58 protein-coding genes and 1 riboswitch (1 of these 59 cut by a window edge) are annotated in these 55,465 nt (G+C 70.7%); of the genes, 25 read left to right on the top strand and 33 right to left on the bottom strand.

Annotation, left to right across the window (positions count from 1 at the left end; all coding sequences use genetic code 11):
- Window positions 1-465, top strand: partial view of a cation diffusion facilitator family transporter gene (locus tag HCR68_RS06840; RefSeq protein ID WP_167147985.1) — the final stretch only. The gene continues 528 nt to the left of window position 1, outside the view; the window shows 465 of its 993 coding nt (coding positions 529-993); its start codon lies beyond the left edge, outside the window; the stop codon is at window positions 463-465.
- A gap of 8 nt (window positions 466-473) precedes the next feature.
- Here HCR68_RS06840 and HCR68_RS06835 read toward each other — a convergent pair whose 3' ends face one another.
- On the bottom strand, window positions 474-1,322 hold the full coding sequence (locus HCR68_RS06835) for a sugar phosphate isomerase/epimerase (protein ID WP_167147983.1): 849 nt from the start codon (window positions 1,320-1,322) through the stop codon (window positions 474-476).
- A gap of 26 nt (window positions 1,323-1,348) precedes the next feature.
- Entirely contained in the window at window positions 1,349-2,167 is an 819-nt protein-coding gene (locus HCR68_RS06830) for a general stress protein (RefSeq protein ID WP_167147982.1), read from the bottom strand.
- 80 nt (window positions 2,168-2,247) lie between these two features.
- Here HCR68_RS06830 and HCR68_RS06825 point away from each other — a divergent pair, with 80 nt between their 5' ends.
- The 3 genes from HCR68_RS06825 (at window position 2,248) to HCR68_RS06815 (ending at window position 5,338) form a co-directional block, all read left to right on the top strand.
- Window positions 2,248-3,540, top strand: coding sequence for a CBS domain-containing protein (locus HCR68_RS06825; protein ID WP_167147980.1), 1,293 nt, complete (start codon window positions 2,248-2,250; stop codon window positions 3,538-3,540).
- Complete coding sequence (locus HCR68_RS06820) at window positions 3,533-4,123, top strand: DUF1003 domain-containing protein (RefSeq protein ID WP_167147978.1); 591 nt, start codon at window positions 3,533-3,535, stop codon at window positions 4,121-4,123. Before HCR68_RS06825 ends, HCR68_RS06820 begins: the two co-directional genes overlap by 8 nt.
- 72 nt (window positions 4,124-4,195) lie before the next feature.
- On the top strand, window positions 4,196-5,338 hold the full coding sequence (locus tag HCR68_RS06815) for a P-loop NTPase (RefSeq protein ID WP_167147976.1): 1,143 nt from the start codon (window positions 4,196-4,198) through the stop codon (window positions 5,336-5,338).
- A gap of 85 nt (window positions 5,339-5,423) precedes the next feature.
- Here the strand turns inward: HCR68_RS06815 and HCR68_RS06810 are convergent, their stop codons facing one another.
- The gene (locus HCR68_RS06810; protein ID WP_167147974.1) at window positions 5,424-6,413 is read right to left on the bottom strand and encodes a twin-arginine translocase TatA/TatE family subunit; all 990 of its coding nucleotides are present in this window, start codon (window positions 6,411-6,413) and stop codon (window positions 5,424-5,426) included.
- 160 nt (window positions 6,414-6,573) lie between these two features.
- Here HCR68_RS06810 and HCR68_RS06805 point away from each other — a divergent pair, with 160 nt between their 5' ends.
- Window positions 6,574-7,209, top strand: coding sequence for an O-methyltransferase (locus HCR68_RS06805; protein WP_009403872.1), 636 nt, complete (start codon window positions 6,574-6,576; stop codon window positions 7,207-7,209).
- Window positions 7,210-7,368: 159 nt separating this feature from the next.
- Here HCR68_RS06805 and HCR68_RS06800 read toward each other — a convergent pair whose 3' ends face one another.
- The 3 genes from HCR68_RS06800 to dapE all read right to left on the bottom strand — a co-directional run bounded on the left by HCR68_RS06800 (window position 7,369) and on the right by dapE (window position 9,755).
- Window positions 7,369-7,536 carry a DUF3117 domain-containing protein gene (locus tag HCR68_RS06800; RefSeq protein WP_003782053.1) on the bottom strand — a complete coding sequence of 56 codons (168 nt, stop codon included), beginning with the start codon at window positions 7,534-7,536 and terminating at the stop codon, window positions 7,369-7,371.
- A gap of 105 nt (window positions 7,537-7,641) precedes the next feature.
- Window positions 7,642-8,397: a TIGR00730 family Rossman fold protein gene (locus HCR68_RS06795; RefSeq protein WP_167147972.1), complete on the bottom strand. Its 756-nt coding sequence runs from the start codon at window positions 8,395-8,397 to the stop codon at window positions 7,642-7,644.
- Between the two features lie 110 nt (window positions 8,398-8,507).
- Window positions 8,508-9,755: a succinyl-diaminopimelate desuccinylase gene (gene dapE, locus HCR68_RS06790; protein ID WP_167147970.1), complete on the bottom strand. Its 1,248-nt coding sequence runs from the start codon at window positions 9,753-9,755 to the stop codon at window positions 8,508-8,510.
- A gap of 260 nt (window positions 9,756-10,015) precedes the next feature.
- Between dapE and HCR68_RS06785 the strand changes: the two genes are divergently transcribed.
- Window positions 10,016-11,755 (top strand): phospho-sugar mutase, encoded by a 1,740-nt coding sequence (locus HCR68_RS06785; protein WP_167147968.1) that lies wholly within the window; start codon window positions 10,016-10,018, stop codon window positions 11,753-11,755.
- Between the two features lie 115 nt (window positions 11,756-11,870).
- Here the strand turns inward: HCR68_RS06785 and HCR68_RS06780 are convergent, their stop codons facing one another.
- Window positions 11,871-12,731, bottom strand: coding sequence for a helix-turn-helix domain-containing protein (locus HCR68_RS06780; RefSeq protein ID WP_167147966.1), 861 nt, complete (start codon window positions 12,729-12,731; stop codon window positions 11,871-11,873).
- 110 nt (window positions 12,732-12,841) lie between these two features.
- Between HCR68_RS06780 and HCR68_RS06775 the strand changes: the two genes are divergently transcribed.
- Window positions 12,842-13,261 (top strand): DUF6157 family protein, encoded by a 420-nt coding sequence (locus tag HCR68_RS06775; protein ID WP_167147964.1) that lies wholly within the window; start codon window positions 12,842-12,844, stop codon window positions 13,259-13,261.
- Between the two features lie 29 nt (window positions 13,262-13,290).
- On the opposite strand, the gene HCR68_RS06770 is transcribed toward HCR68_RS06775, so the two are convergent.
- The 15 genes from HCR68_RS06770 to HCR68_RS06700 form a co-directional block, all read right to left on the bottom strand.
- A complete protein-coding gene (locus HCR68_RS06770; protein WP_167147962.1) occupies window positions 13,291-14,175 on the bottom strand; it encodes a metal ABC transporter permease in 885 nt (294 codons plus the stop codon).
- Window positions 14,172-15,206 (bottom strand): metal ABC transporter permease, encoded by a 1,035-nt coding sequence (locus tag HCR68_RS06765; protein WP_167147960.1) that lies wholly within the window; start codon window positions 15,204-15,206, stop codon window positions 14,172-14,174. Before HCR68_RS06765 ends, HCR68_RS06770 begins: the two co-directional genes overlap by 4 nt.
- A gap of 8 nt (window positions 15,207-15,214) precedes the next feature.
- Window positions 15,215-16,015, bottom strand: a complete 801-nt coding sequence (locus tag HCR68_RS06760; RefSeq protein ID WP_167147958.1) for a metal ABC transporter ATP-binding protein — start codon at window positions 16,013-16,015, stop codon at window positions 15,215-15,217.
- Window positions 16,016-16,023: 8 nt separating this feature from the next.
- Window positions 16,024-17,208: a metal ABC transporter substrate-binding protein gene (locus tag HCR68_RS06755; protein WP_167148059.1), complete on the bottom strand. Its 1,185-nt coding sequence runs from the start codon at window positions 17,206-17,208 to the stop codon at window positions 16,024-16,026.
- Window positions 17,209-17,361: 153 nt separating this feature from the next.
- A complete protein-coding gene (deoC, locus tag HCR68_RS06750; protein ID WP_167147956.1) occupies window positions 17,362-18,015 on the bottom strand; it encodes a deoxyribose-phosphate aldolase in 654 nt (217 codons plus the stop codon).
- A gap of 71 nt (window positions 18,016-18,086) precedes the next feature.
- Complete coding sequence (locus tag HCR68_RS06745; protein ID WP_167147954.1) at window positions 18,087-18,893, bottom strand: hypothetical protein; 807 nt, start codon at window positions 18,891-18,893, stop codon at window positions 18,087-18,089.
- The gene (locus tag HCR68_RS06740) at window positions 18,890-20,236 is read right to left on the bottom strand and encodes a thymidine phosphorylase (protein WP_167147952.1); all 1,347 of its coding nucleotides are present in this window, start codon (window positions 20,234-20,236) and stop codon (window positions 18,890-18,892) included. The genes HCR68_RS06745 and HCR68_RS06740 overlap by 4 nt, the downstream gene beginning before the upstream one ends.
- A 56-nt stretch (window positions 20,237-20,292) precedes the next feature.
- Window positions 20,293-20,721 (bottom strand): cytidine deaminase, encoded by a 429-nt coding sequence (locus HCR68_RS06735; RefSeq protein ID WP_167147950.1) that lies wholly within the window; start codon window positions 20,719-20,721, stop codon window positions 20,293-20,295.
- Window positions 20,722-20,756: 35 nt separating this feature from the next.
- Window positions 20,757-22,049: an ABC transporter permease gene (locus HCR68_RS06730; protein WP_167147948.1), complete on the bottom strand. Its 1,293-nt coding sequence runs from the start codon at window positions 22,047-22,049 to the stop codon at window positions 20,757-20,759.
- A 3-nt stretch (window positions 22,050-22,052) separates the two neighbouring features.
- Entirely contained in the window at window positions 22,053-23,381 is a 1,329-nt protein-coding gene (locus HCR68_RS06725; protein WP_167147946.1) for an ABC transporter permease, read from the bottom strand.
- On the bottom strand, window positions 23,378-24,907 hold the full coding sequence (locus tag HCR68_RS06720; protein WP_167147944.1) for an ABC transporter ATP-binding protein: 1,530 nt from the start codon (window positions 24,905-24,907) through the stop codon (window positions 23,378-23,380). Before HCR68_RS06720 ends, HCR68_RS06725 begins: the two co-directional genes overlap by 4 nt.
- Window positions 24,908-24,997: 90 nt before the next feature.
- Window positions 24,998-26,098 (bottom strand): BMP family ABC transporter substrate-binding protein, encoded by a 1,101-nt coding sequence (locus HCR68_RS06715; protein ID WP_167147942.1) that lies wholly within the window; start codon window positions 26,096-26,098, stop codon window positions 24,998-25,000.
- Between the two features lie 213 nt (window positions 26,099-26,311).
- Window positions 26,312-27,475 (bottom strand): mannose-1-phosphate guanylyltransferase, encoded by a 1,164-nt coding sequence (locus tag HCR68_RS06710; RefSeq protein WP_243858977.1) that lies wholly within the window; start codon window positions 27,473-27,475, stop codon window positions 26,312-26,314.
- A 155-nt stretch (window positions 27,476-27,630) separates the two neighbouring features.
- Window positions 27,631-28,653 (bottom strand): YihY/virulence factor BrkB family protein, encoded by a 1,023-nt coding sequence (locus HCR68_RS06705; RefSeq protein WP_167147940.1) that lies wholly within the window; start codon window positions 28,651-28,653, stop codon window positions 27,631-27,633.
- Window positions 28,650-29,306: a 2'-5' RNA ligase family protein gene (locus HCR68_RS06700; RefSeq protein ID WP_167147938.1), complete on the bottom strand. Its 657-nt coding sequence runs from the start codon at window positions 29,304-29,306 to the stop codon at window positions 28,650-28,652. Before HCR68_RS06700 ends, HCR68_RS06705 begins: the two co-directional genes overlap by 4 nt.
- A gap of 312 nt (window positions 29,307-29,618) precedes the next feature.
- Between HCR68_RS06700 and HCR68_RS06695 the strand changes: the two genes are divergently transcribed.
- The 5 genes from HCR68_RS06695 to HCR68_RS06675 all read left to right on the top strand — a co-directional run bounded on the left by HCR68_RS06695 (window position 29,619) and on the right by HCR68_RS06675 (window position 35,257).
- Window positions 29,619-30,416 carry a DeoR/GlpR family DNA-binding transcription regulator gene (locus tag HCR68_RS06695; protein WP_167148055.1) on the top strand — a complete coding sequence of 266 codons (798 nt, stop codon included), beginning with the start codon at window positions 29,619-29,621 and terminating at the stop codon, window positions 30,414-30,416.
- A gap of 107 nt (window positions 30,417-30,523) precedes the next feature.
- Window positions 30,524-31,804, top strand: coding sequence for a galactokinase (gene galK / locus HCR68_RS06690; RefSeq protein WP_167147936.1), 1,281 nt, complete (start codon window positions 30,524-30,526; stop codon window positions 31,802-31,804).
- A 176-nt stretch (window positions 31,805-31,980) separates the two neighbouring features.
- On the top strand, window positions 31,981-33,048 hold the full coding sequence (locus HCR68_RS06685; RefSeq protein WP_167147934.1) for a biotin/lipoyl-binding protein: 1,068 nt from the start codon (window positions 31,981-31,983) through the stop codon (window positions 33,046-33,048).
- A complete protein-coding gene (locus HCR68_RS06680; protein ID WP_167147932.1) occupies window positions 33,045-33,833 on the top strand; it encodes an ABC transporter ATP-binding protein in 789 nt (262 codons plus the stop codon). The genes HCR68_RS06685 and HCR68_RS06680 overlap by 4 nt, the downstream gene beginning before the upstream one ends.
- Window positions 33,830-35,257, top strand: coding sequence for an ABC transporter permease (locus tag HCR68_RS06675; RefSeq protein WP_167147930.1), 1,428 nt, complete (start codon window positions 33,830-33,832; stop codon window positions 35,255-35,257). The genes HCR68_RS06680 and HCR68_RS06675 overlap by 4 nt, the downstream gene beginning before the upstream one ends.
- Window positions 35,258-35,316: 59 nt before the next feature.
- Here HCR68_RS06675 and HCR68_RS06670 read toward each other — a convergent pair whose 3' ends face one another.
- Window positions 35,317-36,150, bottom strand: coding sequence for an exodeoxyribonuclease III (locus tag HCR68_RS06670; protein ID WP_167147927.1), 834 nt, complete (start codon window positions 36,148-36,150; stop codon window positions 35,317-35,319).
- A gap of 46 nt (window positions 36,151-36,196) precedes the next feature.
- On the opposite strand from HCR68_RS06670, the gene yccX reads away from it, so the two are divergent.
- Entirely contained in the window at window positions 36,197-36,493 is a 297-nt protein-coding gene (gene yccX, locus HCR68_RS06665) for an acylphosphatase (RefSeq protein ID WP_167147924.1), read from the top strand.
- A gap of 12 nt (window positions 36,494-36,505) precedes the next feature.
- Window positions 36,506-36,730 carry a hypothetical protein gene (locus tag HCR68_RS06660; protein WP_167147921.1) on the top strand — a complete coding sequence of 75 codons (225 nt, stop codon included), beginning with the start codon at window positions 36,506-36,508 and terminating at the stop codon, window positions 36,728-36,730.
- 111 nt (window positions 36,731-36,841) lie between these two features.
- Here HCR68_RS06660 and HCR68_RS06655 read toward each other — a convergent pair whose 3' ends face one another.
- Window positions 36,842-38,065 (bottom strand): choice-of-anchor L domain-containing protein, encoded by a 1,224-nt coding sequence (locus HCR68_RS06655; RefSeq protein WP_167147919.1) that lies wholly within the window; start codon window positions 38,063-38,065, stop codon window positions 36,842-36,844.
- 337 nt (window positions 38,066-38,402) lie between these two features.
- On the opposite strand from HCR68_RS06655, the gene HCR68_RS06650 reads away from it, so the two are divergent.
- Complete coding sequence (locus HCR68_RS06650; protein ID WP_167147916.1) at window positions 38,403-40,280, top strand: glycoside hydrolase family 68 protein; 1,878 nt, start codon at window positions 38,403-38,405, stop codon at window positions 40,278-40,280.
- Window positions 40,281-40,422: 142 nt separating this feature from the next.
- Here HCR68_RS06650 and HCR68_RS06645 read toward each other — a convergent pair whose 3' ends face one another.
- The 4 genes from HCR68_RS06645 to HCR68_RS06630 all read right to left on the bottom strand — a co-directional run bounded on the left by HCR68_RS06645 (window position 40,423) and on the right by HCR68_RS06630 (window position 45,802).
- Window positions 40,423-42,102 (bottom strand): glycoside hydrolase family 32 protein, encoded by a 1,680-nt coding sequence (locus HCR68_RS06645; RefSeq protein WP_167147913.1) that lies wholly within the window; start codon window positions 42,100-42,102, stop codon window positions 40,423-40,425.
- 43 nt (window positions 42,103-42,145) lie between these two features.
- The gene (locus tag HCR68_RS06640; protein ID WP_167147910.1) at window positions 42,146-43,042 is read right to left on the bottom strand and encodes a bifunctional methylenetetrahydrofolate dehydrogenase/methenyltetrahydrofolate cyclohydrolase; all 897 of its coding nucleotides are present in this window, start codon (window positions 43,040-43,042) and stop codon (window positions 42,146-42,148) included.
- The gene (glyA, locus tag HCR68_RS06635; protein WP_167147907.1) at window positions 43,039-44,349 is read right to left on the bottom strand and encodes a serine hydroxymethyltransferase; all 1,311 of its coding nucleotides are present in this window, start codon (window positions 44,347-44,349) and stop codon (window positions 43,039-43,041) included. The genes HCR68_RS06640 and glyA overlap by 4 nt, the downstream gene beginning before the upstream one ends.
- Before the next feature lie 65 nt (window positions 44,350-44,414).
- A riboswitch (ZMP/ZTP riboswitch) is annotated at window positions 44,415-44,500 on the bottom strand.
- A 57-nt stretch (window positions 44,501-44,557) separates the two neighbouring features.
- Window positions 44,558-45,802, bottom strand: coding sequence for a GTP-binding protein (locus tag HCR68_RS06630; RefSeq protein WP_167147904.1), 1,245 nt, complete (start codon window positions 45,800-45,802; stop codon window positions 44,558-44,560).
- A 55-nt stretch (window positions 45,803-45,857) separates the two neighbouring features.
- Between HCR68_RS06630 and rpmB the strand changes: the two genes are divergently transcribed.
- The 10 genes from rpmB to HCR68_RS06585 all read left to right on the top strand — a co-directional run bounded on the left by rpmB (window position 45,858) and on the right by HCR68_RS06585 (window position 50,974).
- On the top strand, window positions 45,858-46,097 hold the full coding sequence (gene rpmB / locus HCR68_RS06625; RefSeq protein WP_167147901.1) for a 50S ribosomal protein L28: 240 nt from the start codon (window positions 45,858-45,860) through the stop codon (window positions 46,095-46,097).
- Complete coding sequence (rpmG, locus tag HCR68_RS06620) at window positions 46,094-46,270, top strand: 50S ribosomal protein L33 (RefSeq protein WP_003782014.1); 177 nt, start codon at window positions 46,094-46,096, stop codon at window positions 46,268-46,270. The genes rpmB and rpmG overlap by 4 nt, the downstream gene beginning before the upstream one ends.
- Window positions 46,270-46,575, top strand: a complete 306-nt coding sequence (rpsN, locus tag HCR68_RS06615) for a 30S ribosomal protein S14 (RefSeq protein ID WP_167147898.1) — start codon at window positions 46,270-46,272, stop codon at window positions 46,573-46,575. The genes rpmG and rpsN overlap by 1 nt, the downstream gene beginning before the upstream one ends.
- Before the next feature lie 48 nt (window positions 46,576-46,623).
- Complete coding sequence (locus tag HCR68_RS06610; protein WP_167147895.1) at window positions 46,624-46,875, top strand: type B 50S ribosomal protein L31; 252 nt, start codon at window positions 46,624-46,626, stop codon at window positions 46,873-46,875.
- A gap of 73 nt (window positions 46,876-46,948) precedes the next feature.
- Window positions 46,949-47,071: a type B 50S ribosomal protein L36 gene (gene ykgO / locus HCR68_RS06605; protein ID WP_003782012.1), complete on the top strand. Its 123-nt coding sequence runs from the start codon at window positions 46,949-46,951 to the stop codon at window positions 47,069-47,071.
- Between the two features lie 114 nt (window positions 47,072-47,185).
- A complete protein-coding gene (gene purU, locus HCR68_RS06600; RefSeq protein WP_167147892.1) occupies window positions 47,186-48,058 on the top strand; it encodes a formyltetrahydrofolate deformylase in 873 nt (290 codons plus the stop codon).
- Between the two features lie 161 nt (window positions 48,059-48,219).
- A complete protein-coding gene (locus HCR68_RS14440) occupies window positions 48,220-48,351 on the top strand; it encodes a hypothetical protein (protein ID WP_279586976.1) in 132 nt (43 codons plus the stop codon).
- Between the two features lie 465 nt (window positions 48,352-48,816).
- Window positions 48,817-49,587: a DUF6318 family protein gene (locus HCR68_RS06595; protein WP_243858976.1), complete on the top strand. Its 771-nt coding sequence runs from the start codon at window positions 48,817-48,819 to the stop codon at window positions 49,585-49,587.
- A gap of 134 nt (window positions 49,588-49,721) precedes the next feature.
- Entirely contained in the window at window positions 49,722-50,402 is a 681-nt protein-coding gene (locus tag HCR68_RS06590) for a zinc transporter (protein ID WP_243858978.1), read from the top strand.
- Window positions 50,403-50,449: 47 nt separating this feature from the next.
- The gene (locus HCR68_RS06585) at window positions 50,450-50,974 is read left to right on the top strand and encodes a DUF664 domain-containing protein (protein ID WP_167147890.1); all 525 of its coding nucleotides are present in this window, start codon (window positions 50,450-50,452) and stop codon (window positions 50,972-50,974) included.
- Between the two features lie 152 nt (window positions 50,975-51,126).
- On the opposite strand, the gene HCR68_RS06580 is transcribed toward HCR68_RS06585, so the two are convergent.
- From HCR68_RS06580 to HCR68_RS06560, 5 genes are all read right to left on the bottom strand, one after another.
- On the bottom strand, window positions 51,127-52,362 hold the full coding sequence (locus HCR68_RS06580; protein ID WP_208320526.1) for an amidohydrolase family protein: 1,236 nt from the start codon (window positions 52,360-52,362) through the stop codon (window positions 51,127-51,129).
- 130 nt (window positions 52,363-52,492) lie between these two features.
- Window positions 52,493-53,344, bottom strand: a complete 852-nt coding sequence (locus HCR68_RS06575; protein WP_167147884.1) for an ABC transporter permease — start codon at window positions 53,342-53,344, stop codon at window positions 52,493-52,495.
- On the bottom strand, window positions 53,341-54,297 hold the full coding sequence (locus HCR68_RS06570; RefSeq protein WP_167147881.1) for an ABC transporter ATP-binding protein: 957 nt from the start codon (window positions 54,295-54,297) through the stop codon (window positions 53,341-53,343). The genes HCR68_RS06575 and HCR68_RS06570 overlap by 4 nt, the downstream gene beginning before the upstream one ends.
- 149 nt (window positions 54,298-54,446) lie before the next feature.
- Window positions 54,447-55,280, bottom strand: coding sequence for a crosslink repair DNA glycosylase YcaQ family protein (locus HCR68_RS06565; RefSeq protein ID WP_243858970.1), 834 nt, complete (start codon window positions 55,278-55,280; stop codon window positions 54,447-54,449).
- Between the two features lie 46 nt (window positions 55,281-55,326).
- On the bottom strand, window positions 55,327-55,465 hold a 139-nt coding region (locus tag HCR68_RS06560), incomplete at its 5' end, for an integrase core domain-containing protein (RefSeq protein ID WP_167147878.1).

Raw genomic sequence — 55,465 nt, 5'->3', positions numbered from 1 at the left:
GCCGCCTTCCTGGAGGTCCTCAACGACGCCCTGGGATCGGTGGGCGTCATCATCGCGGCCGCGGTGGTGGCCCGCACCGGGTGGACCCGGGCCGACGCCGTGGCCTCCCTCCTCATCGCCGTCCTCATCCTGCCCCGGGCGGTGGCGCTGCTGCGTTCGGCCCTGGTCGTCCTCATGGACTTCACGCCCAAGGAGCTGGATCTGGCGCAGGTGCGCACCCACATGCTCGGCGTCGACCACGTCGAGGAGGTTCACGACCTGCACGCCTGGACGGTCGCCTCAGGGATGCCGGTACTGACCGCGCACGTCGTCGTGCGCGACGAGTGCCTGCGCGACGGTCACACCGAGGAGATCCTCGACCACCTCCAGGGCTGCGTGGCCGAGCACTTCCCGGTCAAGATCCAGCACGCGACCCTCCAGCTCGAGCCCGTCTCGCACCTCGAGCACGAGGCCGCCTACTGCTAGAGCGCGGCTCAGCCGCGGCGGTAGCGCCTGCGGGTCGGCTCGGGGATGTGCGCCGGCTCCCCGCCCTCCAGGTGCTCACGGGCGAAGGCGAGCGCGCTGGCGAGCCCCTCCAGGCGCTGGGCGGCCGTCATGGACCTGGTGGTCACCTCGACGACCACCTGTCCCCCACCGGCCTCGAAGCCGGTGGCCACCAGGTGCTTGAGGACCCCGACGCAGTCCTGGTTGCCCTGGCCGGGCAGCAGGTGGTCGTCCAAGGGCCCGGGCACGCCGTCGGTCAGGTGCAGGTGGCGCAGGGTGGGCCCCAGGGAGCGGGCCATGGCCAGGGCGTCGGAGCCGGAGGTCGCCGCGTGGGAGATGTCCAGTGTCACCGACTTGTATCCCTGCCCCACCGGGTCCCACGTGGGCGAGTAGGCCTGGAAGTCGCGCGTGGAGTGGGCGTGGCGGGGTCTCCAGGTGAACATGTTCTCCACCGCCAGGTGGATGCCCGTGGTGGCCTCACGCTGAGCGACCCCGGCGATGAAGGAGCGCGCGTAGCGGGTCTGCCAGAAGAAGGGCGGGTGAAGCACCACCGTGGGCGCCTCGAGGTAGTGGGCCAGCTCGATGGAGCGGTCCACCTTGTCCCACGGATCCACCCCGAAGACCCCGCGGGTCACCAGCAGCGTGGGGGCGTGGACCGCCAGCACCGGCTGGTCGAACTTCTCCACCAGGCCCGCCAGGCGGGTGGCGTCCTGGGAGGCCTTCTCACTCCAGACCATGACCTCGACGCCGTCGTAGCCCAGCTCCTGGGCGATCGCGAAGGTGTCGGGAACGCTGCCGGGAACCACGCAGGCGGTCGACAGTCCCACCGGAATACTCATCGCTGAATTACCTTGTCCCTCAGTCCTCAGTCGTTGTGGCTGGAACCGGCGTCGCCACCGGGGCCCTGCGACGTCGTCGAGTCGCCGGGCCCCTCCTGGTCCTTCCGGCGCGAGGGGCGCCGGAACGGGTCGTAGTCGTCCGGGACGGCGGGCGTGCTGGGCGGTTGCTCCGAGGTCGTACCGGGAGCCGTGCCGGCAGTCAGGTCGGGAGTGGTGCTGTCGGGCTGCGGCAGTCGCACCCCGAAGCGGGGCTGCTCGTCGGGGCGGGAGCCGAAGGCCGTCGGCCCGGAGGTCGCCTCCCGGGCCCGACGGCGCTCCTGGGACCGGCGCAGGGCCTCTCCCCCGCGCGAGAGGTTGCCCGGGACATCGGCCAGCGCCTGGGACGCCTCACGGGCCTCACGGGCGGCGATGATCGAGTAGCGAGAGGCCACGACCTGGCTGATCGAGGTGAAGTCGCGTCGCCCGCGCGTCAGGGCGTAGCTGAAGAGCTGGAAGACGATGCCCCACAGCACCCCCAGCAGCACGCAGGCCCAGAAGCTGAGCCGGGGCCCGCTGTTGCCGGCCACCGACATGATGAGGCCGAAGAACACCCCGATCCACAGACCGCTCATGGCGCCCGACATCGCCGCGCGCCCCCAGCTCATGCGCCCGGTGATGCGCTCGACCTGGCGCAGGTCGGTGCCGATGATCGCCAGGTGCTGGACCGGGAAGCCCTGGTCGGACAGGGCGTCGACGGCCCTCTGCGCCTCGGGGTAGGTCGCGAAGGAGGCCACCTCCTCGCCCTGGGGCATGACACCGCCACTGGACGAGGACAGGGAGGACAGCGGGCTCGGATTGGCACTCATGGGGGCTATCGTCGCACGCGCGGGCACGCGGTACAGACCCATCGGCAGGCATTCACGCCTCAGGCGCATAGGCTTGGCTTGTGGAGAACACCAGGACGCGCACGACCAGCAGGGTCTTTGTGGCCCGCCTCATCGGCACCTCCGTCTTCGACCCTCTGGGCGACGCGGTGGGCAAGGTCCATGACGTCGTCGTCCTGCTGCAGATGCGAGGCGAGCCGCGGGCGGTCGGCTTCGTCATCGAGGTCTCCAGCCGGCGCCGCGTCTTCCTGCCCCTGTCCCGGATCACCGCGATCGAGCCCGGCGCCGTCATCACCACGGGCCTGATGAACATCCGCCGCTTCACCCAGCGGCACGTCGAGACCCTTGTGGTCGGCGAGCTGCTGGACCGCGTGGTCACGATGCGCGACGGCTCCGGCAACGTCACCGTGCGGGACGTGGCCATCGAGCGCGACCGCGGCATGGACTGGAAGGTGACCCGCCTGTTCGTCCAGCGGGCCGCCACCGGGCCGCTGGGCCTGCGCCGCGGGGAGACCTTCACCGTGCGCCCCGACGAGGTCACGGGCCTGGCCGCCAGCGCCGATCAGCAGGGCGCCACCGCGCTGCTGGCCACCCTGGAGGACCTCAAGGCCGCCGACCTGGCCGACGTCATGCGCGACCTTCCCCAGGACAGCCAGATGCGTGTGGCCGCCGAGCTGACCGATGAGCGCCTGGCCGATGTCCTGGAGGAGCTCGGCAACGAGGACGCCGTCGCGCTCCTGTCCCGCCTGGAGGCCGGACGCGCCGCCGACGTCCTGGACGCCATGCAGCCCGACGACGCGGCCGACCTGGTCGCCGACCTCCCCCAGCTCAAGGCCACCGAGCTCCTGGGCCTCATGGAGCCCGAGGAGGCCGAGGACGTGCGCCGCCTCATGGCCTACGACGACTACACCGCCGGCGGCCTCATGACCACCGAGCCGATCATCCTGCCCCCCGAGGCGACGGTGGCGACCTTCCTGGCCCAGTCCCGCAAGGCCGAGATCCCCCCGGCCCTGGCCGCCATCGGCTTCGTGTGCCGCCCGCCCCTGGAGTCGCCCACCGGCAAGTTCGTGGGCGTGGTCCACTTCCAGCGGGCGCTGCGCGAGCGCCCGCAGCGGCTGGTCGGCTCGATCGTGGACACCGACGTCGACTCCGTGCGCGCCGAGGACTCCATCGGCACCGTCACCCGCCTGCTGGCCACCTACAACCTGACCGCCCTGCCGGTCCTCGACGACGCCGGGCGCCTCCTGGGCGCCGTCAGCGTCGACGACGTCCTGGACCACCTCATGCCCGACGACTGGCGCGTGGCCGACGAGGCCGTCACCGACGAGACGATCGAGAGGGGCGCCAATGCCTGACCAGCTCGACCAGCCCTTGCCCGACAACCGCTTGCGGTGGCTGCGCAGAACCCATCCGGCACGGGCCTCCCGCTCGGACGGATTCGGGCGCTTCGCCGAGGCGACCGCCCGCTTCATGGGATCGCCCCAGTTCGTGCTCTACATGTCGATCTTCGTCTTCGTGTGGATCGTCGCGAACCTCCTGCTGGCCAAGACGCAGGGCGAGAAGGCCGCCTGGGACCCCTACCCCTTCATCCTGCTCAACCTGGCCTTCTCCACCCAGGCCTCCTACTCGGCCCCCCTCATCATGCTGGCCCAGAACCGCCAGGACGACCGCGACCGCGTCACCGCCGAGCAAGACCGCCAGCGCGCCCAGCGCAACCTGGAGGACACCGAGTTCCTCACCCGGGAGATCGCCGCCCTGCGCCTGGCCATGAACGACGTCGCCACCCGCGACTTCGTGCGCAGCGAACTGCGCGACATGCTCAGCGAGATCCTCGCCGAGGAGCGCCTCACCCGCGAGGAGATCACCGAGATCGCGGAGTTCCAGGAGGGCGCCGACGACGATCCCGGTGCCCAGCCCGGTCAGCACGCCTCGCACTGAGCGCGGCCCGCCCGGCCTCACGTGGGACGTGCCACCTGTTGAGGCGCCAAGCGCCGCCTCTAGGATGGGGCCATGCCGCTACCGACTCATGACGCCGTCATGGAGGCGCTGGACAGGGTCATCGACCCCGAGCTGCGCCGCCCCGTCACCGACCTGGGAATGGTCTCCTCCGTTGACATCGCCGAGGACGGCGTGGTCAGCGTCGAGGTGCTGCTGACCGTGGCCGGGTGTCCCCTGAAGGACACGATCACCGCCGACACCCAGCGGGAGGTCGGCTCCGTCGAGGGCGTCACCGGGGTCGAGGTGAGCCTGGGGGTCATGAACGACGAGCAGAAGGCCGAGCTGCGCCGCCGCCTGCGCGGAGGGGCCGCCGAGCCGGTGGTCCCCTTCACCCAGCCGGGCAACCTCACTCGGGTCTACGCCGTCACCTCCGGCAAGGGCGGGGTCGGCAAGTCCTCGGTGACGGCGAACCTGGCGGCCGCCATGGCCGCCCAGGGCCTGAGCGTGGGCGTCGTCGACGCCGACATCTACGGCTTCTCCATCCCGCGCATGCTGGGCGTGGACCGGGTCCCCACCCAGCTCGACGGCATGATCGTGCCGCCCGTGGCCCACGGGGTGAAGGTCATCTCGATCGGCATGTTCGTCGAGGACAAGCAGCCGGTGGTCTGGCGCGGCCCCATGCTGCACCGTGCCGTCCAGCAGTTCCTCTCCGACGTCTTCTGGGGCGATCTGGACGTTCTCCTGCTGGACCTGCCGCCCGGGACCGGTGACGTGACCATCTCGGTGGCCCAGCTGCTGCCCAATGCGGAGATCCTCGTGGTCACCACCCCGCAGACGGCCGCCGCCGAGGTGGCCGAGCGCACCGGCCTCATCGCCGCCCAGACCCACCAGAGGGTGGTCGGTGTCATCGAGAACATGTCCTACATGACCCAGCCCGACGGCTCGCGCCTGGAGATCTTCGGCTCCGGCGGGGGCACGATCGTCAGCGCCTCCCTGAGCGAGACCCTCGGCTACGAAGTGCCGCTGCTGGCCCAGCTCCCCCTGGACATCCGCCTGCGTGAGGGCTCCGACACCGGGCACCCCGCCACCGTCGCCGATGACGGCAGGCCCGCCGCCGACGCCCCCGCGGCCCTGGAGCTGTCCGCCGTCGCCCAGCGCCTGACGCACCGCGCCCGCGGCCTGGCCGGCAAGAGCCTGGGAGTCACCCCGGCGTGATCTGATTTCTCGTCGAGACCGACATTCCTCGCGTAGCCGGACTGTTTTTCCGTCCGGCTACGCGAATTCTGACCGGCTCGGTGGGTTAGAAGTCGACGGCGACGCGCGCGGCCTCGGCACGGGTGCGAGCGGCGGCGTTGGCGGCGCGCACGATGTCACGCGGGGAGAGCGGACGCACCCGGTCGGCGTGATCGTCGGCCGCCTCGGGGGCCTCCTCCGGCTGCTCGGGATCGGTACTCGGCTCGGCGAGGCTCGCCGGGACCTTCACCGGGACGTCCACGGACTCGGGTGCGGTCTCCGGCTCGGCCGGTTGCTCACCGGGGTGTGACTGCTCGGCCGGCTCCGGCTGCTCATCCTCGACGGCCTCCGGCTCAGTCTGAGCCCCTGCCTGATCTGCGGGCTCAGCCGGCTCGGGCTCAGCCTCGGTCTCGGCGCTGTCCGTCTTTTCGAGCACGCCCTGCGGCGGGGCAGAGTCTTCGGAGTCTTCGCTCCCAGACGTCTCAGTGCTCTCAACGGCCTCGGTCACGTCATCGACGTGGCCGCCCTCCGGTACGTCCTGAGGCTCGGCAGAGGCGCTGTCCTCAGGCGTTCCCGCCTGCACCGTCTCCCTGCCATCCCTCTCAGCGTCGTCGGACGTGTCCTTCGCGGTGTCCCTCTCAGCGAGCTGCTCGGCCCGCTTGGCCTCGATCTGCTTGCTCAGTGAGTTGGCCCGGTCCTGCTTGACGACGTCGTTGACGGCCTTGGCGGCGTCGTCGGAGATCTCCTTGGCGGCCGAGCCGACGGACCGGAAGGGGTGAGCGAGGTCGTCCCGGATGGCGTCGATGTCCTCACCCAGGGCGTCGCGCACGATCTTGCGCGGGTCGTACTGGCGCGGGTCGAGGCTGGACAGGTCCAGGTCGGCCATCTCGGGGCCGACCTCCTCGGCGATCTGGCTGCGCGCGTTGTCCAGGAACACCCTGAGCTGACGCACCAGCTGCGTGAGCTTGCGGGTGTACTCGGGCAAGCGCTGCGGCCCGACCACGATCACCGCCACCAGGACGATGACGAGGAACTCAGATCCAGAAATGCCGAACACGTCGCTCAGTATAGGGAGTCCCCCCGTACCGGCTGCGTCTCAGTTCGCCTACCGGCGGACTCACCCGGGTGCCCGCCCTTCCCCCCATCTGGCCGAACACCTGGAACAATGTGGATCGAGGGGCCGCGCCTGGCGCCCCGCAGCAGAAGAAAGGCTCACAGTGAGTGCGGACAAGACGCTGAGCTGGTCCTACACGGAGGACTTCACCGCGGAGGACGAGGCCACCGCCCAGGCCCGTATACGCGGCCTTGAGCTCGGCATCACCCCGGTGTCCTCGGGGACCGGTGCGGCGCTGCGGATGCTGGCCGCCTCGGTGGGCGCCAAGTCCGTGGCCGAGGTGGGCACCGGCACCGGCGTCTCGGGCCTGTGGCTGCTCGGCGGTATGGGTTCCGACGGGGTCCTCACGACGATCGACGTCGAGCCCGAGCTCCAGCGCGAGGCCCGCCGCGCCTTCGACGGCGCCGGCTACCCCTCGTCGCGCACCCGCATCATCCAGGGTCGGGCCTCCGACGTCATGCCCCGGATGGCCGCGCGCTCCTACGACATGGTGGTGCTCGACGTCGCCCCGGAGGAGGCGATCCTCCTGGCCTCCAACGCGTTGCGGATGCTGCGTCGCGGCGGGGTGCTGGCCGTCACTCGGGCCCTGTGGAACGACCATGTGGCCGACCCGGCCCGCCGCGACGTCACCACGGTGGCCGCTCGCGAGCTCGGCAAGGCGCTGCGCGCCTCCCGGGCACTGCTGACGACGCTGCTGCCGGTCGGCGACGGCCTGCTCGTCTCCGTGCGCCAGACCTGAGTCGCGCACCATCAGACCGGACAGGGAGGGCAGCGCAGAGAAGAAGGGTCGGACCCGTCGTGGGTCCGACCCTCTCTTCGTAGGCTGGATGGCCCGGCCGCTGGTTCCTCGACGCCGAGGACCGAGTGGGCCGATTCGTACCCAGACCGCCTGGATCGATCAGATCTTGGCGTTGGCCAGGGCCTCTCCAAGCTCCTTGACCTCGTCGGCCGTGATCTCGAGGACGAGCCGACCGCCGCCTTCAAGCGGAACCCGCATGATGATGGCGCGGCCTTCCTTGACGACTTCGAGAGGGCCGTCTCCGGTCCGGGGCTTCATGGCAGCCATGTGCTCACCTTTCGTCAGTGCTGCGCGGGCACATCGCCGCGCGACCTGTCATATTCTACGACATTCAAGGTGCAACGTTCGAGGATGCGTCTGCCATGACGCGATTCACGCCCTGTCCTGCCCGTTACGCAGTCGGCGGGCGGCGCCCACCACGTAGCTCACGGCCTCCTCGGCGCCGTCGACGACGTGCAGCAGGTCAGGGTCCCTTGGCGAGATCATGCCCCGCTCGATCATGGTGGTGCGCACCCACTCGAGCAGCCCGCCCCAGTATCCGCCGTCCACCAGCGCGATGGGGAAGGAGGAGATCTTCTGGGTCTGGACCAGGGTGAGGGCCTCGAAGAGCTCGTCGAGGGTGCCCATGCCGCCGGGCATGACGACGAAGCCGTCGGAGTACTTGACGAACATGGTCTTGCGGGCGAAGAAGTAGCGGAAGTTGACCCCGAGGTCGACGTAGTCGTTCATGCCCTGCTCGTGGGGCAGCTCGATGCCGAGCCCCACCGAGGTTCCGCCGGCCTCGTGGCAGCCGCGGTTGGCGGCCTCCATCATGCCCGGGCCGCCGCCGGTGATGACGGCGTAGCCGGCGCGGGCCAGCCCGGCCCCGACCTCCTGCGCCACCTGGTAGGTGGGGTCCTCGGGCCGGGTACGGGCCGAGCCGAAGACGCTGATGGCCGGTCCCAGCTCGGCCAGGGCGCCGAAGCCCTCAACGAACTCGGCCTGGATGCGCATGACTCGCCACGGGTCGGCGTGGAGCCAGTCGGCGTCGGCGGCGCTGCTCAGCAGGCGCGCGTCGGTGGTCTGGGTGGGGATCTGGGTGCCGCGCAGCACCACTGGTCCCTTGCGGTAGGACTCGCGTGTACTCATGCGGCCATGATCCCTTAAACCGGCCGTGAGGGAGAAGAGACCGGCCCGCGGGAGTGGCGGGCGGTGAGTACGGGGCGGTGAGTGTGAGGTGAGTGCGAGCAGGAGCCGGCTCAGGCCAGCCAGTCGCGCAGGATGGAGGTGACGGCGTCGATCTGCTCGACCGGGCAGTGCTCGTCGTCGGTGTGGCAGAGCATCGGGTCACCGGGGCCGAGGTTGACCGCGGGGACCCCGGCCGCGGAGAAGCGGGCGACGTCGGTCCACCCGTACTTGGGGCCGACCCCTCCCCCACGGGCCCGCACGGCTGCGACGAGCTCGGCGGCCAGCGGCGAGTCCAGGCCGGGACGGGCCGCAGGTGAGAGATCGTCGACGACGACGTCGACCCTCCCGGTCCCCGCGGTGATGACGGGCAGCCCCGTGTCACCCGTGCGGCCCGTCTCGCCGGCCGGGTCGACGCCGTCGGCGGGCAGCCCGGCCAGGATGCGCAGGGCACGGGCGAGGGCCTGCTCGGCGCTCAGGTCGGGGGCGAAGCGGTAGTTGACACCGATGCGGCAGCGGTCGGGGACCGTGTTGGTGGCGACGCCGGCCTCGATGGTCACCACCGAGAGGCTCTCCCGGTAGGTCAGCCCCTCGACCTCGACCTCGCGCACCGGCGCGCTGGCGGCGCGATCGATGATGGGGGCGGCGGCGTGGACGGCGTTGACGCCGCGCCAGGCGCGCCCGGAGTGGGCGGCCGTGCCGTGGACGGTGAGGTAGACGCGCAGGGTGCCGTTGCAGCCGCCCTCGATCTGGGCGCCGGTGGGCTCACCCAGGACGGCGAAGTCGGCCTCCAGCCAGTCGGGGTGCGCCTGGAGCGTCAGCCCCAGGCCGTTGAGGTCGCTGGTGACCTCCTCGTTGTCGTAGAAGACCCAGGTGACGTCGCGGCGCGGCGCGCTCAGCGTGGCGGCCAGGTGGAGGGCGACGGCCGCCCCGCCCTTCATGTCGACGCTGCCGCGCCCCCAGATGACCTCGGCGCCCTCGCGGCGCTCGAGGCGCCCGGGAACGTTGTCGGTGCGCAGGGAGACGGGGACCGTGTCGAGGTGACCGGCGATGACGACCCGCTCGGGGCGACCCAGGTGGGTGCGGGCGACGATGGTGTTGCCGTGGCGCAGGACCTCCAGGTGCTCCAGCTCGTCCAGAGCCGCCTCGACGGCGTCGGCCAGCGGGGCCTCGGTGCCGGAGACGCTGCGGGTGCTCACCAGGGCCAGGGTCAGCTCGGCGGGGCTCGCTGCACCCGGCCCCGTCAGCGGGGGCAGGGTGACGGTGGAGGAGCGACTCGGAGCAGGATCCGGCGAGGCCGAGGACGTCGTCGAGGAGGTCATGATCCGAGGCTACTGGAGGCGAGGTGCTCCAATGACGTCTCGTTGCGGTCCAACCGATTCCACCGTTAAATTCCGCCGTGTCATCAGATGTCCTGGACGTCTAGAAAAGAATCGAATTATAAACTGAATTTAGTTTGGAAACACTTATTCTACGTGTGACCTGAGGCTTCGTTGACACGATTCTCCTTGTGTCTGGAAACACCCGTGAGGAGAGTCATTATGAACGCTTTCGGCACTTTTGTCGCGGTACCGTCACGGATATGACCCGAGGCCCCGTAGACGTATACGACGACGCTGCCGTGAACGCCTGGATACAGGACGATCCGGATCCTGTCACCCGCGCCGAGCTCACTGAGCTCCTGGCTGCTGCCCGCTCTCAGGGCGAGCGGGCTGAGGTCGCTCGGGCGGCCCTCGGTGACGCCTTCAGCGGCACGCTGGCCTTCGGTACGGCCGGCTTGCGCGGCCGCCTGGGCGGCGGCCCCAACCGGATGAACCGGGTCGTCGTCATTCGGGCCGCCGCGGGTCTGTCCGCTTATCTCAGGGACCGTCTTGGCGAGGGTTTCAGCGTCGTCATCGGTTACGACGCCCGTCACAACTCCGAGCAGTTCGCCCGCGACACGGCCGCGGTGGTCACGGGTGCGGGTGGGCGGGCCATCCTCTTCGAGTCGCACTGTCCCACTCCGGTCCTCGCCTTCGCGCTGCGGCGCCTGGAGGCCGACGCCGGCGTCATGGTGACCGCCTCGCACAACCCTCCCCAGGACAACGGATACAAGGTCTACCTGGGTGGACGGGCAGTGACCGACTGGGGCCAGGGCGCTCAGATCGTCCCTCCCTATGATGCTCAGATCGCGTCGGCGATCGACGCCGTCGGGCCGGTGACGTCCGTGCCCCGCCCGCAGTCGGGCTGGGAGACGGCCGATCCGGCCATCCGCGAGGAGTACGTCGAGCGGGCCGCGCAGGCGGCCCGGATGAAGGCCCCCGCCCCGGTGCGGATCGTACTGACGGCGATGCACGGCGTGGGCGGAGCCACCTGCCGTGAGGTGCTTGCCCGGGTCGGGTTCACCGACGTCGTCGAGGTGGCCGAGCAGTTCGATCCCGATCCCGACTTCCCGACGGTGGCATTCCCCAACCCGGAGGAGCCCGGGGCCCTGGACCTGGCGCTGGACAAGGCGCGAGAGGTCGAGGCGGACCTGGTGATCGCCAACGACCCTGATGCTGACCGCTGCTCGGCCGCCGTCCCGGACGAGGACGCTCCCAGCGGCTGGCGCCAGCTGACCGGAGACGAGGTCGGTGCGCTCCTGGGTGAGCAGGCCGCCGAGCTGGCCGCGTTCGCCGGCAACGGGGTCCTGGCCTGCTCCGTGGTCTCCTCGCGGCTGCTGCGCCGGATCGCCCAGTCCCACGGACTGGGGTTCCGCCGCACGCTGACGGGATTCAAGTGGATCAGCCGGGAGCCGGGTCTGGTCTTCGGCTACGAGGAGGCGCTGGGTTACTGCGTGGATCCTGCCGCGGTGCGGGACAAGGACGGCATCTCCGCCTCGGTGAGGCTGGCGGTACTGACCTCCGTGCTCAAGCAGCAGGGGCGAACACTGCAGGACCTGCTCGACCGGCTGGCTCGTGAGCACGGCCTGCACGCCACGAGTCCGTTGAGTATGCGGGTCGAGGACCTCGGCATCATCACCGCGACCATGGAGCGCCTGCGTTCGGGCGGGGCCCCGGCCAAGCTCGCCGGCTCCCCGGTCACCACGACGGTGGACCTGCTCGACGGCGTCTCGGACGGCAATGGCGGCACACTGCCTCCCACGAACGGGCTGGTGTGGGTGACGGCCTCGGACGACCGGGTCGTCGTGCGTCCTTCCGGGACTGAGCCCAAGCTCAAGTGCTACTGCGAGGTGATCCTGCCGGTGGGTGACGCACCGGTGGCCGAGGTTCGCGAGGCGGCGGCTGAGCGTCTGGAGGCCATCAAGGCCGACCTGCGCGGTGTCCTGGGGATCGCCGCCTGAGCCGGCCCCGGTCTCTCACGTCGCTCTTCGACACCGGCTTTCTCAGAAGGGTGGGGCCTCGTCGATGAGAGGTGCGAGTCCTAGGGTGTGGGTGGCATGCGCATCATCTCGTTGATCATCCGTTGATGAGGACCTCAAGGCTGCGTCGGTAGGCGCTGGGGCTCAGTCCGCAGGCGGCCCTGAAGGCGCCCGCCAGGTGGGACTGGTCGGCGAAGCCGAGATCGGCGGCGATCGTGGCCAGGTCGGCGTCAGGGCGCGTTGTGAGCGCCAGAACCACCTCTTGGAGCCTGATGCGGTGCCCCACCCATCTCGGACCGCGTGCCAGGGTGGCGCGCAGGCAGCGCTGGATCGTGCGCTCGCTGACGTGCAGGGCCGCAGGCAGGGAGTCGCCTGTGCGCCGGTGAAGCCGGGAGCGCAGCTCATCGACCACCCGGTTGGCCAGGAGGCCGCCCTCCGAGGGCGGGTGGTCGGCCAGCCGTGCCCGGATCGCCTCATCGGCGGCCCGGGCGCGGGCCCGGGGCGTGGGGTGGGCTGCGATCCTGCGCATGAGTGCGTGCAGTCCAGCGTCCAGCTCCTCGGTCAGGGGAAGCGTGGCGTTGGCCAGGCGCTGGGGCGACAGGGCGCTGAGGACGGCGAGTCCCGCGGGTCGCAGCCGTATGGCGAAGACCCTTCCATGGCCGTGGATCGTGCGGTGCCAGGCGCGGGCCTGGACTCCGGTGATGACCAGGGGCGCGGGCACATCACCCTCCTCCACCGTCAGGGTCACGGCCGGGGCGTCGATGATCCGCTGGTCCACGCTCTGGTCGCCCAGGTTCCATGAGACGTGCCAGTACTGGTCGACGACGTCGGCCACCGCGGGATCGGGTGCCACCCAGTGCGCGCGGTAACGGGTGAGGTTGTCCGGTGCCAGCACCCCGGTGCGCTCCCGCGGACGGATCGGGGACTCCCGTGGGCCACAGTCCAGATCGGCTGACATGGCCTCTAGTGTGGCACGCACCCGTGCCTCGCAGCCGCCGTCGTGCCATCCACCGCCACCTGTCGCCTTTCTCCTATGCCGCCCCTGCCGGTCCCCTTAGCGTTCTGGCCATGAGCAGCACCAACTACACCGAGACATTCATCCGGGTTGCCGAGGACTGCCCGGCGCAGGGCGCGCAGGAGCCTCCTGCCGGCCCGGCGGGCAGGCCCCCGACGATCGCCCTCCTCCAGTACCGGCTCCTCAGTGAGCGCCCCTACGAGCTGACCTCCGACGACCTGCTGTTCGAGGTGCACGCCATCCGTCAGGGCATCGAGCCCCCGGAGCGGGCCGCCCGGCGGGAGGCCTTCTTCGCCAAGCCTCAGGCCTGCCTGCGCTCCTCACCGCTGGCCAAGCGCTACGGCTGGGGCTTCCACCATGATGGCCAGGGCCGGGTGGCGCTGGTCCCTCTCGGCTCGACGCGCTACCAGGAGCTTTCGGAGGACTCCTCACTCACCCAGCTCAGAGCCATGCGCTCGCGCCGCGCCTCCTGACATGTGACTGAACCGTTCCGGGCTTGATGTCAGTGCCGGACCGGGATCCTGGCCCGGATCCTGCTCATCGCAACCCAGTGGGCGGCGGCGGAGATGACGTACACCAGCCCCGAGGCCACGGCGATGACACCGCCCGCTGACAGGCTCAAGCGCACGGCGACCAGCAGCCCCGCCAGGGCCGTGGCGGCCCCGAGGATCGGGGCCGCCACGAGCAGCCGGCGCATGGTGGAGGTCCACGGCGCCAGCGCGGCCGCAGGTGCGGCGATGAGTGCGATGGGCAGGATCGTGCCGACGGCCGGGACCAGCATGACGATGGTCAGCGTGATCATGAGCATGACGGTGGCCTCGGCCCAGGCGGGGCGCAGGCCGCTGGCGCGGTAGCCCAGCGGGTCGAAGCTGTAGAAGGTGAGGAATCGCCCGGCCACGAGGAGCACGAGCACCGTGAGCACCAGGACGACGCCGACGGCGATGACGTCCACGCGGCTGACATTGAGGACGGATCCGGCCAGGAAGGAGTCCACCTTGAGGGGCAGCGGCGAGAACCACTTGGAGAGGAAGTAGCCCAGGGCGAACCCGAAGGTGAGGACGACGCCGGCCGCCGACTGGGACGTCATGCCCGGTACCTGCGAGAGCCGTCGCATGAGCCAGATCATCGGCAGGCACATGAGACCCGCCCCCACCAGCACCAGGCTGGACAGGAGGGTGAAGTCGGCGCGCTGGCCAAGCAGCGCCTGCGAGATCCATGCGGCCACGACGACGCCGACGATCGCGCCGGGGAAGGTCGCGTGGGTGAGTGACTCGGTGAAGAAGATCCTGCGGTGGACCAGCGCGATCGCCCCCACCAGGCCGGCCAGCAGCCCCATGAGGACGACCTCGATGATGGGCAGCAGGAGGATGTCGAGCCCGATGCTCATACCCGGCTCCCTTCGGCGAGCGAGGCCTCGGCGTCCCGTACGGCCGCAGCATCGTGCGAGGCGTCGTCCGCGCCCGCGCGAGACGCCGTCGTCGGGACCGCCGCCTGTACCGACCGGGCTCGCCGCAGCGCCCCGCGCAGCCGCTCGCGTGCGGCGGCGATGCCGACGGCGAGGAGGAGGATCGCGGTCATGACCAGGGCCACGGCGGCCTGCGGGGAGACCGGTTTGTCGAGGGTCTCAGGCAGGGCCATGAGCAGCATTCCGAGATAGCCGCCACCCACCCCGACGGCGATGGCGACGAGCACCATGGTGCGCACCCGCGAGGCGAGGATGCGCGCCGTCGCTCCGGGGATGACGAGGTAGCCGATGACGAGGAGGGTGCCCACCGCCGTCGAGGCCGAGACGACCGCCGCCGCGATGGCGGTGTTGAGGACCAGGTCGAGTGCGAGGAGCCTCAGCCCCGAGGCGCGGGCGCCGGTGCGGTCGAAGGCGTAGGCGACCTGCTCCTTCCAGGTGGCCGCAATGAGCACGAGCGCGACGACGCACACGATGAGCGCCTGGGCCAGGCGCTCATCGGTGACCTCCAGGAGGCGACCGAACATGAGGGCCTCGAGCTGGCCGGACATGTCGCCTTTGGCCAGGGAGAGGATGAGCCCGATCGAGAAGAAGCTAGTCAGCACGACGGCGGTGCCGGCCTCGGAGGCCTCACCCCGACGCGCCCGGTGGGAGACGATCGTCAGGACCAGGGCCGCGGCGACGGCCACCACGGAGGCGGCCGGGATGATCGCGTTGATCCCCCAGTAGACGGCGCCGGCGACGATCCCGGGGAAGACGGCGTGGACCATGGCCTCGGCGCTGAACTCGGCGCTGCGCAGGTTGATGATGACGCCGATGACGCCGGCGACGACGCCCAGGAGCACCACCATGATCAGGGGCCGGAAGAGGAAGGGGGCATCGGCCAGGGACGTCAGGCCCGGGACGTTCACGGCCGCCAGGCGCAACTGCTCGAGGGCCTGACTGAAGAGCGTCATGAAGCCGTTCACTGGGACTCCCCCGCGTCGGCCGCCGAGCGCAGGCCCAGCAGTCGGGTGGTGCCGTGGCCGCCGTAGGCCTCGTCGATGTAGCGGGCCACGAGGACCTCGTCGCGGGGCCCGAAGGCGACCTGACGCCCGGCCAGGAGCGCCGCCTGCTCGCAGGTCTCCTGGGCCAGGACCAGGTCGTGGGTGGAGATGATCAGGGAGATGCCCTGAGCCTTGAGATCAGTGATGATGGACAGCAGGGCCTCGCGGTTGGGCTGGTCCAGGCCGTTGAAGGGCTCGTCCAGGAGGATGAGGCGGGGCCTGGCGGCCACGCAGCGCGCCACGAGGACGCGCTGCTGCTGGCCGCCGGACAGGGTGCCGAAGCGGCGTTCGGCGCGGTCGGCCAGGCCGACGCTCTCAAGAGCCTCCAGGGCCCGACGACGGGTCTCGGCGCCGGGGCGCCGCAGGATACCGAGCTGGGAGTACATGCCCATCTGGACCACCTCCCGCACGGTGACGGGGAAGGTGGGGTCGAGGTCGCTGACCTGGGGGACGTATCCGACAGACCCTCGCGGGGCGCGCCCCGGAGCCGCCCCGTTGACCCGCACCCGTCCGGCAGTGACGCTCACCATGCCGAGCAGGGCCCGCATGAGGGTGGTCTTGCCCGAGCCGTTGGGGCCGACGAGGGCGAGGGCCTGCCCGGCCGGGACCCGGCCGTCGACGCCGGTGAGCACGGTGGAGGAGCCGTAGGAGAAGGAGGCGTCCTCCAGGGTGACGACCGGCTCGGCCGAGACGGGTGCGTGATCACGGGGGTCTGTCATGCGGTGCCTCACTTGACGTCGGATGCCTTGGGCGTCCACTGGGCGAGGTCGGCGGGGATCTCGGTGACCGTGCCGCCCCAGGCCTTGGTGAGGTTGGAGACGTTGTGGAGGATGGAGCCGATGTAGGTCTCTCCGTCGGATCCGGGGGTGCCCAGGGAGTCGCCGTAGAGGGCCTCGTCGCCGATGACCGCCTTGACCCCGGCGACCTCGGCGACCTTCTGGACGGACTTGGGGTTGTTGGAGTTCTCGGCGAAGATGGCCACGGCGCCGGAGGCCTTGACCTTGTCCGCGGTCTCCTGGATCTTGTCGGCGGTGGCGTCCTGCTGGGCGTTGAAGTCGGACAGGGCCGCACCCTCGAACTTCACGCCGAACTCGTTGCTGAAGTAGCCGAAGGCGTCGTGGCTGGTGAACAGGACGCGCTTGTCCTGGGGCACCGAGCTCAGGGAGCTGGCCGCCCACTCGTCGAGCTTCTTGAGCCTGGCGACGTAGGCGTCCACGTGACTGCGGAACACACTGGCCTGGTCGGGGGCGGCCTTCTCCAGGGCGGCACCGATGTTGGTGACCTGGACGATGGCGTTCTTCGGCGAGGTCCACACGTGCGGGTCGAAGCGGAACTCGGGCTCACTCTCCCCCTCCTCCGCCGGGAAGGGCCACTTGGCGACCTCGACCTTGGCACTGCCCCGGTCGACCTTGTAGGGCTTGCCCTCCTCCTCCTTCTGCTGGGCGGCGAGGTCGTCGACGTCGGCCGCTCCGGCGACGCCGGAGGTCACCACCATGGTTCCCTTGAAGCCGGTGGAGTCGACGGCGGAGTCCAGGAAGTGCTCCAGGTCGACCCCGGAGATGAAGAAGAGGTCCGCCTCGGACAGGGCCTTGGACTGGGCGGTGGTCATGTCGTGCTCGTGCGCGGAGGCGTTGGGTGCCAGCAGGCAAGTGAGCTTGAGACGCGACTTGGCCTTGGCGGCGTCGGCGCCGAAGTGCTGGGTCTTGCCGTCCGCACCGGTGCGGTCGAAGGAGAGATCACTGGAGGCGTCTCCAGAAGCGAGCTGGGTGATGTAGTCGCAGATCTGGGTGGTGGAGGCCACCGCCTTGACCGTTCCCGACGCGTCGGCGGAGGTCGAGCTACGACCGCAGGCCGCCAGGGTCGGGAGGGACAGGGTGAGGCAGGCGAGTGCCGCGACGCTGCGGCGGCTCATAGTGGGGATGGTTCTCATGGCGCCGAGTATAGTTTCGGGTACCCGAAACTTTGCAAGTCGAGGCGATCCTTCCTCGCACGCACGAGTGCGGGCCCGGCAGTGCTGTCGCCAGATGCCGGGCCCGTCAGGGGTTCTCAGTCGCGCAGGAGCCGCTCAGTCGTCCAGTCCCTCCAGAACGGCGGCGGAGGCGGACAGGCCCAGGCGGTTGGCGCCGGCCTCGACCATGGCGAGGGCGTCTGCGGCGGTGCGGATACCACCGGAGGCCTTGACGCCGAGGCGGTCGCCCACGGTGGCGCGCATGAGGGCGACGGCGTGGATGGAGGCGCCGCCGGCGGGGTGGAAGCCGGTGGAGGTCTTGACGAAGTCGGCGCCGGCGGCCTCGGCAGCGCGGCAGGTGGCGACGATCTCCTCATCAGTGAGGGCGGCGGACTCAATGATGACCTTGAGGACGGCGCCCGGGCAGGCCTCGCGCACACCTCGGATATCGGCCTCGACGCCGTCGAGGTCGCCCTCCTTGACGAGGCGGAGGTTGACGACCATATCGATCTCCTCGGCTCCCTTGGCGACGGCGTCGGCGGCCTCGGCGGCCTTGACGGCGGTGGCGTGGGCGCCGGAGGGGAAGCCGCAGACGGTGGCCAGGTGCAGGCCGGCAGGCAGGTCCAGCGGGAGCAGGCTCGGGGAGACGCAGACGCTGTAGGTGCCCAGGGCGGCGGCCTCGGCGATGAGCACCTCGACCTGGGCGGCGGTGGCCTCGGGCTTGAGGAGGGTGTGGTCGATGAGGGCTGCGGTCCGGGCGCGCGTGGTCATGGGCTTCCTTCCTGATGGAGCAGTCACGACATCATGGCCCGGCCGCCCTCATCGGGGCAAAGTCGGGGTGATCAGTTCTCGGGTGCGATGACGGCCAGGACGCGGGGCCATCCGCCGAGCTCGCGGGGGCCGGGGCGGTGCGGGCTGCGCGGGACAGTCAGGTCGAGGGCCCGCACGGATCCGCTGGAGGGCTCGTAGATGTGCACGCTTGCCTCACCGGGGTCGTCCTGCTCGATGATCCGCCAGGGCAGGGCCAGGACGTAGTGGCGGGGCACGGCCGGGGTCCGGGCCAGGGCGGAGCGCAGCCGCGCCCCCACAGTGCGATCCATCTCGGCGCCGTGATCGAGGGCGAGCGGGCCGCCGGTGACCAGGATGACCGGGAGCCCGCCGGCCAGCACCTCGCGGATCGAGGCGACCTCCCACTCCCAGGCGGGGCCGTGGTCGCTCACCCACCTCACGGCGTAGACGCGGCGCTCCCGGCCCGGAGCGCAGGTGCTCACGATCTCGGTCATCTGCCGGGCCACGGCCCAGGGTGTGGACCCGAGCGCCTTCGGCCAGGGCACGGGGCCCAGGCCGCTGCGGTTCATGACCCGCTGGATCCGCAGCTGATGACGGGACAGGAGACGGGCCAGGCGCCGGCCCTCCCGGCTGGGCTCCGAGGACACGGCCTCCTCCCAGGTGAGCTCATCGGTCAGGGCCCGGCGATCGCCGGGGGCCAGGAGCAGACGAGCGGCCAGGAGACAGGTGGCGCCGCAGGTGGTGGCGTCGGTCTGGGTCAGGGTGACGGCCTGGCCCGCCCGGGTCAGACGTCCCACGCGCAGCCGGGAGTTGACGGCCCTGGCGACGATGGCCGGCCGCACCGGCTGAGGCGCGGTCACCCGATCCGCTCCAGGACGACGCCGCGCTCACGGCGGGCGACGGCGTCGGCCGCCTGAGGGGAACCGGCCTGGGAGATGACGATGCCGCCCGCGAGCGCCTCCCGGGCGCGGGCGAAGCGCTCGGGGGTGGCGGTGTGCAGGGTGAGCAGCGGCTGCCCGGCGCGCACCGGGTCCCCGGGCTTGGCGTGCATGGTGACGCCGGCGACGGCCTGGACCGGGTCCTCCTTGCGGGCGCGTCCGGCTCCCAGGCGCCAGGCGGCGACCCCGACGGCGAGGGCGTCCAGGGTGGTCAGGACGCCGTCGTCCGGGGCGGTGACGGTCTCGGTCTCGGGAGCCTGGGGCAGGGGCGCCTCCGGGTCCCCTCCCTGGCGGCGGACCATGTCTCGCCAGACGTCCATGGCGCGTCCGTCGGCCAGGGCGGCGCGGGCCTGGTCCTCCTCCACGGGTCTGCCTGCGGCGGCGCACATCTCCAGGGCCAGGGCGACGGTGAGGTCGACGACGTCGGCCGGTCCCCCTCCGGCGAGCACCTCGAGGGACTCGGCGACCTCGAGGGCGTTGCCGGCGGTGAGCCCGAGCGGGGTGGACATGTCGGTGAGCAGGGCGCGGGTGGTCACGCCGGCGTCGGTGCCCAGGGCCACCATGGTGGAGGCGAGCTCGCGGGCCTGGTCGAGCTCCTTCATGAAGGCGCCCGAGCCGACCTTGACGTCCAGGACGAGGGCGCCGGTGCCCTCGGCGATCTTCTTGGACATGATCGAGGAGGCGATGAGGGGGACGCAGGAGACGGTGGCGGTGGTGTCGCGCAGGGCGTAGAGGCGCTTGTCGGCGGGGGCCAGGCCCGCTCCGGCGGCGCAGATGACGGCGCCGGGGCCGCCGGCGTCGAGCATGGCCAGGATCTCCTCGTTGCTGAGATCGGCCCGCCAGCCGGGGATGGACTCCATCTTGTCCAGGGTGCCGCCGGTGTGCCCGAGCCCGCGCCCGGAAAGCTGAGGGACGCTCACGCCGAAGACGGCCACGAGCGGCGCCAGCGGCAGGGTGATCTTGTCCCCCACGCCCCCGGTGGAGTGCTTGTCCGCCGTCGGGCGGGCGAGGCCGGAGAAGTCCATGCGCTGCCCGGAGGCGATCATGGCGCCGGTCCAGCGGGCGATCTCGGGTCGGCTCATGCCGCGCAGGTAGATGGCCATGGCCAGGGCGCTCATCTGCTCCTCGGCGACGACGCCGCGGGTGTAGGCGTCCACGACCCAGTCGATCTGGGCGTCGCTCAGGGCGGTACCGTCACGCTTGGCGGCGATGACGTCGACGGCGTCGAAGGGCTCAACGAGCTGTGGGGCGGCGGGGGCGGTCACGGGGTTCTCCTCATCTCGACTCCTCGGATGCTCATCGTCTGCGCGTCGGGGGTACGTCAGCCCTGCCGGCCGACGACGCGTTCGACGTCGGCGGCGCTGAAGCGGTCGGGCAGCGCCTCGTCGATGGTCATCATCCCCGAGGGCATGGCCAGCACCATACCGTCGGCGGCGTGCTCGCTCAGGAGCTGGCGGCAGCGCCCGCACGGTGCGCAGGCCCGGCCGTCGGCGTCCACGCAGGCGAAGGCGACGAGGCGCCCGCCGCCGGTGCGGATGAGCTCGGAGACGAGCCCGCACTCGGCGCACAGGGTGACGCCGTAGCCGGCGTTCTCCACATTGCAGCCCGAGACGAGGCGGCCGTCGTCGACCAGGGCGGCGGCCCCGACCTTGAAGCGGGAGTAGGGGGCGTAGGCGTGGGTCATGGCCTCGACGGCAAGCGTGTGCAGCGCCCGCCAGTCGGTGTCGGTCAGGTCTGCGGCGGTCCTCATCACTTGGTCTGCTCTCCGGGTTTCGGCGGGGCCGGTCACGGGTAGGGGACCCCCTCGGCGGCGGGCGCGCGCACCCTGCCCACGAATCCGGCCACCGCCAGGATCGTGACGATGTAGGGGATCATGGAGATGATGTCCGGGGACACCGAGCTGCCGATGACCGGCAGGGTCTGGGCCACGGAGGTGGCGAAGCCGAAGAGCAGCGCCGCCCCCAGGGACCCCAGGGGCCGCCAGGCTCCCAGGATCATGGCGGCCAGGGCGATGTAGCCGTTGCCGGCGGTCATGTCGTTGTCGAAGGACAGGCCCGAGCCGACGGTGAAGAAGGCTCCGCCCAGTCCCGCCAGCGCCCCGGCCAGGGCGAGGTTGGCCACCCGGGTGCGCATGACCTTGATGCCCACCGTGTCGGCGGCCTTGGGGTGCTCCCCGCAGGCCCGCAGCCGCAGCCCCCAGCGGGAGCGGAAGAGCATGTAGGACAGGACCGCCACCACCGCGTACATGAGGTAGACGAGGATCGTCTGCCGGAAGAGGACCGGCCCGATGACCGGGATCCGGGACAGAACCGGCACCGCCAGGGTGGGAAGGCGCAGGGCCCGGTTGAGGCTGGGGCTGGAGGACAGGAAGGTGGAGAACAGGAAACCGGTCAGTCCCGAGACCAGCACGTTGAGGACGACGCCGACGACGATCTGGTTGACCCGGTAGCGCAGGCCGAACAGGGCCAGCAGGAGTGCCACGAGGACCCCGGCCACGGGCGCGGCCACGAGTCCCATCCACGGGTTGGAGCTGGCCGAGGCGACGACGGCGCCCAGGAAGGCCCCGCCCAGGAGCTGGCCCTCGATGGCGATGTTGATGGTGCCCGAGCGCTCCCCGATGATTCCGGCGAGTGACCCGTAGACGAGGGGCACGCTCAGTCCCAGCGCGGAGGACAGGATGGTCACCAGGGGGATGACGCCGCTGCGCCCGGCGCCGACCCAGGCCAGGAAGGCGATGACGAATCCGACGCCGATGACGGCAGTGGCCCAGGTCGGGACCCGGCGGCGGCCTCTGGCCCGCACGAGGGCGAGGGCGGTGGCCGCGGCGACGGCCCCGGCGGCGACGATGATGACCAGCCGTGCGCTGAGCGTGGCGTCCCCGAGCCGGAGGAAGTCGGAGGCGACGGCGAACCTGAAGGTGGTGGTGCCGTGGGCGCCCAGTGCCATGAGCCCCTGGAGGAGGAGCACGACGACGCCGGTGAGCGGGATCTTGAGGCTCATGGGCTCGACGGCCGCGGGCACGGAGTCGGTCGTCGCGGTGGGAGCGCCGGCAGCGGCGGAAGCGGTTGAGACGGTCATGGCTCAGGCCTCCTTCGCGGTGGGAGCGGCCAAGGGTGCGGCCGGGACGGAGGCGGGAGAGGAGTCGGCGCCGCGGCGCGCCTGGGGCTCCGGCAGCCGGAAGACGGCCCGGACCAGGGGCGGTGCGGCGATGAACAGCACGATCGTGGACTGCAGGACCAGGACGATCTTGATGTGGGTGCCCGGGGCTGCCTGCATGGCGGTGCCGCCGGCGCGCAGGGCCCCGAAGAGCAGCCCGGCCAGCACGGTTCCCAGCGGTCGGGAACGTCCCAGCAGCGCCACCGTGATGGCGTCGAAGCCGATGGTCCCGACGACGGACTCGTCCATGCTCTTCTGGGTGCCCAGGACCGGCGCGGTGGCGGCCAGCCCGCACAGGGCGCCGGAGATCATCATGACCAGGCTCGTCACCCAGGGGACGCTCATTCCGGCGGTGCGGGCGGCGTCGGCGTTCAGGCCCGTGGCCCGCAGCTGGAAGCCGAGGCGGGAGCGCTCCATGAGCCACCAGACGGCCACGGCGACCAGCAGGGCCAGGAGGAATCCGGCGTGGAGGCGGAAGGAGCCGCCGGCCAGCGAGGGGTACTGGGCGGTGTCGGCCACGGCCAGCGACTTGCGATTGCCGGTCTCCCCCTCCCCGTTGAAGGCCTTGAGGCTGAGCACCTGGGAGAGCAGGTGGGCGGCGATGGAGTTGAGCATGATCGTCACGATGACCTCATTGGCCCCGGTGCGGGCCTTGAGGACGCCGGCGATGCCGCCCCAGACCAGGCCTCCCAGGGCCGCGCCGACGACGGCCAGCAGCAGGTGGGCCACCGGCGGCAGGTTCCAGGCGATGCCCACGTAGCAGGCCGTGATCGCCCCGAGGATCATCTGGCCCTGGCCGCCGATGTTGAACAGGCCGGCACGGAAGGCCACGGCCATGCCGAGCCCGGCGATGATGAGCGGGGTGGCGTTGGTCAGGGTGTCGGTGATGGGGCGGATCATGCGCACGGTGGTGGTGGCCCGCCAGTCGAGGACCGAGCCGCGCAGCAGCGAGCTGTAGGCCTCGCTCAGGGTGGATCCGGCGGCGTGGAGGAAGTCTGCGGGGCGGTTCAGGAGGTAGCCGGCGGTGTAGCGCACCTCGGGGTCGGCCGCGAGGATGAGGATCGAGGACAGGACGAGGGCGGAGAAGATCGCGAGCAGCCCGACGACGGCCGGCGAGGAGGCCACCTGTCGCAGCAAGGCGGCCTGACCGGTCGACTGACTGTCCGTCTGACCGCTCGGGCTGCGCTCGGAATGCTCCTCGGACTGCTCGGTCGGCGTCGGTGCAGTGCCGGAGCCGGGGGTGGGGGTGCTCATCGTTGCTGCTCCTGAGGGTCGAGGGCCTGCTCGGCGGGGGTGCCGGCCATCATGAGGCCCAGGGTGTCGCGGGCGGTGTCGGCGGGAACGGTGCCGACGATCCTCCCGCGGTACATGACGGCGATCCGGTCGGCCAGGGCGTAGATCTCGTCGAGCTCGGAGGAGATGATGAGGACGGCGGTTCCGGTGTCCCGCTCGGCGACGATGCGCTGGTGGACGAACTCGATGGAGCCGACGTCCAGGCCGCGGGTGGGCTGGGAGGCGACGAGGACCTTGAGGGGGCGGGAGAGCTCGCGGGCGAGGATGGTCTTCTGCTGGTTGCCTCCCGAGAGGGTGGAGATGGCGTCGTCGACGTCGGTGACGCGCACGTCGAACTCCTCGCGCATCCGGTGGGCGGCCTGGCGCACGCGCGTGGGCGACAGCGACGGGCCCCGGCCCAGGGCCGGGTCGTCGTAGCGGTCCAGGACCATGTTCTCGGCCACGGAGAGCTCGGCGACCATGCCGTCGGTGGAGCGGTCCTCGGGGACGAAGCCGAGTCCCGAGCGCAGCCGGCGGCGCACCCCGTGGCGGGTGACGTCCTGGCCGTCGAGGGCGATGGTGCCGGTGGTCGGCGGGCGCAGCCCGAGGATGACCTCGCTCAGCTCGGTCTGCCCGTTGCCCTGGACGCCCGCGATGGCGAGGATCTCGCCGGCGCGTACGTGCAGGTCGACGTCGTCGAGCAGGACGGTGCCGTCCTCGACGAGGCTCACGCCGCTGAGGGTGAGCGCCTCCTTGCCGGTCTCGGCCGGCGGCTTGTCCACGGTGAGGGAGACGTCATGGCCGACCATGAGCCCGGCGAGCTCGGAGGCCGAGGCGGTGGGCTCGGCGGTGCCGACGACGCGGCCGCGGCGGATGACGGTGATGGTGTCGGCGACCTCTCGGATCTCGCGCAGCTTGTGGGTGATGAAGACGATCGAGGTGCCGGAGGCCTTGAGCTCGCGCATGATGGCGATGAGCTCGTCGGTCTCCTGCGGGGTGAGCACGGCGGTGGGCTCGTCGAGGATGAGGACCTCGGCGTCCCTGGCCAGGGCCTTGATGATCTCCACGCGCTGCTGGACGCCCACGGGCAGGTCCTCGATGAGGGCGTCGGGGTCGATGTCGAATCCGAAGCGGCGGGAGATCTCGGTGACCTTGGCGGCCGCCGCGCCGGCGTCGATGACTCCCATCGGCCCGACCGGCTCGTATCCCAGGGCGACGGACTCGGCCACGGTGAAGACGGGCACGAGCATGAAGTGCTGGTGGACCATGCCGATGCCGGCGGCCACGGCGTCGCCCGGCCCGGAGAAGACCACGGGCTCGTCGTCGATGAGGACCTGGCCGGCGTCGGGCCGGTAGAGGCCGTAGAGGACGTTCATGAGCGTGGACTTGCCCGCGCCGTTCTCGCCCAGGAGGGCGTGGATCTGGCCGGGCTCGACGGTCAGGTCGATGTGGTCGTTGGCCACGAGCGGCCCGAAGGCCTTCGTGATCCCGCGCAGCTCAAGCTTCACAACAGGCTCGCTTCCAGGGGGCGTTCCGGGGGACGTTCCAGAGGGCACGGAGGGCGGTGGCCGCTCGGCGCCGGGAACCGACTGGGGTGCTCATGAGGGGTCGTAGGGGGTCGAGACGTCGAGGGTTCCGTCGATGATCTGGGTGCGCAGCTCCTCGATCCGGGCCTTGACCGGCTCGGGCACCCGGGAGTCGAAGTCGTGGAAGGGGGCGGCGGCCACCCCCTGGTTCCTCAGGGTGCCGATGTAGGGCTCGGCGGAGAATCTGCCCTGGGAGGCGTCCTTGACGGTGTCGAACACCGAGTTGCCGATCTCCTTGACCACGGAGGTCATGATGATGCCGCCGTCACTGGTGGAGGTGTAGCCGTCGGAGTCGACCCAGATGACGGCGTTGGCGCCGCCGGCGTCGTTGCTCTGCCTGACGGTGGACAGGGTGCCCTGGCCGACGGGGCCGGCCACGGGCATGATGATGTCGGCGCCCTGGGAGATGAACTGCTCGGTGATGGCCTGGCCCTTGGCGGCGTCGGAGAAGTTGCCGACGAAGGAGCCGCCCTTGCCGGTGGTGGTGTCCCAGCCCTTGACCTGGACGGATGCGCCGGTGTCCTCGTTGTAGCGGGCCACGCCCTTGGCGAAGCCGTCCATGAAGATCTGGACGGTGGGCAGCGGCTTGCCGCCGTAGGTGCCCACCACCCCGGTGCTGGAGGTTCCGGCGGCGGCGTAGCCGGCCAGGTAGGCGGCCTCGGCGGTCTTGAACAGCAGGGGCTTGGCGTTGGGCAGGGTGGCGCTCTGGCCGTCGGCGCCGATGAAGGAGGCGTCGATGAGGGCGAACTGGATGTCGGGGTTGGCCTTGGCCGACTCGGTCAGGTCGGCGGCGATGTTGAAGCCGACGCCGATGACGAGCTTGCAGTTCTGCTGGATGAGCGCGTAGATGTTGGTGGCGTAGTCGGCCGAGTTCTCCGACTGCACGGCGATGGTCTTGACCCCCAGCTCCTTGCCGGCCCGGTCCAGGCCCTTCTTGCCGGACTCGTTGAAGGAGTGGTCGTCGAAGCCGCCCTCGTCGGAGAGCATGCAGGCGGTGAAGTCCTTGGCGCCCTCGAGGTTGCGGGTGGGGCGCTGCGCCGGCGGCGTCCCGCAGGCGGCCAGGACCAGGGCCGTCGCCGCAGCAAGCGTCATCGCGGAGCAGGCCTTCTTCATGGAAACCTCCGTGGTTCTCGCGTGCGGCAGGTGGCACGCCCGGCTTCCAAGGATAGGCGACGGCGCATGATTCTCACACCGTGCGACTCACCAGGTCCGGCTCGCGATCGTCATGGTTTGACCGTGTGGGCCCGGCACCGGGAGATTCTCTTCTTCCGGCGCCGGGCCCCCTGAGCGGTCCCAGCGAACTGGAGGCTCTCAGGGCAGTGCCCGTCAGAGCAGGTCCTCGCGCCCGGCCGCCTTGAGGGCGTCGACGACGCCCTTGACGTCCTGGGCGCGCTCGGGCGTGGTGACCAGGAGGGCGTCGGGGGTGTCGACGACGACGGTGCCCGGTACGCCCAGCAGCACCACCGTGCGTCGGCTCGTGGAGGCGATGAGGGCGCCGTCGGAGTCGATCGCCCGGGCCTGCGAACAGGGAGCGTCGGAGGCCGAGCCGTCAGAGTCTCCCGCACCGCCAGCATCATCTGTGCTGTCGACGCCGTCGAGCACCCCGGCCCCGGCGGCCGGCCCCTCGGTGCGGGGCGCGATGAGCTCGGTCAGGGCGTCGAAGCCGCCGACGTCGTTCCACCCCATGGACGCCGGCACCGTGGCCACTCCCCCGGCGGCGGCCACCGGCTCGGCGATGGCGTGGTCGATGGCGATCCTCTCCAGGGCGGGCCAGCGCTCGGCCAGGACCTCCTCGCGCTCGGGGGTGTCCCAGGCAGCGGCGATGGCCTCGATGCCGGCCGCCAGCTGCGGTCTGAGGTCGGTCAAGTGATCCAGGAGCACGCCCGCGCGGACCACGAACATGCCGGCGTTCCAGCGGTAGTCGCCGGTGGCCAGGTAGGCGGCGGCGGTGGCGGCGTCGGGCTTCTCGGTGAAGCCCACGACCCTGCGCCCGTCGGGGGCGCCGGGCACGTCGGTCGGCTCCCCGGCGTGGATGTAGCCGAAGGCGGTCGAGGGACCGGTGGCCTCGATCCCGATGGTGACCACCCAGCCCCGCTCGGCCAGGAGGGCGGCCTGACGGACGGCGTCGGCGAAGGCGGCCCGGTCGGCCACCGTGTGGTCGGCGGCGAAGGAGCCGACGACGGCGTCGCGGCCGTGACGGCGGGCGATGACGGCGGCGGCCAGGCCGATGGCGGCCATGGAGTCGCGCGGGGAGGGCTCGGCCAGGAGGTTGTCCCGCGGGACCTGCGGGAGCTGGTCGGCCACGGCGGCGAGGTTGGCGACCCCGGTGACGACGGTGGTCGTCGCGGTCAGCGGCGCCAGGCGCTCGACGGTGTCCTGCAGGAGGCTGTGGCCGGCCCCGGTGAGGTCGAGGAGGAACTTGGGGCGGTGGCGCCGGCTGAGCGGCCACAGGCGGGTGCCCGCGCCCCCGGCGGGAATGATGGCGTGGATGGCCGGGGCGGAGCCGCCGGGGGGACCGGCGCCGTCGGATTCCGCGGCGTGAGCGGACTCGGCAGGGATATCAGGAGTGTCAGTCACCGCCACAGGCTATCGCCCCCGCTGGAGCCTGTTCTACATGCCGGGCTCAGGCCCACGCCCACCCGCCCTCAGGGGATCGGCACCGGGGGGACGTAGTCGGGGTGCGCCGTCGGGTCCGCCTCGAGGCTGCCGGTGATGGACTGGCGGGGCCAGGCCAGGGTCTCGGGCACCGAGAGCGTCACGTAGTTGGGGCGCTCGTGGGCGTGAACCTCATCGGGGTGGTCGACGTCGCGGGGCAGCGGCGGGTTGGCCATCCAGGCCGCCATGAGCAGCACGATGCGACTGGTCAGGTGCAGCCACAGGACGAGGACGGCGATGGCGGCGAAGGAGGCCAGCAGCGGGTTGCGCGTCACCGTACCGACCGCACCGGTTCCCACCTGACGCAGCGCCCCCAGCGCGAGGGCCCCGAGCATGCAGCCCAGTGTCAGGTCGCGCCAGGGCGGGCGGATCCCGCAGATGGAGACCAGGAGCGCCAGGATGCCGGCGTCGATGAGGAAGGAGAGCAGGAGCGTGATCAGCCAGGCCCCGGTTCCGGTCAGTGAGTCCGGCAGGCCCAGCGCCCGCCCGACGCTGCCCGACAGCGTCGTCGTCACCACCGAGGCGACGGCGGTCACCAGCACCCCGGCCACGATGACCAGGAACCCGGCGATGTTCGCCAGCTGCCCCATGAGCGGCCGCATCGTGGGGTTGACCAGGCCGAACATGGCGCGCAGCGCGATCTTGAGGGTGCCCATGAGGCTGATGACCGAGTAGATGAACGTTCCCGCCGCCACCACGGAGCCCAGGTTGAGCGCGGAGGTGAGGGTGAGCTGGTCGACGGAGACCAGCCCCTGGCCGTTGCCGGAGTCGATGACGCCGGGCAGCAGGGAATTGATCGAGTCGACGACGGCCGCGCGGAAGACGGGGCGGTTACCGAGCATCGCCATGAGCAGGCTTATGCCGATGACGAGCACCGCGAAGATCGAGAACATGCCGGTGTAGGCGATTCCTCCGGCCATGAGCGCACCGCGCGCCGTGCTGTAACGAGTCAGGGTGCGTCCGACCCTTGTGCGCCGCCCGGCAGCGAGCAGGGCCCTGACACGCTCGATCACACCGATACCACCGGAGTGGTCGGAGCCGCCGGCGCTGCGGGGGCCTCACCCTCGGCGGAGACGCCGGTGGCGCCGGATGCCAGCGAGCCCCCGAAGGCGAAGGCGGCCGCCACCTCCCAGCCCTGACCCTGCCGGGTCGAACGGCCGGACCGACTGAGATGGCGGTAGAGGTGAAGCTTGGTGACGGTGAAGTCCATGGTCAGCTCGGCCCCCTTCCTGGCGGCCGTATCGAGGCCCTCGTCGGCGACCTCGTGGGCCAGGGTCACGTGCGGGTGGAAGGGAAAGCTCAGTGACCGGGCCAGGGGGCCGCGGCGGTCTCGGACCCGCACCTGGAGGCGGTCGCACTCCTCGGCACCACTGCGCAGCCCCAGGTAGACCACCGGGCTGACGGGCCGGAAGGTGCCGACCTCGTCGATGCGCACGTCGAAGGGCTGAGTCCCGGCGGCCACGTTGCGCAGGTGCCGCATGACCTCGTCGAGCGAGTCGACGTCAACGGCCGTGGGCGGCAGCAGCGTGATGTGGGGCGGAACGACCTCGGCCAAAGGGTCCCCTGCGGCCTCCCGCACCGCCCGCACCTGAGCGGCGTAGTGGGAGGGCAGGGCGATGGCCACACCGATGACGCACTGGTGCGCGTCTGGTGCGGGGATCTGCATGGCTCCTGGGCTCCTACGGGACGGTTGGCTGATACGGGATCGCAGGTCAGGACGGACGGATGTCCTGAGGGTTACCTGAACACACTACCGCGCCGCGCCCCCTACGTCCCAGCCGGGAGGCGCCGCACGAGCGGGGATAAGTCTGCCATGACCGACCGAGTGGCTGAAATGTGAACTACCACTAGCCCTCCTGCGCGATTCTGTGCGGGAACGTGCGGACATGGTGTTTTCATCGTCGAGGTCTGGCAGACTGGCCCCATGCAGCCCGGCCCCACAGCCTCCTCCGCCGTCGGATCCTCCCGTCCGGCCCCGATGCTCGCCCGTCAGCGCCAGGAGCACATCCTGGAGCGGGTGGCGGCCACCGGCGGCATCCGTGTGGCCGACGTCGTCGAGGAGCTGGGGATCTCGGAGATGACCGTGCGCCGCGACATCACCGAGCTCGTCGCCCAGGGGCTGGTCGAGCGCGTTCACGGCGGCGCGGTGGCGGCCGGTCCCACCACACTCGAGCCGCGCTTCACCGCCAAGTCCACCCTCAACCTGGACGCCAAGCGCCGCATCGGCCAGGCCGCGGCCGACATGGTGCGCCCCGGGGACTCCCTGGCGCTGTCGGCCGGGACCACCACCCTGGCGATCGCCCAGGCCCTGACCGAGCTGGAGCACTTCCCCACCCTGACCGTCATCACGAACTCGCTGCCCGCCGCGCAGGTGCTCTTCGACGCCGCCGACGCCGCCCGCGCCGAGAACCGCGACGCCCCCACGGTGGTGGTCACCGGAGGCGAGCGCACGCCGTCGAACGCCCTGGTGGGGCCGGTGGCCGTCGACGCGCTGCGCACCATGCGCGTGGAGTGGGTCTTCCTGGGCGCCCACGGCTTCACCCCCGAGGCCGGGCTCATGACCCCCAACCTCCTGGAGGCCTCCGCCAACCAGGCGCTCGTCGCCGCCGGGCGCACGGTGGTGGCCACGCTGGACTCCTCCAAGTGGGGGGTCCTGGGGCTGCGTTCCTTCTGCGCCACCCGGGACATCGGGGTCCTGGTGACCGACGCCGAGCCCGACGCCGAGACCCTCGACGCCCTCCAGCAGACCGGTACCCGGCTGACCATCGCCGCCTGACCCCAGCCGCACCCGCCGATCCACGCCAGGCCACCCAGCACCCGCCAACCGCCCACTGATCGCCCACCGACCGACCACATCAGAACAACCCATCACAGGAGACCACGATGACCAACGATGCTCCCGTCTTCGCCCCCGCCATGAGCCCGAAGGAGGGCGCCGAGGCCGCGACCGCCCTGTTCCGCGAGATCTTCGAGGCCGAGCCCGACGGCGTCTGGTACGCGCCCGGGCGCGTCAACATCATCGGCGAGCACACCGACTACAACGGCGGCCTGGCCCTGCCCATCGCCCTGCCCCACCGGGCGCACCTGGCGCTGCGGCGTCGCGACGACCGCGTCGTGCGCCTGGTCTCCCCCCAGACCCGCGAGGAGGTCGACGTCATGAACCTCGACACGATCGGCCCCAAGGGGACCCCCGGCGAGGTGGCGCACTGGGCGGCCTACATCGCCGGCGTCGCCTGGGCCCTGGAGCGCGACGGGTTCGAGGACCTGCCCGGCTTCGACGCCGCCCTCGTCTCCTGCGTGCCCCTGGGCGGCGGCCTGTCCTCCTCGGCGGCCCTGGAGTGCTCGGCGGCCGTCGCCATCGACGAGGTCGCGGGCCTGGGGCTGGCCGGGACCCCTGAGGAGCCCAACGACGCCGGGCGCGCCCGTCTGGTGACCAACTGCGTGCGCACCGAGAACGAGATGGCCGGGGCCCCCACCGGCGGCATGGACCAGTCGGCCTCCCTGCGCTGCCGTGAGGGCCATGCCCTGGAGCTGGACTGCCGCGACGGCTCGGTGGCCCATGTCCCCTTCGACCTGGCCGCCGAGGACCTGGCCCTGCTGGTCATCGACACCAAGGCCAAGCACTCCCTGGACGACGGCCAGTACGGCGCCAGGCGAGCCGCCTGCGAGCGCGCAGCCGAGATCCTGGGCGTCGAGCTGCTGGCCGACATCGCGATCGAGGACCTGCCGGGTGCCCTGGAGCGCCTGGCCGGGAGCGCGGACCCCGAGGAGGCCGAGGAGCTGGTCAAGCGCACGCGGCACGTGGTCACCGAGATCGACCGCACCCGCAAGCTGGTGGAGCTCCTGCAGGACGGACGCCCTCTGCGCGGCGAGAAGCTCGCCGAAGCCGGTCGGCTCATGGACGCCTCGCACGAGTCCCTGCGCGTGGACTACGAGTGCACCTGCCCCGAGCTGGACGTGGCCGTGGAGGCGGCCCGGGCCGCCGGCGCCCACGGGGCGCGCATGACCGGTGGCGGGTTCGGGGGCTCGGCGATCGCCCTGGTGGACGCCGACGCCGTCCACGCCGTGGCCCTCGCCGTGGCCCGAGCCTACGAGCGCGAGGGCTTCAACCCGCCGGCCTTCCTGGACGCGGTTCCCGCCGCCCCGGCCGGCCGGCTCGCCTGAGCCGCACCGCTGCTCACGCACGTACCTGACGGCACTCAGCCCTCTCCAACCTCGGTTGGAGAGGGCTTTCAGCGATCATCCTCCAGGATGAGGTCGGACGAGCGCCCCTGCCGTAATCTCTGACCGTATTAATCCGGATCCCGGTCTCCCCACCCGGTTCCGATTCCGTTGTCATCATGGAGGACGCCGTGAAGCGCTTCGTCTGGCCCGCCCTCAAGACCCTCATCGCGGTGATCGTCGCCGTCGCCCTGGTGAAGATCGCCTTCTTCCCCTCGCAGAACGACGGCGCGACCGCCGACATCTCCCCCGGCTACGCCGCCGACGTCAAGACCGTTGCCGTCACCACCGGCAATATTTCCAACACGGTCGAGGTCAAGGGTCGTGTCGTCCAGGACGCCGCTGTCGACGTCCAGGCCGACCTGGCCGGCGTGGTGGACTCGGTCGCCGTGGAGAAGGACACCCAGGTCAACGCCGGCGAGCCGCTGCTCTCCATCAAGCACTCCGAGCCCCAGAGCCCGGTGACCAGGACCGACGAGGACGGCAACGTCACCCAGACGCCGGTGGCGGACAAGGTCACCTGGTCCACGATCTACGCGCCCGTCAGCGGCACCGTGACTCCCAAGGTCATCAGGCAGCAGGAGACCGGCGTCGGCGTCGTCGTGGCCACGATCACTCCCTCGACGTACTCGGCCACCGGCACCGTCAGCGCCTCCCAGCAGTACCGCCTCACCAACGCCCCGACCACCGCGACCCTGACGCTCGAGGGCGGCCCGGCCCCCTTCCAGTGCAACAACCTCAAGGTCGGTACCAAGGCGACCACCTCGACGACCACCGGTGGGGACGGCTCGACGACGACCACCTCCGGGGACGGCACCAGCGTGGAGATGCGCTGCTCGGTGCCCGGCGACCAGAAGGTCTTCGCCGGCATGCCCGCCACCATCAGCGTCGACGCGGGCAGCGCCTCCGACACCCTGATGGTGCCGGTCACGGCCGTGGAGGGCAAGGTCGGCTCGGGATTCGTGTGGCTGGTCCCCGAGTCCGGGGACGCCTCCCAGGCGGTCAAGACCGCCGTGACCCTGGGCATCACGGACGGCACGAACATCCAGGTGACCGCCGGGCTCAAGGCGGACCAGAAGATCCTCCAGTTCGTGCCCAACAAGGACACGCGCCGCACCGGGACGCCGGACACCTGCGAGTCGGACAACTCCGCCTGCTACGACGCCAACGGCAAGGAAATCCTGTGAGCGCTCTGCTGGAGCTGAGGGGGATCACCCGTACCTTCACGGTCCCCGACTCCGCCCCTCTAGAGATCCTCACCGGCGTCGACCTGAGCGTCTCCCCCGGCGAGCACGTGGCCATCGTGGGGCGCTCGGGAACGGGTAAGTCCACGCTGCTCAACATCCTGGGTCTCATCGACAAGCCGACGTCGGGCCACTACACGCTGACCGGGACCGACACCTCCCGTCTCGGGGAGAGCCGCCGCGCCCACCTGCGGGGCCGGACCTTCGGCTTCGTCTTCCAGTCCTTCAACCTCATCCCGGGACTGAGCACCACCGAGAACGTGGCCGCCCCGCTCCTGTACGACACGGGCAGGGCCTTCTGGACCCGCAGCGCGCGGGCCGCCGAGCTGCTGGAGGCCGTGGGTCTGGGAGACAAGGTGGGCTCACCCGTCGGGCGGCTGTCGGGCGGTGAGCAGCAGCGGGTGGCCATCGCGCGGGCCCTGTCCCGCCGTCCCAGCGTCATCCTGGCCGACGAGCCCACCGGCGCCCTCGACGTCGACACCGGCAACTCGGTCATGACGCTCCTGGAGCGCCAGTGCGCCGAGAACGGCGCCGCCCTCATCATCATCACCCACGACCTGGCCGTGGCCGGCCGCGCCCACACGCAGTACCGGCTCGATCACGGCACCCTCACGCCGATCTCGGTCACTCGCCGACAGGTCGGCAGCCTGGAGGAGTTCGGCGAGGTGGTCGCTCCTCCGGCCTCTCCCTCCCCGACCGCCCCGACAAGCCACGAAGGAACCTCATGAACGGCATTCTCACCGGACTCTTCGGCGCCATCGTCGAGGCCTGGGCCCAGTTGCGCATCGGCAAGCTGCGGGTCCTGCTGTCCCTGGTGGGCGTGGCGGCGGCGGTGGCCGCCATGACCTTCGTCATCGCCCTGGGGCAGGTCTCGGTCAGCGCCATCAACAAGGTGGGTGAGAAGTACACCGGTCGGCAGGGCACGGTGACGATCAACGTCAACCCCACCGGCAAGGGGCTGAGCCAGGCGGTCCAGGCCGACGACGCCCCCGAGGCGAGCGCGGACGCGAGCGCCGGCAGCGGTGCAGGCGGCAGTGGGGGCTCGGCGGGGGCGGGCTCCCCTGGAGGCTCGGCGGGCGGCGTCGGAGGCTCAGGCGGCCAGGGAGCGAGCTCCACGACCAGCGCCGCCACCTCCGCGAGGATCTCGGGGGCGATGAGCAGCTTCGTCGAGCGCTACGACGTCGCCTCCTGGGCGACGACCTACACCTCCAACGTCCGCTTCTCCTTCCCCGACGGGTCCCGGTCGGTCTCCACCCAGACCGTGAGCCTGAGCTACGGGCTCCTGCACCACAAGACCGTGGCCCAGGGCCGCTGGTTCACCGCGCAGGACGAGGACGACCTCTCCCCCAGCCTGGTGGTCAGCCAGGGCTTCCTCGACCAGATGGGGATCAAGCAGTTCACGGGGCCGGTCACCATCACCTCCTTCTCCCCCGTGCAGACCTCCTTCACGATCGTCGGCGTGCTGGAGCCGGAGAACCTCTCCCTCATCGGCTGCTCGGGCGACCCCGAGCAGGACAAGGGCCTGCCGTGCACCCAACCCGTCAACGCCTTCGCCCTCAACACTCCCTATGAGAGCTGGCTGCCCAAGGACGCCGATCGCCCCTCCCCCACGCTGGAGGTCTGGGCCGGCAAGAGCGGCGCCAAGGAGGTGGCGAGCCTGGCCAAGAAGGACCTGGACGCCCGCTTCGGCCAGGGCTCGACCCAGACCTCGGACAACCTTCAGGGCAGCGGCCTGAACTCCAGCGCGGACACCTTCACCAAGGCGGTCACGGCCGCCGGCGTGTTCGTCATGCTTCTGGGTGCCCTGAGCCTGGTCAACATCTCGCTGGTGACGGTGCGCCAGCGCATCCACGAGATCGGGGTGCGACGATCCTTCGGGGCCACGAGCCGGCGCATCTTCTTCTCCATCATGCTGGAGTCGGTGGTGGCCACGGTGGTCGCAGGCGTCGTCGGTATCGGGATCGCGATCGTGGGGATGCGGATCATGCCGCTGGGCGCCTTCCTGGGCATCCCGGTGACCACGACCCCGCCCTTCCCCATGATGGCGGCGATTATCGGCCTTGTCGCCGCCACGGCCGTGGGCGCCCTGGCCGGCATCATCCCGGCGATCGTGGCCACCCGCATCCGGCCGATCGACGCGATCCGCTACTGAGCCACCGGCGGGGCCGGGAGTCCGAGTGCTCCCGGCCCCGCCGTGCGTCCTCAGGCGTATCAGCTGTACTCGATGACGAGCGGGGCGTGGTCGGACCAGCGCGAGGCGTAGTCGGGGGCCCGGTCCACGGCCATGCTGCGGGCCCGCTCGGCCAGGGCGGGGGTGAGGACCTGGTAGTCGATCCTCCAGCCGGCGTTGTTGTCGAAGGCCTTGCCGCGCTGGGACCACCACGTGTAGGGCCCCTGCTCCTCGGGCCCCACGAGGTGGCGCGAGGCGTCCACCCAGCCGGTGGAGAACCAGCCCTCCAGGTGGGCGATCTCCTCGTCCATGACACCGGCGATCTTGTTGTGGTTGGGCTTCCAGTTTTTGATGTCGCGCTCGGAGCGCACCACGTTGAGGTCCCCGGCCATGAGGACCTGGGGCCCGCCGTCGCGGCTGGCGGCCAGGAGGTCGGCCATGCGGGTGTCGACGAGCTCGAGGTGGGCGTACTTCTGGTCCATCTTCTCGGTGCCGAGCTGGCCGGAGTGGAGGTAGGCGGAGATGACGGTCAGCCGCTCGACGCCGTCGAGCCCGGCCAGCGTCAGGTCGGCCTCGAGCCAACGGCCGGAGTCGACGTCGGGCTCCTCGGTCCCGGGGGCCGCCACGCCGTAGCGCAGCTCGCCGAGGGCGGCGGGGCCGCCGTCGCGCACCGCGATGCCCACGCCGGCGCGTCCCTTGATACGGCAGGGCCAGATGGCGGCCTCGTAGCCGGGCAGGAGGTCGGCTGCGATCTGCTCGTCGGCGCGGACCTCCTGGAGCAGGAGGATGTCGGGGGCGGAGGCGGTGAGCCACTCCCCCATGCCTTTGCGGGCTGCGGCACGGATGCCGTTGACGTTGACGGTGGCGATACGCATGGCGGCAAGACTACGCGGTCGGCCCCGAGCCTGAGACGATGGGGTCATGAGCGACGCCGGAACGAAGGTGAGAACCGTTCACGTCCTGGTCCACGGCACCGTCCAGGGGGTGGGCTTCCGCTACCACTGCGCCTACACCGCCCAGGAGCTCGGCGTGGTGGGCCAGGTCCGCAACCTGCCCGACGGCGACGTCGAGGTCCTGGCCCAGGGTGAGCCGGGTGCGGTGAACCGGCTGATATCGTGGCTGAAACAGGGACCACGGTGGGCCTCGGTGCGCTCAGTGACGGTCACCGACCTGCGCGCCGGCTGCCTGGAGAACCGTCGGTTCGAGATCAGCGGTTGAGAGGAGCAAGCGATGAACGACGATCACGCCTCGAAGCCCCGCGACGGACGCCACGCCGCGCGGTGGGCGGCCGTCGCTGTCCTCGCAGCCTTCCTCCCCGTCCTGGCCCAGACATGGCCCTTCGACCGTTTCAGCACCGTCCTGTGGCTGGTCTCCATGCCGCTGTGCGTCCTGGGCTTCGCCATGCTGGCCAAGGAGCTGGCCGCGCGCTGGTCCTCCAGGGCGAACCAGGACTGAGCCATCGCCGGCAGCTGACGCTGACGGGGCGGGTGAAGAGAACTTCACCCGCCCCGTCAGGCGTGTACGGGCGCGATGGGACGCGGCCCGGATTTGTCAGTGCCGGGACCTTCAGTCGGCCTCGGAGCCGGCCAGGCGACGACGCCGCAGCATGAGCGCGACCCCGCCTCCGGCCAGGAGCAGCAGGGCGATGACCCCCAGGAAGAGTGCCTGGGTTCCGGTCAGCGGCAGGCCGGCCACGGCACTCTTGGTTCCCGCGGTGGGTGAGGCGGCGCTGTAGTCGGTGACGCCGGGCTTGCCCTGGCCGGGAGGAGTCGAGCCGTTGCTGTTGGCACCGTTCGAGCTGTTCGAGCCATTGGACCCGTTGGAGCCGTTCGATCCGTTGTCGGCTCCGGGGATGTCGCAGGTACCGGCCTTGGCGGTGCAGGGGTCGGTGATCTGCTTGTCGGTGAAGCCCAGCCCCTGGGTGCGCAGCAGGACGGTGGAGTCGAGCTGGCCGTCCTGGGCGTCGGCGATGGCCACGCGCACGTGCACCGTCTGCCCCGGGGTGACCGCGGCCTGGCAGGGAAGCGCCGAGGTGTAGCCGTTGAACTCCACCGGGATCTGGCCGGGAGTGTGTCCTGAGACGTTGGCGGTGTAGTAGTCGGCGTTCGAGGACTCGTTGATCGTGGCGGCGCTCACCGCGGTCTGGGTGCCGGGCACGTAGGCGCACTCGGTGCCGTTGACCTGGATGCTCAGCGGGTCCTTGTAGCCGCGGGACTGCCAGGAGGCCGGGGTGCCCTCGGTGGCGCCGGCGTACTCCTCGGAGCCCAGGCTGTAGTAGAGGACGACGTTGGAGCTGGTGGCGGTCACGTCGAACTCGAGGACGGCCTCGTCGTAGACGTCGGTGCCGGCCACCTGCGCCAGACTCGCCGGATCCTCGATGGCGCCGAAGTCACCGGTGGTGTCGAGGGCATCGTTGGGGCCCAGGACCGCGGAACGGGTGAAGTCGACGTCGGAGTCGGCGGTGGGGTCGGGGTCGATGAGGGAGCCGGTGGACAGGGCGACGCCCTCGGTGATGGCGTTGCCGTCCCCCGGCAGGCCCTTGACGGTGCCCACCTGGACGTCCTTGCCGGAGACGGTCGCGTTGGTCACGGTCGCGTTCGGGCCGGCGACCGCCTGAGCCAGGGACTGGGGGCTCACCGTGGAGGCGTCACGCAGGGAGGTGGTGGACTGCCCCGCGGTGTTCGACGTCGGAGCGGCCGCCGCCGTGCCGGCGGCACCCAGGGCGAGCGCAGCCAGAAAAGCGGTTGTTGGTGCGGTTAACCGTCGTAGACGGATGGGAAAGATACTCACAGGATCTCCGTTAGATACGGGGCCGCCCGGCATCGGGCGACCACCTGAACCGACAGGCTCGGGAGACCAGGCAGCTCACGGAGAACGTATTCAAGACTAACCGGCCAGTAAGAGACAGTCATGTGGGGTATGTCACCGATACCGCCTGAAACCTCAATAAACCCTGGAAGCGCAGGGTATGCGTCTTTCGTAGGAGGACCACGGAATTGACTGGACGGCCCAAAGGCCTGTCCCCCGATCTTGGAGTTCCCTTAAAGTAGAGACTGGGAGATCAAGAATATCGGCTCACGGCGTACCGACACCCTTATATCCCTCATGAGTAAGGACAGTACGGACAATGACCGTGACACACACTTCGTTCCGCGCCCGTCGCAGACGACTGGCCGCGGCGCTGGCGTTCGGGCTCCTGATGGCCGGGACCGGAACCACCGCGCTGGCGGACGAGACTCCGTCCCCCGAGGCCAGTGCCTCCGCCGAGGCCTCTCCCGAGGCGGGCGCCGACCAGAACGCCGCCGATCAGGGCCAGGCCGGACAGGCCGACCAGGGGCAGGCGGCTCAGGCCGGGCAGGCCGACCAGAACGCCGTCGCTCAGGACGCGAACGGCTTCAAGGCCGACAACCCCGGCTGGGCCAACGCCACCAAGCACACCGGCGCGGCCCACGGGGTCGAGGAGGACTACACCGCCAAGTGGACCCGCGCCGACGCGATGCAGATCCAGCGGGTCTCCGACCCCAACGCGGCCTCGGGCGCCAACTCGATGCCCGAGCAGACCACGATGCCGGAGATCTCCAACGGCTTCCCGGCCACGAGTGACGACGTGTGGGTGTGGGACACCTGGACGCTGACCGATGACGCCGCCCACCAGATCTCCTACAACGGCTGGGAGATCGCCTTCTCCCTGGTGGCCGACCGGCACGCCGGCTACACCTTCGACGACCGTCACACTCACGCGCGCCTGGGCTTCTTCTACCGCAAGGCGGGCACGCAGACCTCGTCGGCCGACGGCGCCAACAGCTCCAACGGCGGCTGGATCTACGGCGGTCACGTCTTCCCCGACGGCGCCTCCGGCTCGATCTTCGAGGACCAGAGCTTCACGGCCCAGACCGAGTGGTCCGGATCGGCCCGCCTCATGGAGGGCAACAAGATCCGCATGTTCTACACCTCGGTGGCCTTCTACAACACCACCACCGGCGGCAGCGGTGACGGCGGCGGCCAGGCCGACAACAACAACGGCACCTCCAAGCCCTACGACCCGCGGATCGTGCAGTCCGAGGGACGCATCTACGCCGACGAGAACGGTGTGTGGCTCACCGGTTTCCGCACCCAGCACCAGCTGCTCGTGCCGGACGGCAAGTACTACCAGACCCGCGAGCAGAACCCGGGCGTGAACTTCCGCGACCCCTTCACCTTCCGCGACCAGAACAACCCCTCCGACCCCACCGAGTACATGGTCTTCGAGGGCAACTCGGCCTACGTGCGTGAGCAGCAGTACGTCGACGCCGCGGCCAAGGCCGGCCAGAACACCACCCTGGCCACCTGCACCGAGGAGGACCTGGGCTATGAGAAGGGCGATCCCAAGGCCGAGACGGTCGAGTCGGTCAACCAGCGCGGCGCCTACTATCAGCTGGCCAACGTGGGGCTGGCCCGGGCCAAGAACAAGGCGATGACCGAGTGGGAGTACCTGCCGCCGCTGCTGAGCGGCAACTGCGTCAATGACCAGACCGAGCGGCCTCAGATCTACTTCCAGGACGGCAAGTACTACCTGTTCACGATCTCGCACCGGGAGACCTACGCCGACGGCCTCCAGGGCCCCGAGGGCGTCTACGGGTTCGTGGGCGACGGGCTGCGATCGGACTACAAGCCGCTCAACCAGGGCACCGGCATCGCGCTGGGCAACCCGATCAACCTCAACTTCAACCCGGGCAAGCCCTACTCGCCGGACTTCAACCAGAGTCCGTACACCTTCCAGTCGTACTCGCACTACGTGATGCCGGGCGGCCTGGTGACGTCCTTCATCGACTCCATCGGCGGCAACCATGACGGCAACCCGGTGCGCGGAGGGTCGCTGGCCCCGACGGTGAAGATCAACATCTCCGGGGACACCACCTCGGTGGACCGCACCTACGGCACAGGCGGCCTGGGAGGGTTCGGGGACGTCCCCTCGGACCGGGCCCGTACCAACGGCGGTGACACCCGCCCGCAGCGCCTGAGGTAGGCCAGGCGGGCCGAGCAGCGCACTGCTCAGAGCGGTCCGCGAACGCCGCACAAATGATGGTGGGGGCCGTCGGAACATGTGTTCCGACGGCCCCCACCCGTCGTCGGGTCCATCTGCTGCGCGCATCAGCGCGACTGCGCACCTACACGGCGGCCGACAGCGGGGTGAGGCTGCCCGAGGTGATCGTGGCCGTGCCCGTGGCGCCCAGGACGATCTCCTGACAGCCGGGGTCGGTGAAGACCAGGAGGCTGCCGACCGTGGCGCCGTCGTCGACGAAGACCTCGAGGCTGGAGCGGTCGAGATAGAGGTGGAGGCGGACCGTGGAGCCGGTGGGGTGGTAGGCGACCTCGCGGCGCAGGGCGAAGTCGGTGGTGGTGCCCTCGTCCTTGCCGTCGATCTTCTTCAGCCCGCCGTTGGTGCGGTCCAGGTAAAGGGTGCCGGCCGAGACGTTGACGCCGACGCGCACCTCCTGGAGCGCGCCGTCGACGGTGCCTCGGGCCAGACCCAGCCAGGCGTCGGAGGCCTTGGAGACGTCCAGGGTCAGGTCGATCTCGACCGTGCGGCCCTTGCCCAGGTCCGTCACCGCGGAGCCGGTGCTGCCTGTGGCGGCCAGGCCGCCGAGGTCGGTCGCCTCGCCGCGCAGCGCGTCGAGCTCGGGGACGGGCTTCTGGACGAGAGTGCGCCTGCCGTCGACGGTGGTCAGGGACAGCTCGCGTGGGATGCTCATCTCGCCGTGCCAGTCGCCGGTGGGAAGCGAGTAGGGGTAGTTCCAGTTGCCCAGCCAGGCCATCCACACGCGGCGGCCCTCGATGTGCTCGAAGCTCTGGGCGGCGTAGAAGTCCTGTCCGGCGTCGGTGAAGCGGGTCTGGCGGTCCTCGGGGAAGAAGACGGATCCGTCGAAGTCACCGATGAAGTACTGGGCGGTGGAGCCGGCCGTCTCCTCGTTGGCGCCCACCGAGAGGGTCATGACCCAGCGGGTCCGGCCGTCGCTGGTGTCGGTCAGGGGGAAGAGATCGGGGCACTCCCACACGGCGGCGTGCGAGCCGATGTCCTGGCCGAAGTCGCTGGCGTGGCTCCAGGTCTTGAGATCCGTGGAGCGGTACAGGGAGAGGTGGTCCCCGGCCGAGACGATCATGACCCAGGCGCCCGAGTCCTCGTGCCAGAAGACCTTGGGGTCGCGGAAGTCCTTGCGCCCGTCGTTGGGGATGACGGGGTTTCCGGAGAAGCGTTCCCAGGTCCGGCCCCGGTCGGTGGAGTAGGCCAGGGACTGGGCCTCACCGTCCTCGGTGGAGGTGTAGACCGCCACCATGCCGCCGCCCTTGACCAGGCCGGAGGTGTCGGCGCCGTCGACGACGCAGCTGCCGGACATGGCCAGGCCCTGCGAGTCGTGCTCCAGGGCCGTGCCCATGCGCTTCCAGTGCACCATGTCCGTGCTGACGGCGTGGCCCCAGGTGCCGTCCTGCTGGTGGAAGAGGTGGTACTCGCCCTCGTAGAGGACCAGGCCGTTGGGGTCGGCGAGGTTCCCCCTGGCTGGGCTGTAATGGTAGGCGGGGCGGTAGGCGGCCGAGGCCGCCGAGTCCGTGGCCGTCGGGCTCGGGGAGGGGCGGTGCCGCGTTGAGCAGCGCACCAGGACGGCCCCTCCCACGACGAGGGCACCGGCGCCGGCCGCGCCCAGCAGCAGGGTCCGACGCCGCAGGCCGGACCGGCCGTCAGAAGACGCACCCGGCTGAGTCGGTTCGGACTCCGGGGAACCGGCCGACTCAGCCGGATGAGTGGACTGCGGGAACTGGGAGGGGTGGGCGTCGCGGGACTCGTCCGTCATGGCCTCAAGGTTAATCGGCCGGTCAGGCGAGCGGCGACGAGCCTCAGAGCGAGCGCTCCGCGGTCTCGACCACGTTGGCCAGCAGCAGCGCCCGGGTCATGGGGCCTACGCCGCCGGGGTTGGGTGAGAGCCAGGAGGCGACCTCGTCGACGCCGTCGGCGACGTCGCCGGCGATGCGGCCCTTGCCGGTGGCGGGGTCGACGACGCGCGAGACGCCCACGTCCAGGACGATCGCCCCGGGGGCCACCATCTCCGCGGTGATGATGCCGGGGCTGCCGGCCGCCGAGATGACGACGTCGGCCCGGCGCACGTGGTCGGCCAGGTCCGTGGTGCCGGTGTGGCAGACGTCCACAGTGGCGTTGACGTCCTTGCGGCCCAGGAGCAGGCCGATGGAGCGGCCCACCGTGACGCCGCGGCCGACGACGCACACGTTGCGGCCGGCCAGGTCGATGCCGTGGCGCTCCATGAGCTCGATGCAGCCGCGCGGCGTGCAGGGCAGGGGCGAGTCGATGGGGCCCGAGGCCCGCAGCACCAGGCGCCCCAGGTTGGTGGGGTGCAGGCCGTCGGCGTCCTTGGCCGGGTCGACGCGCTCCAGGATGGCATTGGTGTCGACGCCGGCCGGCAGCGGGAGCTGGACGATGTAGCCGGTGCAGGCGGGATCCTCATTGAGGCGGTCGACGGCGGCGGCCACCTCGGCCTGGGTGGCGGTGGCCGGCAGGTCCTCACGGATGGAGACGATGCCGACCTCGGCGCAGTCGGCGTGCTTGCCGGCCACGTACTTGACGCTGCCGGGGTCCTCCCCCACCAGGACGGTGCCCAGGCCGGGGACGACGCCGCGCTCGCGCAGCGCCGCCACGCGGCCCTTGAGCTCGGCCTTGAGCGCGGCGGCCGTGGCCTTGCCGTCCAGGACCCGGGCCGGGCCGTTCCAGGGGGCCCTCACTGGGCCAGCCCCGGGTAGAGGGGGAAGGCGTCGGTCAGGGCGCGCACGCGAGAGCGCAGGGCCGCCAGGGTCTCGTCGTCGGCGGTGCCGGCGGCGCCGTGGATGAGGGTGGCGGCGATGATGTCGGCGACCTCGGTGAACTCGGCGTCACCGAAGCCGCGGGTGGCCAGGGCGGGGGTGCCGATGCGCAGGCCGGAGGTCACGCGCGGGGGGCGCGGGTCGAAGGGGACGGCGTTGCGGTTGACCGTGATGCCGGCGGTGTGGAGGAGGTCCTCGGCCTGCTGGCCGTCCAGGGAGGAGTCGCGCAGGTCGACCAGCACGAGGTGGACGTCGGTGCCGCCGGTGACGAGGCTGACTCCGGCCGCGCGCACGTCGTCGGCCCCGAGGCGCTCGGCGATGATGGCGGCGCCGCGCACGGTGCGCTCCTGGCGCTCGCGGAACTCCTCGGTGCCGGCGATCTTCATGGCCACGGCCTTGGCGGCGATGACGTGCATGAGGGGGCCGCCCTGCTGGCCGGGGAAGACGGCGGAGTTGAGCTTCTTGCCCCACTGCTCGGCGCGGCTGGACAGGAGCATGCCCGAGCGCGGGCCGCCGAGGGTCTTGTGGACGGTGGTGGACACGACGTCGGCGTGCGGAACGGGGTTGGGGTGCAGGCCCGCGGCCACGAGCCCGGCGAAGTGGGCCATGTCCACCCACAGGGCGGCGCCGACCTCGTCGGCGATGGCGCGGAAGGCCGCGAAGTCGAGGTGGCGGGGGTAGGCGGACCAGCCGGCGATGATGACCTTCGGGCGCTCGCGCAGGGCGGCCTCGCGCACCTGGTCCATCTCGATGCGCATGGTGGTCTCGTCCACGCCGTAGGCGGTGGCGTTGTAGTTCTTGCCGGAGAAGTTGATCTTCATGCCGTGGGTCAGGTGGCCGCCGTGGGCCAGGGACAGGCCCAGGAGGGTGTCGCCGGGGGTGGCCAGGGCGTGGAGGACGGCGGCGTTGGCCTGGGCGCCGGAGTGGGGCTGGACGTTGGCCCACTCGGCGTCGAAGACGGCCTTGGCGCGCTCGATGGCCAGGGACTCGGCGACGTCGACGACCTCGCAGCCGCCGTAGTAGCGGCGCCCGGGATACCCTTCCGCGTACTTGTTGGTCAGGACCGAGCCCTGGCACTCCAGGACGGCCCGGGGAACGAAGTTCTCCGAGGCGATCATCTCCAGGGTCTCGCGCTGGCGGGCGAGCTCTCCGGTGAGGACCTCGGCGATGTCGGGGTCGAGCTCGGCCAGCGGCTGGTTCAGGGACGGGGTGACGGCTTGCGCGGTCATGTCTCTCCTCAGGTGTGGGGCGCACGCTGCGGCCTAGCCGGCTCAGGTGCGCGCACTGGTGGGCGATCCGTGGCCCAGGCGGGCGACCCCGGAGTCGTGTTCGTGCCGCTCCCCGGTGGTGATCCACCCGGCGCCAGTCGCGACGGCCATAGCCTATCGCGCCGGGCCGAGGCCGCGTCACGCGAGTCTCCCGCCTCGGGACGGGCGGTCAGCGCTCCGGGCTCCCCTGGCCGAACCAGTCGCCCAGGCCGTCGTCGACGCCGATCCAGGCCAGGGCCTGGGCCATCTCCTCGGGGCGCAGGAGGATCCGGGCGAAGGCGCGCCGCACCTGCTCGCGCATGTCCTCGTCTCCGACGCCGGTGACCACGAGGTGGCAGCGGGGCTCGCCCGAGGCACCGCCGTCGATCCCACCATCGACGCCGACGACGTCGCCTGACGGATCGGCCGGGACCTCCGCCCAGGTTCCGGCGTCGCCCACGCTCACGGCGCCTCCGGCGACCTCCCAGGTGCAGACCCGGCCGGGGCGGCTGGGCAGCCAGAAGCAGCCGCGGGCGCACAGGCCCTGACCGGCGAGGTCGACGACGAGGGCGCGCAGTCGTCCGGGGTGGAAGGGCAGGGAGGCACTGAGGTCGAGGGTCCACACGCCGTGGTCGTCGGGGCCGCCCCAGGCGCTGGTGGTGGCGGGGTGGATGCGGCTCAGGGAGGCGCGGGCGTCGTGCGTGAGGCCGGTGAGGGTCTCCAGGAGGGGCGCGTCGAGCCCGGGGAGCAGCAGCGCGTCGTGGGGACGCAGGTGCTCGATGAGGTCGGCGCCGGCGGGGTCCTCGTCGCGTCCCAGGGCCAGGACGAGGTCGGCGTAGCCGAGGTTGGCCAGGTGGACGGCGCCGGCGCAGCGGCAGTCGCCGGGGAAGGCGGTCAGCAGGCGGTGCTCGAGGAGCTCGTCGCAGGCGGCGGTGGCGTCCAGGACGTGGGCGGCCCCGGCCAGTCTCACCCCGGTGCCGGCCAGGTCATCGGCCAGGTTGGGCAGGAGGTGGGCGAGCTCGATGGCCGCCGGCAGGAGGATGACGGTGGTGCCGCCCGGGTCCTGGGCGGCGCGGTCCTCGGCGACGGCGACCAGTACCTCACGCAGGGAGCAGGTGGGGCAGGTGAAGGGCATGGGGACGTCAAGGCGGACCGGGTCGTCGTCGAAGCCGTCGGCCGAGCTGTGGCTGACGAGGCGGACCAGGTCGCCGCTCTCACCCTCATCGCCGTCATCGCCATCGTCGCCATCGTCGCCGAAGTGGAGGCCGGCGCGGATGACGACGGCGTCCTGGCCGGCCAGGGAGAGGTCGACCAGGTCCAGCAGGGCGGGGTCGACGGCGCCGATGACGGCCAGGACGTGCCGGCCATCGGCTTCGGCCCGGCCGTCAGGGCGGTCGAAGAGGTCGGCGGCGAGGTCATCCGAGGGATCGATCACGTGGTCCTCCAGCAGAGTTGACGAGATTGAGAATCATTCTTATATCATGCTCGTCATGACCACCTACTGCCAAGTCACGGGAGCCCGGCCGGTCTTCGGCCGATCCGTCTCCCACTCGCACAAGCGCACCCCCCGGCGCTGGAACCCCAACCTGCAGCGCAAGCGCTACTGGGTGCCGTCGCTGGGACGCACCGTGCGCCTGACGGTGTCCGCCAAGGGCATCCGCACGATCGACAAGCTGGGCATCGACGTCGTCGCGGCCCAGATGCTCGCCCGAGGGGAGAAGCTGTCATGAGCGGCGCCAAGGGCGGCAAGGACCTGCGGCCGATCATCAAGATGGTCTCCACCGCGGGGACGGGCCACACCTACGTCACCCGCAAGAACCGCCGCAACACCCCCGACCGGCTGGTGCTGCGCAAGTTCGATCCGGTGGTGCGCCGGCACGTGGAGTACAAGGAGTCGCGCTGATGGCCAAGAAGTCCAAGATCGCCGCCGAGCTGAGGCGCCAGGAGGTGGTGGCGCGCTACGCCGAGCGCCGGGCCGAGCTCAAGCGCGCCTCGGTCAACCCCCACCTGAGCCGGGCCGAGCGCGATGAGGCGATGGCGGCGCTGCACGCGCTGCCCCGGGACGCCTCCCCCACCCGCCTGCGGCGGCGCGACGCGGTCGACGGGCGCCCGCGCGGGCACCTGCGCGTCACCGGGACCTCGCGGGTGCGCTTCCGTCAGATGGCGCTGCGCGGCGAGCTGCCGGGCATCGTCAAGTCCTCCTGGTAGGCGACCCGCCCGCCGCTCAACCACTCACGCACAGACCAAGGAACTCGTATGCGCCCTGGGATCCACCCCAGCTACCAACCCATCGTCTTTCGGGACAAGTCCGCCGACTTCGCCTTCCTGACCCGCTCGACCCTGACGTCGTCGGAGACCATCGAGTGGGAGGACGGCAACACCTACCCGGTCTACGACGTCGAGGTCTCCAGCGCCTCCCACCCGTTCTGGACCGGCCAGGGCCGCATCCTGGACACGGCCGGCCGAGTGGAGAAGTTCGAGCGCCGCTACGGCAGGCGCACGCGGTAGGCGGGGCACCAACACACCTGTCCCTGCGATTTCTCACACCCTCTGACAACACAGGAGAAGGAAGGAGCCGTCCATGAAGGTTCGCGCCTCGATCCGGTCCCTGGCCAAGCAGCCGGGGTCCAAGGTGGTCCGACGCCGCGGTCACACCTACGTCATCAACAAGAAGAACCCCCGCCTCAAGGCCCGTCAGGGCTGAGCCGGGGTTGAGGACCGCGAAAGACGGTGAGGGACAGGAGACAGATGTCGCACAGCCGAGGCCAAGGCACGAGCCGTTTCCTCGGCCGGGGCCGGTCCCGGCTAGGCTGAGGCCATGGCTCATTCCACGGCGCACACCGACTCCGCCGCCCACCTGGTCCTGTCCCTGTCCTGCCCCGACCGCCCGGGCATCGTCCACGCGGTCACCGGCACGCTGGCGCGCCGCGGCGGGAACATCACCGAGTCCAAGCAGTTCGGGGATGCCTCCACCGGCCTGTTCTTCATGCGGGTCCAAGTGCTCACCACTGTGCCGCGTGAGGAGCTGGAGAAGGACCTGGCCGAGCTGGCCGGCGAGTACGACATGGAGTGGAGCCTCGATGAGGTGGGGCGCGCCATGCGCACCCTCATCATGGTCTCCAAGGAGGGGCACTGCCTGACCGACCTGCTCTTCAGGGCCCGCAGCCAGGGGCTGCCGGTCGATGTCGTCGGCGTGGTGGGCAACCACGAGACGTTGCGGGACGTCGCCGAGTTCTACGGGGTGCCCTTCCACCACATCCCGGTCACCAAGGAGACGAAGGAGGCGGCCGAGGCCGAGCTGCTGGGGCTCGTGGACTCCCTTGACGTGGAGCTGGTGGTGCTGGCCCGGTACATGCAGATCCTCTCCCCCGCCCTGTGCGAGCGGCTGCGCGGGGGCGTCATCAACATCCACCACTCCTTCCTGCCCTCCTTCAAGGGAGCGCGCCCCTACGCCCAGGCGCACGAGCGCGGGGTCAAGCTCATCGGGGCGACGGCGCACTACGTGACGGCGGACCTGGACGAGGGCCCGATCATCGAGCAGGACGTGACGCGGGCCGGCCACGAGGACTCGGTGGCCACGCTCCAGGCCAAGGGGCAGGACGTCGAGCGCCGGGTGCTGGCGCAGGCGGTGCGCTGGCACACCGAGCACCGGGTGCTGCTCAACGGACACCGCACCGTCGTCTTCGCCTGAGCGGGACGGAGCCTGGACTGGACGCCGCCTCGCTCGCCCCGCCAGGCGATCTGGGAGGAGACGCCAGCGTGCGTCATTGCGGGAAACGTCCGGCTCGAGGCTGCGAGAGCTGGGGTCTCACAGGCGGATCTGGCGCAGATTCTGGGGATGTCTCGCCGGCGGTGTCGCTGCGGTATACGGGCAAGGTCGCCTGGCGCGTTGATGAGCTCGAACGTGTCGCCTGGTACCGGAACTTCCCCGTGACCGATCTGCTGGAGAAGCCCAAGAAGACGCGCCGGATCCGGTACTTCTAGAACCAGACGGAGACGCCTCAGGGTGACCGGCACCAACGACGTCGGATATGCCCATGGGATACGTGTTTCGGCTGCGTGATGGTTGCTGGAATCGCGCGAGATGAGGTGGCACGGATCCACCTGGGGTCGACGGCGCGGCGGCAGCCTGGGCGGATGCGGCGCGGCGTTGAGCCGGAGCTGATCCGTGCCGGCCCAGATGGCCGGATGCGAGCAGGCCTCACGCAGCGGAAACAGCTCCCCCAGGCCCCCCGGAGCCGAAGCACTACGGATACAGGTCCCGGAGAGCACGGATCCGGCGCAAGTCGGCAACGGGCAAGAGGTTCTGTCCGGGGTTTTCCACAGGGCGGCGCCGAAGTCTGGCGGCAGCGGCGTCGTTGCGGGTAATGTCAATACACCGCCCGGACGGACAGCGTTGCCCGCCCCGGCGGGATGTGGAGTTGTTTCGGCGGCGAGGAGGCTTCCGTGATGAGTACGTCCCTACGACCCCCCGCGCCCGTGCGCCCACGGCAGTCGGCGGCCGCCCGTGGCCGGAAGTCAGCGGTTGGGCGCAACCGGCCTGGGGTGCGTTGCAGGCGCCGCCGTGCAGCGGCCGGCCTGGTGGCGGTGTGCGCGCTGGCGCTGAGCACGGCTGCCTGCTCCCTGAAGGACGCGAAGGCTGAGGCCAGTGCGAGCGCCAGTGCCAGCGCCTCGGCGGCCATCGCCCGCGCCGAGAAGGGCCTCGCCGACGCCAAGGCGTCTGCCACCGCCTCCCGCGAGGCCGCCCTGACCCCCGAGCTCAAGACCCAGCGCGACACCGCCCTGGCCGAACCCGCACCCGTCAAGCCTCTGCACATGGATGAGGAGACCTCAGAGGGCGCAGCAGGCAGCGTCCATTACTTCCTCGAGCTCTACCGCTACGCCTTCATGACCGGCGACACCACCGAGCTCGCCGCCATGAGCGAAGACGTTTGCGTCTTCTGTAAATCAGTCATAGACCAAGCAACTGAACTCCATGAAGGCGGAGGATGGGCCAACAAATGGGAGCAGGAGATCACGAACATCCGCTACTACGAAAAACTCGAAGGCTACAATTACAACCTTATTCACGTCCACATCAACTACGGACAAATGACATCGTATTACCAGAGTACCACCCCCGACATTACCGAGCCGAAGGAGGACCAGGAACTCAAGTTCGGTGTTCGATACGTCAACGGACGCTGGATGATCAGCGAAGGAGAGGTCATCTCGAAATGAGAAAACTAATTGCGGTGATCTCAGTTGCCACTTTAGCGTTACTTCCGGCCATTTCCAGTCAAGGTACCCCTCGTCATCCACTCCCTGACATCGATGGCAAGAACTCCGGGGACAGGACAGGATTTACCGGTGAAGTGACTGAGCAGGTTCCTCAGGAAGGCTCGTCGGACCCCGGTGGGGCCCCGACCCAGGAGAACCCGACCGTGACGGCGTCGGATCCCTCGATGTGGGACGAGCAGCCCCACGACGACTGCGTCAGCGACGGGGGCCAGATCCCGGACATCAACTGCGTGCACAACATGATGCGCTCCCCCACCCAGCCCCAGGAACCCACCACCGGCGGCGGACCCCGCACCATCACCATCACCACCCGCCAAGCCGCCACCCTCATCGCCCAAGGCTCAGGCATCACCCGCCAACCACCCGGACCCAAAGTCATCATCTCCAAAGCCTTCATCGTCTACACCAACCCCAGCCCCCGCTACCAAACCACCACCATCCTGAACACCCCCATCGACGTCGAATTCACCCCCACCTCCTACACCTGGAACTGGGGAGACGGCACCACCACAACCACCACCGACCCCGGCCACCCCTACCCCCACCAAACCGTCACCCACCACTACCAGCACACCGCCACCGGCGTGGCCACCACCCTGACCACCACCTGGACCACCCGATACCGCCCCCAAGGCGAAACCACCTGGCGCACCATCGACGGCACCATCACCACCACCGAAACCTCCACCCCCTACGACCTCGTCCGCATCGTCACCTACCTCACCGACGACGCCGAAGAAGCCCAAGGCCACTGACACCTGGTTCTCCCAATGACTCCAGGTCCGACGCGTAACCTGGCAGTATGACGACTCCGGAGATACTCATCGACGCACTGTCCAGATCCCGCGAGCGCTTCAACCGTGCCTTCGACGGCGTCACCGTGGAGCAGGCCAACACGCAGCCCGCCCCGAAGCTGGCGCCGCGCATCGACTCCCTGACCTGGCTGGCCTGGCACACGGCCCGCGAGATCGACCTCCAGATCTCGCTCATGGCAGGTCAGGAGTTCGTCTGGGTGACCGGAGGCCACCGGGAGCGCTTCGCCCTGCCCCTGCCCGACGACACCCAGGACTGGCACCACACACCCGAGGAGGCGGCCCAGGTCGTCGTCGACGACCTCTCCGTCCTGACCTCCTACCTCGATGACTCCTACGCCATGGCGTACAGCTACATGCGCTCCCTGACCCCGGAGTCCTTCGACGACGTCATCGACGACTCCTGGGACCCGCCCGTCACTCGCGCCATGCGCCTGGTCTCGATCATCGACGACGCCGCCCAGCACTCCGGCCAGGCCGTCTACACCCGCCGCCTCCTGGGCCTACCGGGCTGAGACCCTCCGGCCTGCCGCACCAGCCGCCCGCCTCGGCCGAGCGACCCGCCCCGCACCACACGTTCGCCCCGACCTGGTGACCAGGTCGGGGCGAACGGCTCCCACATGACAAGAGACTGCTGGGGCCCGTGAGGGCCGGTGGTGCGGGAGGATCAGGCGGCGGGCTCCACCGCCTCGCCACGGCGCAGCACGGTGACCGGCCTCAGGTCGGCGTCGGTGACGACGACGTCGGCCCACAGGCCCGCCTGCAGGGCGCCCACGTAGGGGTCGCCAATGATCCGGGCGCCTTGGCGGCTCGCGGCGTAGACGGCGTCGACCAGGTCGACTCCCCCGCGCCAGGTAGTGCGCACGACGTCGATGAGGTGGGCGGTGCCCCCGGCGATCGCGCCGCCCTCGGTGAGGCGGGCAACGCCGTCGGCCACGGTGACCGGCTGGGAGCCGAGCACGTAGTCGCCGTCGGCCATGCCGGCCGCGGCCATGGCGTCGGTGACCAGGACGACGTTGTCGCGCCCCAGGGTCTCGAACATGTCCAGGACGATGGCGGGGTTGAGGTGCACGCCGTCGCCGATCATCTCCAGGACGCACTCGTCGCGCTGGGCGGCGGCCAGGAACTCGGGCACGGGCCCGGGCTTGCGGTGGTGCATGGGGCGCATGCCGTTGAACAGGTGGGTGGCGGTGGTGCGCGGGGCCCGGACCGCCTTGCCGGCCTCGAGGCGCGCGGCGATGCGGGCGGCGGCGTCGGCCAGGGCGGCGCGCACGGGGGCCGCCTCGGAGTCGGTGTGCCCGAAGGAGGGCAGGGCCCCGCCCTCGATGAGGGCCGCGTTGACGCCGTCGTCGCCGGTGATGCCGGGCTTCTCCGGGGCGATCGTCATGGTGACGACGTGCCCGCCGCCGAGCTCGATGAGCTCGCGGGTCAGGGCGGCATCGGGGTCGATGATGTAGGTGGGGTCCTGGGCGCCGCAGCGCTCGAGCGAGACGAAGGGGCCCTCGAAGTGGATGCCGGCGAGCTCGCCGTCCTCGCACAGGCCGGCAAGGACACGGGTGCGCTCCTTGAGGACCTCGGGGGCGGCCGTCACGCAGGAGGCCACGAGGGAGGTCGTGCCGAAGCGGCGGTGCTCACTCACGCAGACCATCGCCTGCTCGGCGGTCTCGGCGTTGGGGAAGGACTCGCCGCCGCCGCCGTGGCAGTGGACGTCGACCAGGCCCGGCAGGAGGTAGCCGCCCTCGGGAGCCGCCTGCGCCTGCTCGACGACGTCTGCGAAGCCGGCCCTGGAGGCATCATCAGCGGCTCCGACCCACGCGATGTGGGTTCCCGACAGGACCACCGCCCCGTCATCGATGATGTGGTCGGGGGTGACGACGCATCCCCGCAGTGCGCGGACCTGCATGGCTTCGTTGCTCATGAATCGGATTCTGTCACTTCTCCAGACATCAGACAACCTCGTTCTCGGCGTCTTCTCCCCCACAGCAGCAGTCCCCCGATGACCCGACGGCGGAGCCGCCCGATTGTTCGCGTCGTCATGAACGCCGTCTCCACATCCGCGCCCCCGCCAGGACGCAGCAGGCGAGCAGCGGCAGCGCCAGGAGAAGCCTGAGCCACTCCACCCGTTCGACCCCGGTGCCCGTGTAGAGGCCCACCTCCACGTCGAGCCACTGCTTGAGCGGGTTCCACTCCAGGATCCTCCTGAGTGCCTCGGGCAGCTGGTCCAGGGGCATGGCCGCGCCCGAGCCGAAGAACATGAGGAAGAAGATGGCGGCCGACAGGGCCTGGGTCGTGCGCGAGGAGACCCTCAGCGCGCCGATGAGAAACCCCAGCCCCGAGAGCCAGACGATCGAACCCGCCATGACCGTCAGGAAGCGCGGGTTCCACAGTTCAGGCCTCACGCCGTCGCGCACGGCGACCACCAGGACAATGATCATTGAAGCGGCCATGACGAGCGCGAGCATGGACAGCAGCAGAGCGATCACGAAGTGCCGGCCCCGCAGTGGGAGCGTGGCGTAGCGCCGGTCGATTCCGCGAGAGCGGAGCTCTGCCAGGTATATCGGCATTCCCATGAGCAGCAGGTTGGCCATGACCGACAGGATGAGCGAGGGGAACATGACGTCGATGAATCTCACGCCGGGGGCGACCTCGTTGGAGGCGTAGGGGATGCCGATGAAGACGTACATGATCACCGGGAAGGCGAGGGAGAAGAACACGGCGACGGGCTCGCGCAGCAGCAGGACGAGCTCCTGACGGGCCCACACCGCCACCACCCGCCACCCCGGCGCCAGGGTCCGAGAGGAGCCGGGGGCGGACGGGACCGCGACGGCGTCGGGCTGCGGGCGCGCATGACGCTCCCGCCGGGTCTGCTGTGGTTGCGCGGTCATCGGGCTACCTCCTGATTCGCTTGGGAAACCGCCTCGGCGAAAACGTCCTCCAGCCGGATCGGCCCTTTGAGGATGTCCTGATAGTGCAGGTCGCCGCGGTCGCGAGCGGCCTCGATCTGCTCAGCCATGGCGGTCACGGTCCGCCTGTCGGCGATGAGGACGCGCGTGTCCCCGGCCTCCACCAGCTCGACGCCGTGGGCGCGGGCCCAGGCATTCACGGAGGAATCCACTCCGATCAGCCGCAGCCGCCACCTGCCGCCGGCCAGGCCGAGGACGTCGTCGACCGTCCCCTGGAGAACCAGGCGCCCGTGGTCGAGGACCAGCAGCCGATCCGCGTAGGCCTCGGCCTCGCTCAGATCGTGGGTGGAGGCCAGGACCGCCACACCCTCGCTGCGGCGTCGCCGCAGGAACTCCCACAGCTCGGCGCGCGCCACGGGGTCAATACCGCTGGTCGGCTCGTCGAGGACGAGGGCGCGGGGCCGGCCGATACAGGCCAGGACGACGTCCAGGCGCCTGGCCCACCCTCCCGACAGGGAGCCGACCGTCTGGGTCATGTAGGGGCCGAGGCCGAGCTGGGCGACAATCTCATCGACCGGCCCCGGATCGGCGTACAGGCCGGCTACCGCGCGGATCGCCTCGCGCACCTTGAGGCGCTGGGGCAGTCCCGTCTCCTGGAGCTGGACGCCGGTGAGGGCGCGCTGCGGGGTGGAGGGGCGCACGGCCTCTCCGTTCACCAGGACCTCGCCCGAGGTCGGCAGACGCAGGGCGGAGACCATCTCCATGGCCGTGGTCTTGCCCGAGCCGTTGGGACCGACCAGCACCACGATCTCCCCGGGGTGCACCACGAAGGAGACGTCGCTCAGGGCGCACCCCGAGGCCTTCGGGTAGCGCTTGGCCACGCGGCGCCACTCCATGACAGGAACTTTGCGCGGGGGCGCGGTAGCGGCTTCCATGGCAGCTCCTCACATGCCTTCGTCACTGAAAACCAGTTTGTAATTCAAACCGTAAGACCAGGATACTCTCTCTTGTTTGAAATGCAAACCTATTTGGGTGACAGAATCAATCGCGACGTCCTGCCCCGGCAACCCTCACGGGTCCTCATCTACTGGGCCAGACGGCGCTCCATACGGGCGACGGCCCGGTTGACGTCGCGCTCCACGCGGGCCGACGGCGCCGCCCCGCCCTTCCACAGCAGCCCCTCACCGACGGGTCGCACGGCCACGACCTGGCCGCGGTCGACCAGGATCGGGCGGAACATGCCGTTGCTCGCCGGGCAGATGAGCCGCTCGCCGTCGTCGTCGGTCAGGCAGGAGCGGTCCTTGTAGCCCACGTGCAGCTCGTCGAAGGAGCCCAGGAAGTGCGTGGCCTGCTCCTCCCCCAGCTCGACGGCGTCGGCCAGGGCGCGGGCGGCCTGCGTCTTGGGCAGCGTGGTCCAGCGGGCCAGGTCCTCGGCGCTGACCGGGCCGTGGCCGACGGCGTAGCGGTGGGCGATGTGAGCGCACGCGGCGCGGTGGCCGTCCCCGCCGTGGGAGACTCCCGCTCCGGCGGGTCCGGAGTCGGCGTCGGGAAGGGGGCGCGCGTCGATCACCAGGTGCTCGTTGCCGGACCTGGGCCCCTGGACGAGGATTCCCTCGCGCTGAAGACGCACCAGGAGGTGACGGCGCCGGTAGGAGGAGACGTCCTCGCCGCCGAAGGCCTCCATGAGGCCGGCCTCCTGCCAGGCCGAAAGCAGCACCGAGCGCGCGATCGGCCCCTGGGCGCCGATGAGGCCGAGGGCCACCTCGGCGGCGCGCTCGCACAGGGCGTCGTCGACGCCGTAGTCGCTCTCGCTGCGCCTCACCCAGGCGTCGGTGCGGTGCATGAGGGCGGCCCGCAGCCAGTGGTGGTCGGCGGCGGTGGTGATGTGGACGGTGCCGCGCATGGGCCAGGAGCGCACAAGGAGCCCCTGCGCGAAGGCGGCCTCGACGTCGGCCGGCGTGGCGCTAGGTGTACTTCCCTGTGAGGTTGTGAACGCGGCTGGCGGGGGTTTGGCCGTTCAGGGCGGTGTGGGGTCGGTGGTGATTGTAGTGGTGGAGCCAGGTCTGGTAGGCGGCCTCGCGCTGGGTCTGGCTGGTGTAGGTG

Origin of the sequence: Actinomyces sp. ZJ308, assembly GCF_011752065.1 — a bacterium.
Classification (GTDB): domain Bacteria; phylum Actinomycetota; class Actinomycetes; order Actinomycetales; family Actinomycetaceae; genus Actinomyces.
The sequence above is the reverse complement of the archived record's forward strand: the minus strand, read 5'-3'. Positions and strand labels throughout refer to the sequence as shown.

Coding starts and splice junctions, on each gene's coding strand:
- HCR68_RS06765 (WP_167147960.1), bottom strand. CDS start 15,206: ATGACGCTCTTCAGTCAGGCCCTCGAGCAGTTGCGCCTGGCGGCCGTG.
- HCR68_RS06700 (WP_167147938.1), bottom strand. CDS start 29,306: ATGCAGATCCCCGCACCAGACGCGCACCAGTGCGTCATCGGTGTGGCC.
- HCR68_RS06575 (WP_167147884.1), bottom strand. CDS start 53,344: ATGACCGCGCAACCACAGCAGACCCGGCGGGAGCGTCATGCGCGCCCG.
- HCR68_RS06780 (WP_167147966.1), bottom strand. CDS start 12,731: ATGTCAGCCGATCTGGACTGTGGCCCACGGGAGTCCCCGATCCGTCCG.
- HCR68_RS06735 (WP_167147950.1), bottom strand. CDS start 20,721: ATGAGGACCGCCGCAGACCTGACCGACACCGACTGGCGGGCGCTGCAC.
- HCR68_RS06830 (WP_167147982.1), bottom strand. CDS start 2,167: ATGAGTGCCAATCCGAGCCCGCTGTCCTCCCTGTCCTCGTCCAGTGGC.
- glyA (WP_167147907.1), bottom strand. CDS start 44,349: ATGACCGCGCAAGCCGTCACCCCGTCCCTGAACCAGCCGCTGGCCGAG.
- HCR68_RS06570 (WP_167147881.1), bottom strand. CDS start 54,297: ATGGAAGCCGCTACCGCGCCCCCGCGCAAAGTTCCTGTCATGGAGTGG.
- HCR68_RS06585 (WP_167147890.1), top strand. CDS start 50,450: ATGACGACTCCGGAGATACTCATCGACGCACTGTCCAGATCCCGCGAG.
- rpmG (WP_003782014.1), top strand. CDS start 46,094: ATGAGCGGCGCCAAGGGCGGCAAGGACCTGCGGCCGATCATCAAGATG.
- HCR68_RS06755 (WP_167148059.1), bottom strand. CDS start 17,208: ATGAGCCGCCGCAGCGTCGCGGCACTCGCCTGCCTCACCCTGTCCCTC.
- purU (WP_167147892.1), top strand. CDS start 47,186: ATGGCTCATTCCACGGCGCACACCGACTCCGCCGCCCACCTGGTCCTG.
- HCR68_RS06795 (WP_167147972.1), bottom strand. CDS start 8,397: ATGAGTACACGCGAGTCCTACCGCAAGGGACCAGTGGTGCTGCGCGGC.
- HCR68_RS06785 (WP_167147968.1), top strand. CDS start 10,016: ATGACCCGAGGCCCCGTAGACGTATACGACGACGCTGCCGTGAACGCC.
- HCR68_RS06675 (WP_167147930.1), top strand. CDS start 33,830: ATGAACGGCATTCTCACCGGACTCTTCGGCGCCATCGTCGAGGCCTGG.
- HCR68_RS06580 (WP_208320526.1), bottom strand. CDS start 52,362: ATGCAGGTCCGCGCACTGCGGGGATGCGTCGTCACCCCCGACCACATC.
- HCR68_RS06685 (WP_167147934.1), top strand. CDS start 31,981: ATGGAGGACGCCGTGAAGCGCTTCGTCTGGCCCGCCCTCAAGACCCTC.
- dapE (WP_167147970.1), bottom strand. CDS start 9,755: ATGACCTCCTCGACGACGTCCTCGGCCTCGCCGGATCCTGCTCCGAGT.
- HCR68_RS06650 (WP_167147916.1), top strand. CDS start 38,403: ATGACCGTGACACACACTTCGTTCCGCGCCCGTCGCAGACGACTGGCC.
- HCR68_RS06730 (WP_167147948.1), bottom strand. CDS start 22,049: ATGACCGTCTCAACCGCTTCCGCCGCTGCCGGCGCTCCCACCGCGACG.
- HCR68_RS06835 (WP_167147983.1), bottom strand. CDS start 1,322: ATGAGTATTCCGGTGGGACTGTCGACCGCCTGCGTGGTTCCCGGCAGC.
- rpmB (WP_167147901.1), top strand. CDS start 45,858: ATGACCACCTACTGCCAAGTCACGGGAGCCCGGCCGGTCTTCGGCCGA.
- HCR68_RS06595 (WP_243858976.1), top strand. CDS start 48,817: ATGAGTACGTCCCTACGACCCCCCGCGCCCGTGCGCCCACGGCAGTCG.
- HCR68_RS06715 (WP_167147942.1), bottom strand. CDS start 26,098: ATGAAGAAGGCCTGCTCCGCGATGACGCTTGCTGCGGCGACGGCCCTG.
- HCR68_RS06800 (WP_003782053.1), bottom strand. CDS start 7,536: ATGGCTGCCATGAAGCCCCGGACCGGAGACGGCCCTCTCGAAGTCGTC.
- HCR68_RS06645 (WP_167147913.1), bottom strand. CDS start 42,102: ATGACGGACGAGTCCCGCGACGCCCACCCCTCCCAGTTCCCGCAGTCC.
- HCR68_RS06815 (WP_167147976.1), top strand. CDS start 4,196: ATGCCGCTACCGACTCATGACGCCGTCATGGAGGCGCTGGACAGGGTC.
- HCR68_RS06760 (WP_167147958.1), bottom strand. CDS start 16,015: ATGACAGACCCCCGTGATCACGCACCCGTCTCGGCCGAGCCGGTCGTC.
- HCR68_RS06775 (WP_167147964.1), top strand. CDS start 12,842: ATGAGCAGCACCAACTACACCGAGACATTCATCCGGGTTGCCGAGGAC.
- ykgO (WP_003782012.1), top strand. CDS start 46,949: ATGAAGGTTCGCGCCTCGATCCGGTCCCTGGCCAAGCAGCCGGGGTCC.
- HCR68_RS06820 (WP_167147978.1), top strand. CDS start 3,533: ATGCCTGACCAGCTCGACCAGCCCTTGCCCGACAACCGCTTGCGGTGG.
- rpsN (WP_167147898.1), top strand. CDS start 46,270: ATGGCCAAGAAGTCCAAGATCGCCGCCGAGCTGAGGCGCCAGGAGGTG.
- HCR68_RS06610 (WP_167147895.1), top strand. CDS start 46,624: ATGCGCCCTGGGATCCACCCCAGCTACCAACCCATCGTCTTTCGGGAC.
- deoC (WP_167147956.1), bottom strand. CDS start 18,015: ATGACCACGCGCGCCCGGACCGCAGCCCTCATCGACCACACCCTCCTC.
- HCR68_RS06725 (WP_167147946.1), bottom strand. CDS start 23,381: ATGAGCACCCCCACCCCCGGCTCCGGCACTGCACCGACGCCGACCGAG.
- HCR68_RS06695 (WP_167148055.1), top strand. CDS start 29,619: ATGCTCGCCCGTCAGCGCCAGGAGCACATCCTGGAGCGGGTGGCGGCC.
- yccX (WP_167147924.1), top strand. CDS start 36,197: ATGAGCGACGCCGGAACGAAGGTGAGAACCGTTCACGTCCTGGTCCAC.
- HCR68_RS06770 (WP_167147962.1), bottom strand. CDS start 14,175: ATGAGCATCGGGCTCGACATCCTCCTGCTGCCCATCATCGAGGTCGTC.
- HCR68_RS06660 (WP_167147921.1), top strand. CDS start 36,506: ATGAACGACGATCACGCCTCGAAGCCCCGCGACGGACGCCACGCCGCG.
- galK (WP_167147936.1), top strand. CDS start 30,524: ATGACCAACGATGCTCCCGTCTTCGCCCCCGCCATGAGCCCGAAGGAG.
- HCR68_RS06670 (WP_167147927.1), bottom strand. CDS start 36,150: ATGCGTATCGCCACCGTCAACGTCAACGGCATCCGTGCCGCAGCCCGC.